The following is a 57018-nucleotide window of genomic DNA, read 5'->3' on the forward strand; positions in this document are numbered from 1 at the left end:
GCATCAGGGCCATGACAGGCAAAGCATTTGTCAGAAAGAATAGGACGAATATGATAATTGTAGCTTACCACTTCAGGTAGAGAAACCTTATTAGTTCCAGCGCTACTATTATTACAGGATAAAATAAAACCTGTTATAATAACTACAAGGATTGAAATAATTATGAATATTCTTTTATTCATAGTAATGGCAAGTCGTTTAGTCTTTTTAAAAAAAGATTAGAAAAGTACGAAAAAAGAGGATTGAATTAGTAGATGAACTGTAATCAGCTGTTAAGGTATGGAAGAAAAACTAGTGAAAAAGTGAAACAGATTGAATATTAGTGGCTTTTTTTATAATGCTCCAACAAAGCGTCGCCTCCAAAATCGTGTTTTAGATCACGTACTACCGTGTGTACATGATTTCCGTTGTTCTGCGTATTGTCGAACTCAATTATGATTGTCGGACCTTTTATCCTGTAGTATCTTTTGTTTCCCACACCGTTCTCGTTGCTTCCTGCCCAGGCAAATATGAGGTTGTTCATTCCAGCGGCTTCAATATCGTTCATCATACTGCTGGCAAATAAACGGGTATAGCGGTGGATATAAAGGCTGAGCAACTTTGTAAATATTGCCTTTTGGGCAGCGTTTAAGTTTGAAAAACTTATGCCTTTAGAATCATCAATCATCGCCTTCCTGCTATTTGTTGTTAAAATATCGCCAGGCGCGTTAGAGTCAATAATAGCTTTAGAAAGCTGTTCGGCACTCAATGCTTTTAAGAATTCAAATGCAAGTTCATTTTCTTCTTTCAGTATTTCAAGGCCTTTTTCGGGTCCGCTTAGAACTACAGCAGGATTTGCTCCCATAAAGCCCGGCGTTCCGGAAACGATTTTGTTGTTTTCGGAGGAAAAACTAAACGAAAGATGGTGGCCATCTAATCTCCATCCCCATATGCTTGTAGCTGATGGAGTACCGAAAACAGTAAAAAAGTATTTTCCCGGGTCGCGGTAGTTGTCACCTTCTTTCCGGTTTTCTAATTCTTTTAGCACAACTTCAAGTGCCATTATCTGGCTTGCTTTTTTGAAAGCATTTTCGCTTAACGCAGATTTCATTAAAGCGATTGCCGCCTCTTTTTGCCGGGCATTAAGCTCATTTATCGAAATGCCTTTCCTGTCGTTTAAAGGAACATAATGCCACCTAAATCTTTCGGAAGAATCGAAAGGATATTGAGCTTGCGCTTTTTTATTTTCGTCAAGGGCATTCAGAAAGAGGTTTGCTGTTTTATATAGATTATTTCCCTGCGGCTGCGCCGAAAGTGAAAAAGACAGCAGGATAATGCCGATCGTTAGTTGAATTTTCATTATTGTAAATTAACTTAATTCTATGCTTATTGCTTATTTATCGCTTGCAAGTAGTACCGCTGATTGAGATAAGCTTTGCCCAATAATAAAAAAAAGTACAAGGGTGCGACGCAACGATGTACGTCGCAGTGCTGCTGTATGGGACAAAGAAAATTATTTGAAGTAACGAATTATTTCACCCGGTTGAAAAGAAAGAGATCTTTAAAAGTCCATTTTCCGTCGGCCATATTCCCGCGCATAATTGCAAATTGATCATTAGAACGTTTTTCATAAACAATTCTAAGATCCTCGCCCTCTTTCTGAAAAACGGCTCTGCCTTTGGTTGCTTCTAAAAAATTGTATTGATCAAATTTGTCCTTTTCTTCCATGCCGACCATTCCCGGTCTAAAATGTTTTACCCTGGAAACAAGGCCTTGGGTATTTTGCTCATACGCCAATAGTTCATACATACTTGCCTTGTTTCCCGTCATCATCCTCATAAAGCCTAACATATTATCTCCGTCTGCAGGCATCCACTGACCCTCGATTGTTCGATCGGCGGTAACAGCTTTCCAATGACCTTCTATAAAACTGACGTCTGCGAGTTTACCTGAATTTTGTTGGGCCACACTTCTTTTCACCGGCGCTATCACCGTTAATAATGTGAAGATGGGTATAAGGGTTTTAATAAAACGAAGGTGAAAAGGTTTGTTGTTCATATGGGGCTTTTGTTTATAAAACTTACTAAGATAACACCCCTTTGGGAACATGTATTAAATACTCACCTAAATTTTTAGATTGCTGCGGCGTGCGGTAACCTTTTAAGATTAGCGATCGTGGTAGAAACAGTCAAAACATTAGCAAAACTTAAAAATCGAAATAGCTTTGCAATAAATACTTTTGCCAGAATATAAGAGACACCACATGAATAAACGTTATCTATTATCGCTTTCCATTATTTTACCTGCCTTTTTATTTTTAGCAGTTTCGTCTTATGCGCAAACTACTTCAGCAGCAAGTACAGATACCTCTGCCGATGCAAACTTCACTGTTCAGAAATTGTACACGGCATTAAGTAATCCCTGGGGAATGGCTTGGCTGCCCGATGGAAGAATGCTTGTAACCGAACGCTCAGGAGATATTCTTATTTTTAAAAATGACAAGTATACCGGGCAAAAACTGGTTGGTGTGCCTAAAGTTTTTAACCAGGGTCAGGGTGGCTTGCTTGATATAAAACTACATCCGGACTACAATAAGACAAAGTGGATTTACATATCGTACTCTAAGCCGGTAGAAGGTGGTGCTACTACTGCTATTACCCGGTTTAAACTGGCAGGAAACCAGGTGACCAATAAACAGGATATTTTTATGGCAAAGCCATTTATAAAGGCCGACTTTCACTTCGGCAGCAGAATGGTTTTCGATAAAAAAGGTTTTCTTTATTTTAGCTCAGGTGAAAGAGGAACGCAACCCAAAGTACAACTGCTCGATAATGATCATGGGAAAATTCACCGGATTTATGATGACGGACGAGTTCCTGCTGACAACCCTTTTGTTGGTCAAAAAAATGCACGTGGTTCTATTTGGACTTACGGGCACCGTAACCCGCAAGGGATGGTATATGATGCAGCAACCGACCGTATTTGGGCGGTTGAACATGGACCTAAGGGCGGCGACGAACTTAACCTGATAGAGAAAGGAAAAAATTATGGCTGGCCTAAGGCCTCTTACGGAATAAACTACGACGGGACAATTTTAACACCTGACAAAGAATTGGAAGGAGTAACTAACCCAACCCGCTTTTGGGTTCCGTCCATCGGGCCTTGCGGAATGACAATGGTTACCAGCGACAAATACCCTGGTTGGAAGGGTAATTTGTTGGTTGGCGCACTTGCATTCCGGCATATTGCACGGGTGCAACTTGATGGAAAAACCTACGTTACCGAAGAGAAATTATTGCAGGATGTTGGAAGATTTAGATCTGTAGCACAAAGTCCTGATGGCTTTATCTATGCTATTACGGAAGGGCCTGGTCAATTAATTAAACTTATTCCTAAGCCATAAAAAGCTTCTTAAAGACAACATAGCCAAACCTACATATCTCTCCCGTTATTGTAGTTACAATAGCGGGATTTTTTTGTACCGGCTATCTGCTTCTGTTGGGCTTTAGTTGCGACGCTCCTTTCAACATAAGTTACATCCTTCATCTTTGCGGTTACATATTGCCGTAACAATAATCAACACTTAAAGTGTCCCTATCTTTTAAAGAAAATAAAGACGGCTCCTATCACAGTTAATACAAAAACTACCTTGCGATAGCTGTTCTCTTTTATTTTTGCCACAATAGCAACTCCTGCTAAGAATCCAACAATTATTACAGGTAACAAAAAGAGATCAATCTTTAGTGAGGCAAGCGAGATATTATGCCAGTAAATTACCTGGAACGGTAATTTAAAAAAATTGATTACGAGAAAGATCCACGCTGCCGTTCCGATAAAATCGTTTTTAACCATGCGTGTTGCAAGGAAATAAATATTAGAAAAAGCGCCGCCAAGATTCCCCAGCATTGTCGTAAACCCCGCTATTAACCCCATACTAATCGCAAAAAATCTATTCCCCGGAATAGTAATATTCTTACTCATTTCAATGAGCAGCAGCAAAGCAACCGTAACAATAATTATTACAGCCATTACCTTTCTGAACAGGGCCTCATCTAAATCTTTTCCTACAAACACACCGATTAAAATTCCTATTGCTAACCAAGGTAACAGCTTCCAGAAGTGACTCCATTGTGCATGACGATGATAAAATTTTACTGCCATCAGGTCGGCAAAACAAAGCAGTGGCAATACAACACCTGTAGAGGCCTTGCCTCCAAAAACAATTGCCATAATAGTAATATTAATCATCTCAATGCCCTTTATACCGGATTTTGAAAGACCAATAATAAAGGCGGCCAGTATAATAAGAACCCAATTAGCAACAGACTGATCAAATAAAACGTCCATGTTAGTAATATTGTAGATTTTCTTTTACCAGCTTTTATTGTTCGGGAATTAACGCTAAAGATAGTCGGCAAACTGATGTTAGAAATTAGTTACCGAACAAAAGGGAAAAAAGGGAAAGATAGAAGTTGTAAAGAATAGCGCCTTTTAAAAGGTTTGTAAGCCCGCAGGTGCCGGCCAGTATTTTTGCTTAGAAATTAAAAAGCCCCATTTATTATAGAATAATGGAAGTAGAAAAACTACACCTCTACATAGTTGTCACAAACTCCACTTTTTTGTGTGGATTTTTGCTGGCATACTGGTAAACCAGCCCACGTATATATTCGCTTTCAGGATACTGTGTAACATGCTTTTTATACTCGTCAATATGAGTAAAGGACGTATTTGCAGGAATATAACCCATTCCGTAAAACCTTCCTTTTTCCATTAATATAATGCCTTGTTTGTCTTCTTTTTTTGGCAATGCTACATCTTCAACAACTGCAAAACTTGGAAGCGAACTTTTAAGATGTTCTATTGCATTACTTACTCTTACATTATACTCCGTCATCGTAAATTCATCAGCCAAAGTAGGTCCGGCAGTTTTATCTACGTAGCACAATCGCGCACATAATTCAAATTGCTCAATCAATTGCTTTAGAAGATTTAGTCCCTCAAGCAACAAATTAAAAGTATACAGTGGTTGAAGCTGCTTTTTAATTTTTTCAATAATCAATCTTTTATATCCACGCCCGTCTTCATACACGTATAAGCCATACGTCTGTTGAAAGCCTTTCAAACTTCGGTTGTACAAAGGCCACAACCTCTTTATTTCTATGCTTTCAAGGATAAAAGCCATCAATTCCGATCCGCATACCTGGAATGAAACATTATAGATTTCCCTTAAAAAATCCTGTTTTTGCTTTCCGGGCTTATTATTTGAAAAATGGCTGTTAACCCTTTTTTTCAAATCTTTCGCTTTGCCTACATAAACAATTTTGCCCTTCGAATTATGAAAGTAATACACGCCGGGCAGCGGAGGTAGCTGAGCAACTTTATCAACTGTCAAATGAGGTGGTAAAAATTGCTCTTTTGCTTTGCCCTTAAGCATTGTCTTTATTTCATTATCCACGTCATTTTTCAGGATACATTCAAACAGCTTTACAGTTGCTAAAGTATCGCCACCTGCACGATGTCTTTGCTCAATCTCTATCTGAAGACAACGGCAAAGATTTCCTAAACTGTAACTGGGATAACCAGGCAACACTTTTCGTGCAAGACGAACAGTACATAACTTTTTAGTATCTAGTTCATAACCGTATTGCGCCAGTTGATGTTTTATAAAAGAATAATCAAAATTCACGTTGTGAGCTACAAAAACCTTGTCGTGTAATAAGCCATAAATTTTATGAGCAACCTCTTCAAAAAGCGGTGCCTGGCTAACCATTGCATTGTTTATTCCGGTAAGGGCTTGTATGTATCGCGGTATTGGTGTTTCAGGATTTATCAGCGTTTCAAAATAATCTATCATCTGCTCCCCATCATGTATGGCAATAGCAATTTCGGTGATAGAATTACCACTAGCGTACCCTCCCGTCGTTTCTATATCTACTATCGCGAACATAAATTGCAGAAAGCTTAAAGGTAAGTCGATTTTGAAAGTAGTTTTATTTCTTACCAAAAATATTAGCAATAGAAAAAGGCAGTAGCCTTAAAAGTTTCTTTTCTAAACCTCGCTCAAAATCAATTACGAGTCCTTACAACCCACGGAAATTTTGAAAAGTGCTGTAACAAAATAAAACATAGCGCGTCTAACTACTGAAAAGCTGTTATACCACCGGTGGTAAACAATAATCCACCTAGGTAAAATAAAACCGATATTATTTAAGTAACACAAACCAGAGCTGATGAAAAACCTTATTTATTCAATATTCGTAATCTTATTATTAGCTACTACTTCGTGTACTAGCATAAATGGTTCGGTAAAGGTCTTCGCCAAATGCTGTAAAGCGCTCTTGTTAACTGACAGAGAAAAAACGCGGGAAGAAAAAGGCAAAAAATTCGAATCTTTAAATACCTCCTCGCTTCGTCCTGTTAATTTGTGGAACGAGAAAATGATGATTTGGTAATTACTAGCAAATTAAATCAACCCAAGGTCCGTTTGCGGGCCTTTTTTTATGCCTTCAATCGTTTCTCAAACAGCAGTTGGTTTTAGTACATTTGCTCTCCGAAATTTTTTAGATTGATTATTACCAGTTTTTTACCGGTAAAAGTTTAAATGCAACTATGGAACTAAGTAAGAATTACAACCCTTCAGCTACTGAAGAAAAATGGTATAAATGCTGGATGGACAAAAAGTATTTTCACAGTACTCCTGATGAAAGGCCATCATACACTGTTGTTATACCTCCTCCAAATGTAACAGGCGTATTACACATGGGCCATACGCTCAATGAAACCGTGCAGGATATTCTTGTCAGAAAAGCAAGAATGAGTGGATTTAATGCGTGCTGGGTTCCCGGGAGTGATCATGCAAGTATTGCAACGGAAGCGAAAGTGGTTCAAATGCTAAAAGAAAAAGGTGTCGATAAAAACACTTTGACGCGTGAAGAGTTTTTAAAATATGCTTTTGAGTGGAAAGAAAAATATGGCGGTATCATTTATAATCAAATTGCTAAACTGGGTTGTAGTGTTGATTGGGATCGTACTACTTTCACTATGGACGACCATTACTACAAAGCCGTTATTAAAGTTTTTGTAGACTTATACAATAAAGGTTTGGTTTACCGCGGAGCACGTATGATAAACTGGGACCCTGCTGCCAAAACTGCCTTAAGTGATGAAGAGGTTGAGTTTAAGGACGTAGTTGGAAAGCTATATTATCTAAAATACCAGTTGACGGATGACAGTACAGAGATAGCAGAGAAAAATCTGCATTCATCTGTCAACGGTCATCTACCATCGGACAACTACATTACCATCGCGACCCAACGCCCTGAAACCATTATGGGCGATACCGCTATTTGCGTAAATCCTACCGACGAACGATATGCACATTTAAAAGGCAAGTACGCAATTGTGCCGTTGATTTATCGACGTATCCCTATCATATTTGATGAATATGTAGATCCTGCTTTTGGTACCGGTGCTTTAAAGGTTACTCCGGCGCACGATATCAACGACTACAACCTGGGTTTAAAACATAGCCTGGAAGTAGTAGACACTTTGAATGAAGATGGAACGCTGAGCGAGGCAGCACAGATTTATGTTGGAGTAGAACGGTTTGCTGCGCGCAAAAAAATACTTGTCGAGCTAAAAGAGAAAGGTTACTTTCTAAAAGAAGAAGAATACCCAACCCGCGTAGGCTACAGCCAGCGAAGTGGCGCCGTAGTAGAGCCGCGTATCAGTACCCAATGGTTTCTTAAGATGAAAGAAATGTCAGGGCCTGCGTTGAGTGCTGTCTTAGACGGAGAAATAAAAATACACCCGGGAGAAAGATTTTTAGCGACCTATAAATACTGGCTCGAAAATGTAAAAGACTGGTGCATTAGTCGCCAGCTTTGGTGGGGTCAGCAAATACCCGCATGGTATGACGAGAAAGGAAACCTTTTTGTAGCGGAAACGGAAGAAGAAGCAGAAAGACTAGCTGCGCGCGGTGAGCCTCGTGCTACAAGCCCAGAGTTCGCTTTGGAAGGCTCGCCGCTGGCAGCTAACAGCCCGAAGCTCACAAGAGATGCCGATGTTCTTGACACCTGGTTCTCTTCATGGTTGTGGCCAATGGAAGTTTTTAACGGTATTTCTAACCCCGGCAACAAAGAGCTGGATTACTACTACCCTACTTCCGTCCTGGTTACAGGGCAGGATATTATTTTCTTCTGGGTTGCCAGGATGATTATGGCGGGAACGCATTATAAAAATGCAAAGCCCTTTAGCGACGTGTACTTTACCGGAATGGTTCGCGATAAGCAGGGGAGAAAAATGAGCAAAAGCTTAGGCAACAGTCCCGACCTGCTTGATCTGATTGACAAATATGGCGCTGATGCAGTCCGCTTCGGTATCATGATCTCCTCCCCCGCCGGCAATGATTTATTATTTGACGAAGCGAGCTTAGAGCAAGGCCGCAACTTTAATAATAAACTGTGGAATGCATTGAAGCTCGTAAAGATGTGGGAAGGCAGGCAAATGACAGAAGAAATCAAAGAGTTGATCGACGATACCTTTGAACTGGCTGATGAGACCAAACAACTATTTGGCGAAATAGACCATCTACCTAGCGAAGAACATCTCGATCATTCCAATTATGCAATTAATTGGTTTGCAAACCGGCTGCAACAGGCAAAAGCAGAAGTTGAAATTCTATATAGCCAATTTAGGTTGAGCGAAGCGTTAAAGGTTATTTATTCCCTTATCTGGGACGACTTCTGTAGTTGGTACCTCGAATGGGTCAAACCTGGTTTCGAACAACCAATAGAAGATGAGGTCTACAATAAAACAACCCACTTTTTCGGGGAACTGATGCAATTGTTACATCCGTTCATGCCTTTTATTACAGAAGAAATTTATCATTTGCTGGGCGAAAAACAAGACGATTTATGCGTTAAACAATTTGCGGCAATTAAAGAGGCAAACAACGACGTTTTAACCGGCGGTGAATTATTAAAGCAGGTAATTTCAGCACTGCGGGATGCAAGAAATAAAAGTGGGTTAAAACCAAAGGAAACCATCAAACTGTTTATTCAATCGGCAAATACCAGGGTATATAAAAGAATAGAAAGCATTTTACTAAAGCAGGTAAATGCAGAAAGCATTAGCTACGTAAATGAAACTGTACCAAATGCTACGGTAGTGGCAATTGAGCAAGACAAATTTTATATTGAGAGCGATAAAAAAGCAGATACAGCCGCCATTAAAGCGGAGCTTTTAAAAGACCTTGACCATCAAAAAGGATTTTTACAAAGTGTAACGAAGAAGTTAAGTAACGAGCGGTTTGTGGCAAACGCGAAAGCTGAAGTGGTTGACCTCGAAAAAAAGAAACAAGCAGATGCAGAGGCAAGGATAAGAACGATAGAAGAGAGTTTAGCAAACCTTGTCTAAACCCGCAAGTGTGGGAGATTTGGAAGCATTGGGATAAGCACAAACTCTTTTTAGGAGGCAACTAATTACATAACGAGGGATAGCAGGCAACTTTTTTAAGCCGTCATTGTAACCCATATGAATCTTTAGTTGCGTCGCACTCTTGTACTTTTGGTAATACATGCAGCTAAAAATACATTAGAGAAGATTTAAGATTTAAGGCACACGGCAAGCACCGGAAAAATATTAATTAAACCGAAAAGTCAGCAGAAAAGATGATTGCAGTACTTGAACAAAAGCGAGGATTTAATTATCGAAAGCATACACTCTTTAGCGATAAAGTTGTTGTAGAAACAAAATCTACCAGGAAGATAGACAAATACGAAATCAAGATTGAGAAACTGGGATTTCAGACGCAGTACCAGGCGGACAACACTTTACCCGGAAAAATATTCTTCGCTGTTTGTATGGTTATACCCGTCGCGCTCATTATTTCGGAACTTCTGTTGCATAATGTGGGTACAAGAAATTTATTGATCAATTGCGTGTGTTGGTTTGGTTTAGCCTTATTCAGTTTTTTGAAACAACACCAGGATGATATTTTTTTAGTGGGTGGCGACAAGAACCTCATTTTTTATAGAAATATTCCTTCCGAGCAAAAAGTATTGGATTTTATTGAGTTGGTAATTAAAGCAACAAAAGACAACATCAAAAACAAGTACCTTAGTTTCGACCCCAACACTCCCGATGAAGAATATCTGGCGAGGCTCAATTGGCTTAAAGAGACTGAGATGATTACCGAAGAAGAATTTGAAAACTACAAAATTGATTTGGAGATAAAGCGCCTGTTGTCGTAGCCCATTAGTATGCACCCTTGGGCTAGTGTGCAATTGGCATAAAAAGTACACGAGTGCGGGCAAGGGTAACCCTAAACGCTTAGAGAGCCTTGGACTCCAGGCAAAATGAACCTGCTGATTTTTGCGGTTAAAGTACAAGGGAGTGACACAACGATGTTTAATAGATATTCTGCCGCCGGCAACAAAAAAATAAACAGGTTCATTAGTACAATTGCTTATAAATGAACCGAAAGCGGCTTATTAAGTAATTCTTCATGAACAATCATTTACCCTCTTCCCGACTGGTTATAAGACCAGCTTCTTATACCGATATTCCGTTTATTATCGAAATTGCCAATAAAACATGGCCAATAGCTTATGAAGCTTTGTTAGGTAAAGAACAGGTAACCTATATGCTTCACAAGCTTTATGGCGCTGCTGCCCTGGAAGAGCAAATGAGAAAGCAGCATTACTTTTTTCTTGCTTTGAAAGAGTATGAGGCGGTAGGCTTCGCATCTTTTTCGAAGGTAGAATTAGAAACTTACAAACTGCAGAAGTTATATGTGTTGCCATCAGAGCAAAGAGCCGGTACGGGTAAAGCGCTGCTTGAAACGGTTGAAACAGTTGCAAAAAGTATGGGAGCTAGAAAATTGCAACTTAATGTAAACAGGAAAAATATTGCAAAGGGGTTTTATGAAAGAAGTGGATTTCCAGTAGTTAAAGAAGAAGATATTGATATTGGAAGTGGGTATTACATGAACGATTTTGTGATGGAAAAACCTTTGTAGCAAGGTCGCTTCGCCCCCTTGGGTGCATGGGAATAAAGCCTTTTAGAATATTTATGGAAAAAGCCGGGAAACTGCGTCTTACAAGAAACGATACATATGAATATTGTAAAAAATGCAGTTATCGCTGTTTGCCTGATTACTTCCGTATCTGCACAGGCGCAAAAAAAGCAGAAGGAGGAGAAAACCATTTTTATTCCTCCGGTTATTGTAAAAGACGAAGAAGCGCCCAGCAAATCAGAGGCGATGAAAAATCAGTATAAATCGAAACAATGGCGTCAAGGGACGACACTGATTACAGAAGAAAGCAAAGGTGAAGCAACTAACAAGCAAGGCAAACTGAAAAAGCCGGCGAAGCCTGAAAAGGTTCCAGCACCGCCTCCACCAGCTCAAATCGCTCCACCTCCTCCACCTCCTCCACCAGTTCCTTCCGGGAAATAAAATGAAGACGTAAACTGTATTATAATAATTGCAATTGGAAAGTGAGCCTTTCAATTGCAATTATTGATTTATGGCTAAAAGCCGAGAGGGCTGTGTTAAGCGGTTACCTGAAATCAAAATAAAGAGTTCCGGTTAAAGGCATGTTTCCTTGCCGTGCATTCTTTTGGCTTTGCGGACCCATTACTTCTGCCCTTTGAAATTTTGTACCTATTGCAGAAATCGCATGCATAAAACCAATAGTATTTCCCGGGAAAGAAGGATTGGTATTATTGTTAGCTGAGGCTTTCGCCTTTTCCGGCTGAAGCATCTGCAGATATAGATTTTGTTGATCGGTGTAAATAGTAAAGCTGCTTTCCTGGTTATGCAACGTGACCCAGTACAACTCTGAATGCCATCCTTTAAATTCAGGATACTTCCAGTTTTCGCCGGTAACCGTGTTATTATACCCCTTTTCCCACACGCCGAACTGCGGGCCTTTTAGACGGTTTTTCCATACATGGTACGGTCCTCTGCCCATCCATTTCATTCCTTTAATTTTATCTTCAGGATAGTTGAAAGTAATGCCCACAAAATCGGCAGTATCTTTTGTTAGGTATTGATATTCCAACTTTGGAAGTCTTCCCTTGTGAAAAACCCATTTTACCAGCAAGCTGTCGCCGGCGTAAGTAGGCTGAACTATATATTCATCCCCTTGTTTAAAACTTTTAAATTGACTAAGCTTTTGACTGCCGCCGGCAAGTGCTGGTCCGCCACTTAAAGAAATTTCACTTTTGCCATTATTTACCTTTCGAAGATAACCGGTCGTTTTATCAAAATAATAAGTAACGCCATCACAACCGAGTGCTAATGTTTGCGCATCCTCTTTTGTAGAAACGCCGGCTTTCATAGAAACAGAAGGTGTTGCATCTGCAAATGCCTTGGGCGTTTTACCCGCCCAACTCCATGTACAAATGGTATCTCCTTTGGCGTTAAAAGCGGTAAGATATAAGGCATCTGCTTTTGCATTGTTAAGCAAAGGAATGTATAACACGCCTTTTTGACCTGGCGCTAACGCAGGCCCCTGCAACACTCCTTTCCGAAGCACTTTCGCACCTGTTCCGCTCTGCCATGCTTTTGCGAAATCGACCAGTTTCCATTCAAATTTCACTTTGTTAAGATTGGTATAGAAGTACCTGTTTTCTACTTCAAAGCTGCTTTTAAAATTTGGCGTCGTCGATTTACTGTCAATGTAAACCGGGCTCCAAAGTTCTTTAATCGTATAGTAACTTCCTTCCTTTTCCCGGTGAGGTCCAACGATACCGTCTGGTCCCCGGTTTCCTGCCACGTCAATGCTATCATGCCAATCTGCACGCACCAGTCCTTCATCATGTAAAGCCCATAAAAATGCTCCTGCAAAATGCGGATGTTTCATCATCTCGTTCCAAAAGTCTTCAAGAGCCGCGCCATGGCCTCCATCAAACAAGCCATGCATAAATTCGGTAGGAAAAAAAACTTCTTTAGCATTCGCGGCTTCGGTCTGCACATATTTAAAATCGGGATAATGCTTTGTGTTTGTTCCGTTGAACCGCTCCCACGGATGAATCACATGTCGTTTCTGAGGATCGTACCAGGCATAGTCGCCATCAACCGCGCGGTTCCAGCCACCCTCATTTCCATTATCCCATATTACTATTGAAGGATGGTTTACATCTCTTATTACTAATTCCTTTACCAGCTTACGTGCAATGGTTGTGTCGTATGCGGCCTGCCAGCCTGTAAGTTCATCTAACACAAATAAACCGAGACTGTCACAAAGGTCTAAAAACTCTTTATCGGGCGGATAATGACTCATGCGAACGGCGTTCATGTTCATGTCCTTCATTGCAGCAATATCCAGCAGGTGAACAGACCGGCTTAATGTTCGCCCTGTTTCAGGCCACTCGCTGTGCCTGCATACACCTTTAAAAATCACCTTTTTCCCATTCACATAAAAACCGTCTTGTTCTTTTAATTCTGCTGTTCTAAAACCAAAACGTTGTTTAATGCTGTGAATGGTTTTAGCGCCCTCCTTAATTGAGATAACTGCATTATATAAGTTCGGCTGCTCAGGATTCCATAGTTTAATATTTGCAAAACGGTGATGAAGCATACTATCCCCTGCTACTAACTGAAAAGGTTTATCAACCGCCTTACCTTTTAAATCATAAACCTGTGCTTCCACTGTCTGCTTGCCGGTTGCATTTGTAAAAACCTGCATATTGAAATCTCCACTTGCCTTTGCATCAATGGCCACTCTTTCTATAAATGTGGCGGGAAGTATTTCCAGGTACACCGGACGAAAAATTCCCCCGAACAGCCAAAAATCACTTTTTCGTTCTGCACGATTAATAGATGCATTTGCTGATTTCTTGCTAACCGTTACTTCCAGTAAATTGAACTTCTCAAATTGAATTAGATCTGTTATATCGTATTTGAATTGATAAAAGCCTCCCTGGTGAACCGGTCCTGCTGGTTTGCCATTTATCTTTACTTCGGTGTCAGTCATTGAGGCATCAAAAACGATCACCACCTTCTTACCCTTGTGCTGTCGCGCCACTCTAAAATTGTACTTGTACAATCCCTGCTCATCAGGGTTCTGTATATCCTGCGCATAGTTATATGATCCAAAGCCCTGCATCTCCCAGCACGACGGGACTGGAATAGTTGACCACTTACCACTATTACGTCCTTTGGTACACATAAAATCCCATTTAACAGTATGGTCTTTATCAGTACCCGATAAATATTGAAGAATGGTTTGCTGAGAAAATACCTGCTGACAAAAGATTGCAGTTAAAAGAAAGAGAGCTATTTTTTTCATTGACAGTAAAATTCAAAGTGAACTTAGGCTATTTTTTCTCTTGTAATCAGGTACACCTTTCAAAAAAGAAAATGGATGTTTATTTGGATTAGGAAAAATTAAAATCAATAAAAAAAAGCAGAAATATTTCTTCTGCTTTTTATTGAATAACACTTTTAACTTTCGATAGAAACTACACTAATAAAGTGTCTGGTACAAAACCTATCGGTCAAACTACTTGATCAATGAATAATCAGTAGGCATCATAAACACCGACTCAACCTTGGTTGTAAGTGAACCGCCACCTTTTACCTCAGAGGCTGCTTTTACCTTCACCCAATTTGGATCTTCCCGAAAAGCTTTCCACGACGCATCTGCTGTCGGTCTATCGGTATGAGCTATAATATAAATAAGCTGGTCACTTTTAGTACCATCAGCTTTTGGCATTGGCTGAAAGTAAGTAATGTTTGTAATGCCATGCTTCTCGAACAATTTTATAGTATGGCCGCGAAAACGGTCATTTAAATTTTGAATATTACCTGGTGACGCTGTATAAGTACGAAGCTCAAAGAGGCGATTAGGGGTTTTACTTTCCATTTTCAACGCAGGGGAATAATCGGTGTTCTGCATAAATACACTTTCCGCCTTGGTCACCAATTTTCCATTAGCCTCTGAAGCTTTTGCTACCGCCTGCCATTCAGGATCTGCACCGAAAGCCTTCCATGATGCATCTCTTGCTTCACGGCTTGGATAAGACAAGATATAAACCAACTTGTTGTCAGGGTTATCAGTAGGTATCCAGTAGCCAACGTTAGTCATACCATGCTTCGAAAAAATGCGGGTAGTATTATTTCTGAAGCGGGCACTAAGATCGTCCAGTTTTCCAGGTGCAGCAAAGTAAGTCCGCATTTCATATACAGGTGTAGGCTTTAGCGTAGTAACTGCATTACCGGACGCAGAGGTACTGTTTTTTGAGGATGAACAAGCGGCGAGAAATACACTCAAAATAAAAAAAGAAAAGAAAATTTTTTTCATAAGACCAGGTTTACTTTTTAGCATTAATAACAATTGCCGCAATATAATACAGATTGAATTACAGGCTTGAGTTTTAAAAAGAAATGCAGAAAATAATGTAGTTCGGTAACTACCTTATTTTCTGCATCAAATACCATGTAAAGCACTTTATTGCTTCAGCATAATGTTTTTATATTCTACTCTCATAGGCGGACCTACGTGTACCTGAACGCCTAACATTCCCTCCGACTTTCCGTTCACTTTATCATCATCCGTCACATCACTCATTAAAATACCGTTGATATAATGCTGTAGTCTGTTACCCTTCGCTACAATCCTGCAAGTATTCCAATCTTCAGATTTAATCTTTTCCTTTAGTTCATCCGAAGATCCCAGTGACCCGGTTACTGTCCTTTCTAACCATGCGTTATTTTTGGTATGCTCTCTCACAGCAGATGCCGGATCTGTAAACGGTTTGATTGTTACTTTCTCGCCTCGGTAAGCTAATGTAGTTCGTGCACGCTCTTCATAGTTCTGGCCTGTGTATCTATGCGCACCATCTATATCTGCCTGGTACCCTTTTAAAGCATTAGGCACATCTGCCACTGCCACGCTTCTGTAGTTGATACCACTATTGCCTGCTTTGGTAATTTTAAAGTCGCAGGTAAGTTCAAAATCTCCCGGCTTCCCTCCTTTCCAAACAATGAAGCTATTTGTTTTCAAAAGTGTTGTAGGGGTAATCTCTCCAACCAGGCTTCCGTTTTCTGCCCTCCAATAAGTAGCATCTCCTTCCCACCCGTTTAATGTTTTTCCATCAAAAATTTGTACAACGCCTTTCTTGCTTTGCTGCCCCTGCCCCGAGACTTTGCAACCTGCGCCTGTAAGAGCAAGGGAAGTGAATGTGGCAATTATGATTGCAGCAATCATATTTTTAGAACCTCTTTTTTGTAGCATCGTATAAAAGTTATTTTTTTATTTTTTTAGAACCCTTTGTTATAAAACACATACAGGCCGTCTTTGCCTGCCACCACAATATCCTTTTTACCTGACCCTGTTAAATCTGCAACAGCAAAATATAAACCGGTGCCCTTGCCTTCTCCAAATTCGCCATAGCTAACAATTTCCTTCGAAAAAGCCTCGCCGTTCCATTTAAAATAATAGATACCCAAAGGATCATTTTCGCCGGGGTCATTACCATTATGCGCACGGTACCTTTTACCTGTAATCAATTCTTCCTTTCCATCCCCATCTAAATCTATCCATTCCATGGTGTGATATTGTGAATTAAATGGATCAATAGTATGTTTTATCCAGGTAGTTTCAGCATTTTTAGCCCTTTTTTGCTCGTACCAGTCCAACCCATAACCGTGGGCCTGCCCGGCAATTAAATCATTCACCCCATCTTTATTTACATCTGCTACAATTACCGGAATGCTGGTTGAACCCAGTGCATGTCCTTCATGAAAAGTCCATTTATCTTTAAAGCGATTTACAGGAGCTTCAAGCCAACCTGCACTTAAAATAAAATCACTTCTGCCATCGCCATTAATGTCGCCAAACCCCAATCCGTGTCCACTCTTAAGGTCACCTACTTTAATTGTTTCAAACTTTCCGGTGCCTTTTCCCTGACCATCTTTAATTAATCGATAAATGGTCAATGGATCGTTGGGCGTATTGGGAACAATCTCTAAAGTGCCATCGTTATCAATGTCCCAGGCCCTTGTGGTTTCTATATTACCCGGAACTGCAATCTCGTGTTCGGTCCATTCTTTCGTATTACCCGGGTTTTCACGCCAGCTTAATATTTTTCCAAACCAACCCCCCGTAACAAAATCGATACGACCATCCCCATTTATGTCGAGGGGTATGGTAGAAAAATCGTCGTAGTACTCTCCAATTCTTTTCGCAGAGCCAATATAATTTCTTTTCCAGTAGCCCGGACCTTCATACCAGAATGCCCCGGAAACAATGTCGGGGATTTTATCATTATTGACATCAAAGACATCAACAGATTCAAAGCTTTCTGACGCAATTTGCTTTTTAAGAAATTTAAGTGGCTTAGTTACATTTTCAACCGCATGATTGGTCTGAGCAACAACGTATCCCCCGGTTATTAGTAGTAAGATCGTTTGTATGAAAGCTTTTTTCATTATTAGTATTTTCTTCTTAGCGAAACTTTCATATTGAAATTTCGTAACAGCCAGTTCTATCAACCACCTAAGAACAATTGCTGTCAATATTTTTTTTTGGGATACCAGCAATTGTTTTTTATAGCATCATCCTTGCGTCGCTCCATTTATCTATTGCACTAATAGCATCTCCAGTTCCTCTTCAAATTCTATCCCCATCATCCAACCTCCTCTATACTCCGATGAACTCAAGAAACCTCCTTCAAAAATGTCCGGCAACTTTATTCAACTCCTCCGAAATTGTTAAACCCTCCCGTTTGTACCCCGGATTACATTCCAGGCTATTCGAATTTTAGCCCTTCCGGCTATTGCGCAATTTCATGCTAAGTTTACTGTAAGTCATGATGTAAAAGAGAGCGCTATCAAAACAATAATTCGGCTATTAGTAAGCATTTATATTCTTCCAACTTCTGGCTGCAGCCGAGTCAAGAACGGCCTCGCAAACTCTTTGCGTTTCCAATGCCTCTTTAAAAGTAGGCGAACAAGGTTCTCCTGTTTCTAAACTCTTTAAAAAGTCTGCTACCTGATGCACAAAAGAATGTTCGTACCCAATTGATAACCCGGGAACCCACCATTTATCCATGTACGGCTGGTCGCCGTCAGTAACATGTATAGTTCGCCATCCACGAACAATCGACTCGTCGCGATGATCAAAATATTCAAGCTTATTCAAATCGTGCAGATCCCAACGCATAGAAGCATGCTCTCCATTGATTTCAAAAGTATAAAGCGCTTTATGCCCCCTTGCATAACGGGTAGATTCAAAAAGCCCTAAAGAGCCATTATCGAAATGACAATGGAAAATACAAGCATCGTCTATGCCCACTTTTTGCATCGCTCCGGTAGCCTGGTGAACTCTTTCTTTAATAAAAGTTTCGGTTACTGCAGATACATCGGTAATAGACCCATTCAACCAAATAGCGGTGTCTATACAATGAGCTAATAAATCACCGGTAACACCAGAACCGGCAGCATCCACATCTAACCTCCATGTACCTTGCCCTCCCTGGGGAACATTGGCATTGATCGTCCAGTCTTGAAGAAAATTAGCGCGATAATGAAAAATCCGACCCAGTTTTCCGGAGTCAACTATTTGCTTTGCTAGTGTAACCGCCGGTAAACGACGATAGTTGTACCAAACTGTATTGTTAACACCCGCCTTTTCTATGGCAGCCACCATTTGACGCCCTTCTTCTAATGTTCGTGAAAGTGGTTTCTCGCAGAGGATCATTTTACCTGCTTCCGCTGCCGCTATGGCAATTTCAGCATGCATATTATTAGGGGTGCAAATGTCTACAGCGTCAATGTCGTTGCGAGCAATTAGAGCCTTCCAGTCTGTTTCAACTGTTTCATATCCCCACTGCTCAGCAAAAGCATTCACTGTTGCAGCTGTACGTGAACAAACTGCTTTTAATACTGGCCGGGTTTGCAAATCAGGAAAAAAATCGCTTACGCGTTTATATCCATTTGTATGTGTTCGTCCCATAAAACCAACACCAACTAAACCTATTCTTAAATCTTTTTTAGCCATATACCAGAAAGTTAAAAATTAATAAAGAGAGAAAATATCTTTGTCGGTTGCCTGTCACCGTCAATAATGCCCCTTCGAATGGCGGAGCCGCTGGTATACTGAAACTGTACAAGCAACTTATGCCTGCTACTGCGGCTCGTACCAACCATGCAGCTTTCTTACTTCGATCATTTTTGCAAGTATATCGTTCCAGGTCTGTTGCTTCGTCATCACCTCGTTCGAAAACATGCAGCCGTCCCAGCAAATGTGCTTGAACTTCTTTGTGAGTTCGCCCCCTTCATCGCGTAACCAGTAACCGGCATCGTGGGCAATGTCAAGCTTACCATTGGGATCAGTAGCAAGACAATGTCTTCCTGTTTTATCGTGTGAACCGGTGCCATGAACTGTTCCATCATTTTGCGCAACATGAAAGTCAATAGTCCACGGACGAAGTGCTTTGGTTACTGTTTTTATTCCTTGCGTAAGTGTTTCACGATCGCTCCAGTCGAATTCTTCAGGAAGTATTCGATCCTGGGGCCTGTTATAGCCAAGGAGGTATAAGGTAGTGTGAGACATGTCTGCCTGGAAACCTATGTTAGGACGATCAACCATTTCGAGTGTCTCGACCATTGTTTTCCAACTGTGCATACCGCCCCAACAGATTTCGCCTTCAGCGGCCAACTGTTCGCCGTATTCTGCTGCTACATCACAAGCCTCACGAAAAGTATCAGCGATTAGTTTGGTATTATTAGCCGGATCTTTTTCCCAGTCAGCGGGTGAACTCGCCGAGTCTATTCTTACAACCCCATGAGGACGAAAACCTAACTCACGTAAAACTTTACCAAAGTGGCAAGCTTTTCGAACCATCTCGACAAAGTGTGCTCGTTGTTCTGCTGTACCCATTGCAGGGCCGCCCCAGATGGGTGCTACAAGACTTCCTATTTTTAACCCGTACGAAGCAACTTTCTCCCCCAATTGTTTTATTTCTTCATCGGTGCTGTCGATGTTTACATGAGGGCCTAAAAGACCCAGATCAATTCCGTCGAATTTGACTCCATTAACCTCGGCAGCTGCTGTCATTCGTAACATGTCATCAAAAGGAATAACAGGCTCTGAGTCTGCTCCTTTTCCGACTATACCCGGCCAGGAAGCATTGTGTAGTTTTGGATAATTGTTTTGGTTCATATGGTCTACAATCTACTGTTTAATTAAATGACTGAATAATGAAAATAAGTTCAATTATTTATTCTTCGGCATTAAATATCAAGATGGTGTTTTACTGCCGCTTAAAGAAAAAATGTACAAGTGTGCGACGCAAGAAAAGCTTAATAGCAGCACTTGCGCCGGCTTACAATATTACTAACTCGTTTAGGCTTTACAGTACCATATCAGGATTTTGAGGGCCGAAGTGTTTTAACATTACTATCGGATCAGTTGTTGAAGTGTTTGTTATTTTCACACCTTCCATTGCCGCTCTTTCACTTACAAAAAACTCATCGTTCGTCAACTGCCCGTAGCGGATAAGGGCAGGGGTTTCAATGTCCCATACGCCCATTTTACCATGACCCTGCATCATAATCAATCCGTATGCAGCACTGTCTTTAATGGTAACGGTCTGGCCGGGTAAAACCGTTAATTCTTTCGCACTAAAAGCATCGGACAAATAACAAACCCAGTTTTCTATGTAACCTTCCGCCTGCATCTCTTCCAGGGCTCTAACAGGTTTAGGACGCATAAAACGCGTTTCTAAAATATTGGGATTGGCATTTAAATCCCAGTCGATTACTTCCATCAACTGGTCGTAATCACCGATCCGGTCAGGGGGTGTTCCATTCCATAACAACTCTTCCGGAATGATGGCTTCATTCACCAACGATTGGTACATTGCAAATACGTCAGAAGCTTTTTGGGGCTCATAAGTACACATACTACCGGGGGCATGTAACATTCCAGGAGGAACATCCCAACCAGTTCCCGGATATAAAGGAAAGGCCTGCGAATACATGGTGAGCTTGTTGTCACCCTTAGTGAAATTCATCAGGCATTCTTTAATTTGTTCTTTTGTAGTGCCCGGCGCTATGCCAAAAAATGTATAGGGAAAATCGCCACCATGATTATTTAATTGGGGAGGAAAGTAATAAGCTTCGGGTTTGCCTAACTGGCCAATTTTGGCAGCATGCTCGTCGTTGTGATGAATGTGATGTGGCAAAGGACCCATGTTATCGAAGAACTTTGAATACATCGGCCAGCTTTCATGTTCGTTCCATAAGCGGTCGCCAATTAACGCTCCTTTCAACTCGTCGATTGCATCCTTTAAAAGAATCTGTTCTTCATTATTTCCATCATTGAAAACGACTTTACTTAAGCCTTCATTTTCACCGGTAAGAGGACCATTTTTGGCGGGAGTTGTCGAAGACAGCCAACGCTCATCTATTCCACCCCGATTTCCACCTAATACATAATAGTCATCAGGATGAAGTTTAATTCGCCGACCGGGTACACAGAATGAGCGAGGTACCCATGTTGGCGCCAGCCTTAAGATTCCCTGGCCCTGTTCTAGTGCTTGTGCTGCCAGGCTTGTTTTTTCCAATGTTTCCATTAATGTTGGTTTTGAATTATTGTTTTTACGAAGAAATTAAAAATACGGACTTAATGCTGCTTCATCAGCGGGAAGACCATATACTAAGTCAAGAATAGTAAATGCATTATTAGGTGGAACAGCACCAGCTGGGTAATAATAGTCCTGTGGATTTGCTTTAACCCTATTTCCATAAGCTGTTATTACTTCGACAGCTTTACCTGTTCTAACCAGGTCAAACCAACGCTTGTTCTCAAAAGCTAGTTCAACCCTTCTTTCCTTTGCAATTATATCGCGTAATTGAGTTTGACCAGTAGTAGTTATGGTACCAACGCCGGCACCAAAAGCGCGGTCTCTTACTCTATTTAAGAACGGCAAGGCTTCCGCACCTTTACCCTGTTCGTTCAACGCCTCGGCTAAAAACAACAGCACTTCTGAATACCTGTAAATAGGAAAATTGTTACCTGTATTTCCATGTTGGGCATGAGGTGCTGCAAACTTTTTAATATATGGATATACTTTATTAGCACGTAAACTCTGACTTAACGTAACATAAGCAATCGAAGCATCTTTTCTTTTATCTCCAGTTTCATAAGCAGCAATGATATCGGGCGTAGGTGCATTATTACCCTCCCCCGAAAGGCCCTGGGGATTAGAGGTGCCGGTAATAGGCAGAAGTTCGGCCGCAGTCATGGGGCGAGGTAAAGAATTATAAATGATAGAACCATTGTACCCGGCAGAGCCCTCCATAAACTGCACTTCAAATACAGACTCCGCGTTATTTTTATTAGAGTTGGTACCAGAAAAAGCATTGGCATAATCAGGCATTAAAGAATATTCGTTGCTATTAACAACCTCTTTTAAAAGAGCCTCTGCTTCTGCCCATTTTTTCTGAACTATATAAGCATTCGCCAACAAAGTTTTGGCTGCGCCCGATGTTGCACGACCAGCTTCCTGTTTTGATTTTGGTAGCAGTGACTGCGCTGCTGCAGATGCGTCCTTTACAATTTGAGCGAATATTTCGTCGACAGATGCAAGCGGCAGCGCTGCTTCCTGCCTGTTGGTAACCGGTGTTAAATGCAACGGCACTTTTCCAAAATATCTTACTAATTCAAAATATGCATAAGCTCTCAGAAATTGTGCTTGCCCTTTTAAATTAGCTTTTGAAGCAGCGTCAAACTCTACCTTGTCTATTGTATTTAAAATTTCATTTGCCCTTGCAATAATTTGGTAGTCCGACCGGTATTGTGCGGTTACATGTGTGTTGGTAGTGATGCCATTTGCAGTTGGAATACTAAAATCTGCAATGTTCTCCTGTTGCTCGGTTGCACCAAAAAGTATATTGCGATAGTAATATGTATTGTCTGAGTGCATTTCGCCAAGAAGATAAGATCTATCGTTAACAATACTGCGAAGAGGTACATATGCCCCGTTTACAGCTTGCTTGAAATCTGATTCGTTTTTAAAAAACGTTGCTGAACTTAGAGAGGTCTCTGGGACTATGTCCAATTTTTTAGAGCAGCCGGTCAGGACAAAGCCTATTAGCCCGGTGATTATAATTCTTGCTTTCATTATTATGGAGTAAAAATGTTAGAAAATGATTATTTGCTATTTTCTTAAAAATTAAGATTAACCCCTAAAGTGTAAGTTCTTGGAACAGGATAGTTAGAAAGGTCGATTCCCTGGCTGAGGTTTCCGCCATCACCATTTCCGTCACCTTGTGCACTCGTTTCAGGGTTAGGCCCCCCCCAGTACTTTGTAAAAGTGTAAACCTGCTGAACAGAGGCATAAATGCGGGCAGATTTAAACACATTGTTCTTAACACCTAAATTGTAACCAAGGGTTATATTTTTTATAGCGAAAAAAGAAGCGTCAGTAATAAAGCGGCTATTCATCCAGTCTCTTTCAATGCCTGTTACATTACCACCACCAACAGTCGTTCCGTAAAAACCTTTTCCCGGATTAGAAGGGGATCTAAAACGGTATTGAACTTCTTTCACCATGTTGAATACACCATCAAGGTTAGCCGTACTGTATAAATGCCGAACAAGAAGTTGATTGCCGTAAGAACCTGAACCAACTACTGTGAAATCGAAGTTTCCGTAGTTTAAAGTATTAACAAGGCCATAAGTGAATTTAGGAAAAGGGCTTCCTATTATGGTGCGATCGTCAAAGTTTCCACCCATAGTTATAGTGCCATCCCCATTGACATCCTTCAACTTAATGCTTCCGACTGTTGATCGACCAGGAATCTTAGGAGACTTATCCAGATCAGCCTGGTTAAGGTAAACTCCCTCAGCCTGCATTCCATAGAATTGGCCAAAGGGCTGGCCGACTTGTGTGATATGAAAAGTACCATATACGCGATCGATACCATCAGCAAGAGCTAAAACCCTATTACGGTTGAAGGAAATATTTGCATTTGTCGTCCATTTCAATTTCCCCGTGGTGTTCCTGGTCGTTACGGCAAACTCATGTCCCCAAAATTTAATTTCGCCAATGTTGTCATTGAAGTTTCCAAAGCCCGACTCCTGTGCAATTTGCACGCTATATAGCAGATTTGTTGTGTTTTTTGTATAGAAGTCATAGGTGAATTGAACCCGGTCATTAAAAAGCCCCAGATCTAAACCAAGGTCTATTTGTTTGGTTGTTTCCCATCCCAGGTTAGAATTAGATAACGAAGTGACAACTGCACCTGTGGAAACAGTATTTCCAAACACAGCATTTACGGTATTGTTTACAAGTGCGTATTGTGTGTAGTTACCTATATTATTGTTTCCAACAACGCCGTAACTAGCCCTAATCTTAGCAAAGGAGATCTTTTTCGCATCCCTCAGAAAGTTTTCGTCAGACATTACCCAACCCGCGGAAACAGAAGGAAAAGTACCGTACCTGTTAGCCGCACCAAAGCGGGAAGAGCCATCATTACGTACTGAAGCAGTAAACAAATATTTGCCTTTGTAATTGTAACTTAACCTTGACAAAACAGATGTCAGAGCGAACTCCTGCACACCATTGTTGGTACCCCCACGGTTTATATTTAGGGCTCCCTGAATTGTTGGAAGTCTGTCATCAGTGTAAGTATCAGCCTGAATGCGGGTAAACTCCTGGCGGAATTTCTGGTAGGTAAAACCTCCCAATAACTCAAAATTATGATCATTAAAACTCCTGGTATAAGTAGCTAAATTTTCGTTCAGATACGATACGTCTTCTCTACCCTGCCTGATCGATACGGCTGTAGTGGGTATAGGAACGTTGATTTGGCTTGTTGCTGTGGAAGGATTGAAAAAGAAGAACCTGAAATTTTGGTACTCAACGTTAAACGTAGATTTTAAAACCAATCCCTTTATAGGTTCGTATTGTGCATAGGCGTTCGAGATCAGGCTTGTTGTTTTGGTTTCATTTACCAATTCCTGGGCGGCCCTTACCCAGTTGGGGTAATCGAATATATTACCAGTACTACCAGGAAATCGATTCACCTTCGTCAGTTGCCCGTTTTGATCATATATAGGCATTACTGGCCAGGTATGCAAGGCGTTGAAAAGAATACCTGTTCCCCTGTCACCATCAGTTCTTGGGGTGTTATCAAAAACGTACTGAGGTGCGATATTGAAGCCTATTTTCACTTTGTCTGAAACGGCATAATCAGTATTCATTCTTAAGGAATACCTTTTGTACACGTTATTCAATACAACGCCTTCCTGGTTATAAACTCCTGCAACCAAAGCAGTGCTTACCTTATCGGTGCTGGAAGTAACAGTAAGGTTATAACTCTGCAAGGGCGCCTTTCTTAACAACGCCCCGTACCAGTCATTATTTTTCCCTTGATATTGGGACGGGTTTTGAAATTCAGCAGGCACAGCCTGACCGGCATCTTCATAGTATTCCTTTTTAAACTGTGCAAATTCAACTGCATCCATCATTTGCACCCGACCTCTTTGAGGAACGTATTGCATTCCTGCAAAAGTGTTTAAGCTAACGTTTGTTTGACCTTTCCTGCCTTTTTTAGTTGAAATCAGCACTACTCCGTTCGCCGCTCTTGATCCGTACAAAGAAGTTGACGCTGCATCCTTTAAAATAGAAATCGTTTCGATTTCGTCAGGATTCAATGCACCGATATTACCGGTAATCGGAAAACCGTCAACTACATATAGAGGATCACTGCCAGCTGATACTGACAATTGTCCACGTATTCTTACCGACATTCCCTGGCCAGGCTTACCTGTGGTCTGGTTGATTTGAACACCTGCTAACCGCCCTTGCAATTTTTGGGTTATTTGTGAAACGGGAATGTCTTTAAGCTCTTTCGTATTAATAGTCTGTACGGCTCCCGTTACTTCTTTTCGCAACTGGCTACCATAACCGATAACTACTACGTTTTCCAAAGACCTGACATCGGGCGCTAAATTTATATTCAGGCTACTACGACCGTTAACAGCAACTTCCTGTGTTATAAATCCAATGCTCGATATCACTAAAGTTCCGTTGCCCGAAGGAAGGCTTATAGAAAAATTACCATTCGCGTCGGTACCTGTACCGCTTCCGGTTCCCTTTACTAAAATAGATACGCCTGATAAACCAGCACCTTTATCATCTGAGACTTTACCTTTAAGATTTGTCTGTGCCCATGCTGTTTCGCACGATACTAGCAGAACAAAGAGTACATACAAATTCCTTGTCTTTGTTAATAAAAATTGTTTCATAATGGATAAGCAATCGTTTTAAATAAATGAAGAATATTTTGTTTTGGTTTTCAACTGGCTATTTCAACGTCATATAAAAACATTAAGGTGAAAGATTGTGAACCGTGCTTCCGCGCACGCAATTCACTTTTCAAAAATTATTGAGCAACTCTGATTATATACTTCAAAAAAGAACTTCGTCTCATTTGTTAGAAACGAACTGAGCTGCCCGTCGCTTGGACAACTTCCAGTTCCAGATCATACGATCTTATTTCTCCTGGCTGTAGAAAAATCAGTTCTTTTCGTTCCCTTGCCTTTGCCTGCCCAATGAGCGGGTTGGTTGCTGGTTCAAGGCCGGTAACATATTCCCCCTCACCCCAATGTTGCCAGTTAATTAGCCACGGCAATTGTTCTTTCTTAAAGCGCAACGAAAGGGCAAGGCCAAGACGACTGTTATGAAGTCCACAGGTGCACCAACCAGAAGTGTCAGCGGCTATGTCAATCATAGCAACCTCCTCTCCTGTGCCGGCATGTTCGGCTAAAGTACCGGGACATCTTTTGAAATTATTTCCTTCTTTAAAAATCTTATTATTAGTAACTCCCTCGCGGGTTTGCCATTTACCATCCCAAATAATGTCGGTTCCTTCATTTACCAAAGGCCAGCCGAAATTGAAATGATATAAAAGCATGTGAGGAGCCGGGGTATTTCCGCGATTAACTACTTCATCGTGAATTCTAATAGTTGCCTGGCCAAGAGTGGCCGATATAGTTCTTTTAAGTTCTAGGTTTGGTCCCAGAACCCGGCTTTCTTTCATCCTTCCGGTAATGCTCATCTCCATCTTTCCGGCTGTGGGGTCAGGTTGAATGATAGACTCTATCTCTGCAGCAATGTTGCTTATTTGTCCGTGTAGACCTCGTTGTCCAAATTCATCCGCTTCAGGCCCGCCCACATGGCTTAAACCACAAGTGGTCAGCAATCCTCCGCCGAATGTTTTTAACCAATCTAATCCATAATTTGAAAAAGGTTCCGGTGCAGTTATTCCCCCTTGGCTCAACCATGCTATGCTGTGCTGGCTATAGAAAGTTTCTGCTATGTCCATCGCACGGTCAATAACAACTTTAAACCTGAGACCTGTTCCTGTATTTATCCACGCTATGCGCGTTCCCCGCCCTGCTCCATTATCAAGTACCGATGTCTCTATACCACCTAGTTGAGCAGTATTGGATATTTTGCCTCTCCAGCTCTGATCTATCAAACCTGTTCCTCCTTTTATAGTGTAAAGTGTAGCAATAAAAAACGGTTGCACAAGTGTGTGACACAACGAAGACGCCATGAAAAACATTTGTACGGAAAAAAAATACAACCTCGTTAAATTGATTTCTATCTGAAAAACCAATGAAACGAGGTGTATATCTTACATATCTTTTTAGATTTTTTTGCTGATAAGCTGATTATCTTTTTTAAACATCGTTGTGTCACTCACTTCTACAGTGGTCTCTTTATTCACCGTAAAGTCTACATCGCTCCCTTAACTTATTTAACCGATGCTGTTGTAGCTTTATTTGCCTTAGGCTTATATACCTCGTGGTTTTTGTTACCTGCCGATGTCAGGTAAGCCAGTAAGTCTTTTAGTTCTTCCTTATTAAGTCTGTTAATGGTACCCGGATACATAATTGATACATTAGAAAGCTTAGTGGCTACAACATTCTTTTTTTCAATTACCTGCAAGGTTTGAGGAGAAAAAGGATTCATTGAAATGTAATATTTGCCATTTTCCTCATTTTTCAATCTTCCTGTTATAGTAGTGCCATCTTTCATCTGGAATTCTGTAGCTGCGTATTGATCTGATATTACCTTACTTGGTAAAATAATCGATTCTAATATATCCCGGTTAGAAAAGCGTGTACCTAACTGTGTCAGGTCGGGACCAACAGCCCCGGCACCTTCGCCTCGCATACTATGGCAATTGCTACACAGAGCAGCTCCAAAAAGCATTTTTCCATTGGCAAAATTCCGGTCAGTAGAATCTTTGCTAAGTACCTGTAGTGCATCTTCCATTTTCCAGTCTCTGCCTGGTCCTTTGGGATTTCCGACTACAGCAACCCGTCTTCCGTTTGTTATCAACAAAGAATTACCAGAAAGTGTATTGTAATGTTCCACTTTATCTTTAGGAGCGTTTGCCAATGCTGTTTTTCTGGCTTTTTCTATAAAACCAACATAGCTATTGCCTCCTTTAAAACTAAAGGCAGTATTATACCACTGAAAATATTTTTCGCGTAACGCAGGCGTCCAACCGGTTTTAGCTTCGCTTAAAACTGTAAGAAAATAAATCTTTTGCGCTGGCGGTGTTTTTGCCAACATTCCGGCAATATCAAGTCCGTACTGCGGGTTACGAGCAACCAGGTCTGAAGAACTAGTAAAAGTTTTTTGACCATTATCATCATCTTTTGCTACAGCCATTAACGCCATTGTTTTCGAAACTGCTCCCGGCGCTTCTACATTTACCAGTACCTTACTTAATATACGATTTAGCTCATTTGTTTTTGCCGGAAATTGCGCATTTAGATACGCTACCATTTTTGAATATGCAGCACCTTCTGGTTTGCCCATGCGTAGAATAATTAATTCAAAAGCCCTTACAACATCTACTTTTTGTGATTCTGGCAATTGAGAAAAGTTTATAGTAGCTAAAGCATTAACCATTCGGGGTTTAAGATCTGCATTACTAGTACTACGCGCTAGCGCGATGATGGCCTGTGTTAGTATTTGAGGATCTTTTTCTGTTAACGCTTTTTCCTGCCATTCTGATACCGGCTGATGTTCAACTGCAATTCGTGCTGCATACCTGATAAACCGATCACTATTTTTTAAATATGGCCATACAGTACCGATCGCATTTGGGTTTGGACCTTCATGAAATTTCTCCAGTTGTTTCCTGGTATTTTGTAACTGGGTCTGTGCTGGATTCAAGCTAGTTGTCAAAGGTGCATTAGTTGATGTGTTATCTCCATAATAAACCCTGTAAAGATCGGAATCAAGCTTACGGCCACCTGTAAGAAAGTACAAAGCGCCATCAGGGCCAATAATACCATCAGTTAATGGCAAAGGTGAGCCTGAAAGAAACATTTCGGCGTCAGCAGTGTAAGAGGAGCCCTGAGGACGCAGTTTTATTGCGTATATTATTCCAAAGCTCCAATCAAAGGCAAAAAGAGAACGCCTGTATTTTTCAGGAAACTTCGCATCTTTTACAGTAATAAGGTTAGTAGGAGAACCTTGCCCAATATTTAGTACTGCAGGTAAATTGTCAGGATAAGCAGGAGACCATTTACTGTTACCTGTGCGCCATCCATACTCACTACCACTTGTTGCATGGTTTATACGGGTCGGCCTATACCAGGGCATTCCAAAGTCCCACTCCATATCCGCATCATAAGTAAAAAGCTCGTCGTCTTCATTGAAGGCTATATCGAAAGCATTTCTATAACCTGCACTAATTAGTTCCCAGCGCTTTCCCTCCGGGTCAATCTTGGCGATCCAGCCACCTGGTGCATAGCGGTCATTCGCATGTCCGTTAGGATCTTTAATTAATGGAAACAAGTTATCCTCTTTCCATGTTTTTGGTAAACGGTAAGCATCCATTTCAGGAGCATCTGTGTGGTTACCAGAAATTACATAGATGGATTGTTTATCCGGAGCCAGCACAATACTATGCGGTCCATGCTCACCACCGGGCGTTACCAAACTTTTAAGTACCGTTATTTTGTCATACTGATCATCGCCGTCAGTATCCTGCAGTCGGTAAAGTCCGCTACCCCTATTCATGGTGGCAGGCGGAGTAGGGTTATTATTTACCATTACATAAAGGCTGTTAAAAGCGTATAACAAACCCTGTGCAAAGCCCATTTTTATTTTGCCTGAAGAAGTATCGCCTTCAACCTTAATCTCCAGTTTCTCAACTTTTAATTTGTTAGTGTTTGTATCAGCACCAATGGGTGGAATTGTAAGGCGATACAAATACCCATACTGATCAGAAGTAATCATTCTGCCCTTATCGTCAAATGTCATTGAAACCCACGATCCATTTCCTGCTTCCGAAGGGCTGTACAAATGTTCAGCTTTAAAATTTGGCTGAAGCTTTAGTTTCTGAATCTTAGGATTAGGGTCATCGGCAGGATTGAAGAATGTGCTCTTATTTGTTGTAGAATAAATGCTGACAAGAATTACTACAGTAAGAGTCAAAATTAATTTAATAGACAATTTTCCTTTATAGCGCATAATTAACTTGGTTATTATAATAAATAAAAATTACCCTTTTAGTGGCTTTATAAAAGCCGTGAGACGTAAATATGACGGTTGCATCCTGAGATTAAAGCAGTAGAAACCAGCCTATGAAATTAAAAGCTTAAAAGCAACAAATAGACTTTTTTAAGAAATACTATGGAAGCTCGTTTTAGCCGTTCTTGGTAAGAAATGTGCTTTTAATGATATACTGACGAATGCGATAATGGAGTTTGGAGACATCCTGAGTCAGTGAGATAATAATTAATAATTTTCATGACAAGCGTTTTAGAATCGTTAGAAGTAAACTTACAATAAAAACCCAAATTTTTGCGGTAATTAGAATTTTTATCAATTGCAAAATATACTCCCCCAACAATAAAACTGTCATGTACTGTCATGACACAAATCAATTTTAAAATAAAAAAAATCAGCAAGTGTTGCTGCACTTGCTGATTAAATGGTCTTGGAACTTTGAGTGGTAGCTTTAAGAAAGCTAATCACAATCTCTCTGATCTAACGCCCTGTATATAGAAACCAATAAGGGCAAATCAATTTTTAGCCTGGCTTATACCACTTGTTTTGTCGAGCTCTTCCCACGTCCATGGCTTATTTCTTGAACTATTTTTTTCTCTTACAAGTTTCACTTCAGCAGGAGTAACAAACGGAGCAATCGTATCAGTGGGTCTTCGCCTTGAATTAACCTTTCCAAATTCGTACCTGACATAATTAATAACCGAAGCAACCCACTCATCTGAATTTGCACCGAGCGAGGGCATTATAGAAGGATAAGTTTTACCGTCGATAGGACCGGTTAAGCCATGAAGCACTATTTTCACCAGGTTAAACTTATCACCTGCCAACCGTTTTGTAGATGAAGTTAAAGGCGGGGCAGCAAAGTCTAAAGTGCCGGCCACAGCAATTCCTTTACCGGCGGGTCCATGACAGGTAACACATAGCGAAGAAAAAGTAGCTGCTCCAGCTAAAATCATTTTTCTTTCTTCAGGCGGCATATTGCCAAGCCGGGCTCCATATGTTTTTACATCATTATTTCTATCCATTGCACGACGAACTGAAACGAACATATCATTGTCTGCATTTTTAACTTGTATATCCTGTGCTATCGACTCAGCCTTTTTTGATTTGACGTTATACAACGACAACAGTAGCTGTATTCGCACATCATGACTTGCATCATCCTTCATATTTGCAAAATGGTTCAGTAGTTCTTCATCATTTTTTTTAACAAAAGCCTCAGCTATCCATACAGCAGTTTTTCTCACTTGTGGATGCTCGTCCTTCATTGCGGTAGTTAAAATGTTTTTATCTATCGCATCCAATCCTTCCAAAGTCCATAATGCATGTATTCTTGCAAGAGCAGAGGGTTTAGTCTGCAGTGTCGCCTGTTGTCCGGATGCTATCAGTTTTAAAGTTGGCACCACCGATTTATCTCCTAATACAACCATCTGTTTTTGGGCATTATCTCTCCACCAGCCATTTGCATGGTCTAAATACGTTACTAATTTGCTTGCCGGTTCATCCAACATTCTTGGTTTGGACTGCTCTTTATATCCGTCATACACCACCCGGTATATGCGGCCATGCCCTACATTTTTAGCGATACCTTTTGCTTCAATCTGGCTACGCAAATATGATCCCGGCTTTGTCCAGTTTCCTTGCTGAATAATTCCACGATGCATGTCAACGATATACAAATTTCCATCAGGTCCGGTATATGTATTTACCGGGCGGAAAAACATATCATTAGAAGCGATAAACTCCTGTCGGTAATAGGCATTCTGTACAATTGTTTTTCCTTTAATATTAAGCACTTTTGCGCGCCGTATAATTCGGGCAACAGGCTCGCATACAAGGTAATCTCCAACCATATCTGCAGGAAGCGAATTACCCCTGTAGATTGACTGCCCGCACGAAGCGGTAAAATGATTCAGTGTACTATCAGCACGCATTCTTAGCGCACCACCTTGCACATCAGCCGTGGCAACCACTGGGTAAACCTGTTGAAATTCTTCACTTACCTGGTCCGGCAAATCAAGTCCACCGTAAGCCGGATTCATTTGTACCCTGACCATTGGGTTTTCGCCCCCTGCGCTAGACAAGAACAAACGACCGTAGTTATCGTGCGTCACCCCCCACTGGCCGCCAGTACCTGCGGGTATAGAGTCTGCGAGCAACATTCCGTTCTTATACCTGAACCTGATTGGATCGTATGTCAGATACATATAGTTATCAAGGTTCCAGTCTAATCCGCTTCTTTGATGCTCCATATTTGCATCGCTGACACTATATCCTGGCTTTTCGAATACTGTTCTTTTTACATCTGCTTTCCCATCGCCATTTGTGTCTCTGTAACTATTTATCGTTATAGTATTCGTTTCATTTACCAACAATTCATGATTAATGCATTGAATCATCCGGGGCAATAAAAGACTATCAATAAACACGCTGCTCTTATCCATTTTACCATCGTTATTCGTATCCTCCAAAAGCATAATGCGACTTACATTCATTCGCTCGTTAGTGGCATCCGCGTCCTGCATATAGGTAAGCATTTCGGCAACATACATTTTTGCGTTTCCATCCCACGCAATTGCCACCGGCTCTTTTATCATCGGTTCACTTGCCACCAGTTCTATGTGATAGCCCTTGGGCAGGTTAAAAGTCTTCAGGCTTTCCTCGGGGCTTAAATAAGCCCATGAAGGTGTGGAGTCAAAAGTTCGGTCAGGATATGGGTTGCCCGCCTTGCTTTTTGAAATACCTTTTGTAACAGTGCAAGTGTACACCAGCATAGATAACGCCAGCAATGATATGATTGAAAATATCCTTTTCATAAATTAAAGTAGTAAAGTGATTATTTAGCAGAAGATTTAGTGGATGCTTTAGGATTTGCACCCATTGCATATTTAATTCCACCTAAGATATGTTGTAGGTACAAAGGGTCGTCATAAGACTTATTGTCGTGGCCAAGTGCAGTATAAAAAGCCCTGCCACCATCAAAATCATGATACCATGCCATAGGATGATTTTCGCCATTAGCTCCACCTGTATAACTGTTTTCATCAATGTTTATTAAAACATGTATATCTGTTCCTATCCATTTAAAGTTATACAACTCATCAAAACGCTTCCAGACCTTGGGCAAATGTGCAGTGGCTATATTATCGGGATCTACAATATTAAACACTGCTTCCTGTTGCCGGGGGTGGCTTTTAAAATATGCTCCGTTCAGTTCGCCGTACCACGGCCAGTCGTATTCAGTGTCTGCTGCTGAATGTAAACCCACAAACCCTCCACCTGATTTAATATATTGTTGAAACGCCTGTTGCTGCTGGTCGTCTAAAACATTTCCGGTTGTACACAGAAATACGACGGCAGCATACTTTTTCAAGTTCTCCCCAGTAAACACATTGGCGTTCTCCGTTGTATCAACTTCGAAATTATTCTTAGCGCCGAGCAGAGGAATACTTATTTTGCCTGAGGCTATAGCGGCAGTATGACGAAATCCGGCGGTTTTACTAAAAACCAGTACTCTTTGTGGTTTCGCTGATACGCTTCCGCCCGCCAAAAGAAGGATTACAAAAAACATTTGTAATCGGGGGAGTAAATTTTTTTTCATATTTAATGGCAATAATTTGGAGAGTGTTAGAGATAGCAATCGTTTGTGAAGCATAACACCCCGGTTAATTTCGGGGTGTTATGCTGTTAATTTATTTGGACCGGGCTGTTTACAACTATGTTACATTGTTGCGTCGCACCTTTGTACTGTTTATTAAAAATTGAGCAAGACAAGAATTACAATGTAACCAGTACTATCGGGTTTATTTGCCCTTTAAAGAAAGTATGTATTTTACCATTTTTTTTGCGTCAGCCTCTGCAATTTGCGGATGTGGCGACATTGGAATTTGGCCCCATGCTCCTGCACCGCCTTTTATTATTTTACCTGCTAATTTATCGATGTTAGCATCAGTGGCAGGGTATTTTGCAGCAACCGCGCTGTAAGCAGGTCCAACAACCTTAACTTTTAACTGATGACAAGCAAGACAGTCTGATTTAGAAATAAGGTTTTTTCCAGCTTCTATGTCCGCTTTAGATGCATTATTGTTTCCCGAAGTGGTGGTCTTTGTAGTTACTGTTTTAGTAGTAGTCTTTTTTGCAGGTTGTTTAGTCTGGGAAAAAGAATAATAATTCCCAAATCCTCCAATTAATAAACTAAAAAATAAAATAGATGCTTTTTTCATATGATTACTTAAGTGTTTTCTGTTGGAATTAAAAATACGCCTTTGGTTTAAAGGATGCTCAACTTTTCTTTGGTAAAGCTCACAATTAAATTTATATAATAGTACAAATAACCTGTTTAATATGTAAACCTTTAGCTTGTATCGGTAAACTCCATATACAACTCTACCATCTAATAGACTTGTATAACGATGCACTTTTTTATAGGCTGTTTTTAAACATTGAAACTTACAGATCTATTTCGATTGCATGGGTATCAGGATTTACCGAGATCTTTTTTGGAACCCCATTTAATTTTATAGAAAAATTTTCAAAGTTAATTTCTATGGGCTTCATTATAACGGGGATACTTTTCTCAGGAACAACCATTAACTCACGAGATACATTTATTGAATCTGCTGTAGCTTCTTCCCTCTTTGCTTTAGCTTTTTTTGGAACTACCTTACCACCTAAAACCTGCTCTGCAGTTATCCCTGCTTCGCGAAGTTTTTTATTTAAAGCAAATCGTCTGTCATAAACTCCCTGTTTTTCAATCTTATACTTTTTCATCGAGTCTTTCACATCCAAAAACAAAAAATCACGATCTCGCTCTGAAAGATTTTGTAAGTCGATTTTGTTTTGCTTTTTGGTGGTAGAACTTGTTTTAGCCATAAATTAAATTTAAAAGTGTGCGAAAATGTGTTATAAAGGTAAATGGAAAAGAGATTACAACATCCGGATCGTCAGATGCAAGCAGTTGAAGTGGCTACTGAATGTACAATGGTGCGACGCAAGAATGTTGAAATAAAAAGCAAAAGTCGACTACCAAAAATATTACAATAAAAAATAGCCCTACGTTCTATTACCCTCAATTACACAAGTTTGTACTCCTATCCGGAGACTATATTCTATAGGCACTTTAGGCAATAATTAATTCTATTTTTTTTATCCTGAAAGCTTAAAACCACTTGTTCAAAGGTTGCCTCTGTAAAAATCCGGGGAAATCTTTCTTTTATGACTGAGTTATCTAATCTACAAATTTCATTCGGGTTGATTTTTGTAAATTCACTATTCTAAAGCTTAAATCATGGTGTTAATTGTAAACGGTGTAAAGCACGAAGTTTCACTGGAGCCAGACGTGGAGTTATTAAGTGTTTTACGAAACGAGCTTAATTTAACCGGTAGTAAGTACGGTTGCGGTGAGGGAGCTTGTGGCGCATGTACAGTACTTATTAACGGAACACCATCGCGAGCCTGTATTACAACAATAGGTTCAGTTGTTGGAAAAGAGATCACTACAATAGAAGGTCTTGAAAAAAACGGTTCTCTTCACCCGGTACAGGAAGCTTTCCTTCAATCGGATCCATTTCAATGTTCGTATTGTGCTTCGGGAATGATTATGTCGGCAGTGGCCCTGCTTAACAATAATCCAGCTCCTACTGATGATGCTATCGTAACAGCAATGAATGGAAATATTTGCCGTTGCGGCACTTATATCAATATTGTTAATGCTATTAAATTGGCTTCAAACCACAAATAAGAAACCATGGACAACAAGCATAATATTCGTCACTCTTTTGAGCCAGACGAGCATGAACTGCCGCAAAAACCAGCGTACCCTTCAGGACTTGATCGTCGAAAATTCTTGAAACTATTTGGAGGCGGTTTAGCTGTTGCCTTTGTATTGCCCGACATGTTTTTATTTGCCGGTGAAACTCTACCACCCGGCTCTTCCGTGCTTCCGACAAACCAGGTAGGTGCTTGGATACATATTGGAGAAGATGGAACAGTAAGTGTTTATACCGGCAAAGTAGAAGTAGGACAAAATATACGGACATCATTATCTCAAATTGTAGCAGAGGAGTTACATGTGCCGATAACTTCTATCAAAATGGTAATGGGTGACACTGACCTTGTGCCTTACGATGCCGGTACTTTTGGAAGCCGCAGCACTCCGCAGATGGGAGGTCAACTACGCAGGGCTGCTGCAACAGCACGGCTTGCATTGATAGAAATGGCTGCAAAAACCTGGAATGTAGACCCTAAATCTTTAAAGGTGGATGAAGGAATAGTGGTAAATACTACAACCAATAATAAGATAAAATTTGGGGAATTAACAAAGGGACAACAACTACTGCTACCTATTTCTAATGAAGCCCCTGTTACGGCTGCAGCTGACTGGAAAGTGGCAGGAAAGACGGTACCAAAAGTAAACGGACGATCTTTCTTAACAGGAAAGCATGAGTATGTTTCGGATATGAAAGTGCCCGGGATGCTTTATGGAAAAATACTGCGGGCACCTTCATACGGAGCTAAATTAATTGAAGCAGATGTTTCAAAGGCAAAAGCTTTTCCGGGTGTCGTTGTTGTGCACGAAGGAGACTTTGTGGGCGTAGCTGCTCCTGATATAAGAACAGCCGGCAAAGCTTTGCATGCTATTAAAGCAAAATGGGATGAAACTACTGGGCAACCCTCTAATTCTACGATTTTTGATTATCTCGTGAAGAATGGCTCCGGGGTTGGGGGTGGCAGAAATTCAGGTGACCCCAAGGGCAACATTGAAGAGGGATTGAAAACCGCCGATCACACCCATACCAAAACTTATAATATTAGTTATATAGCACACGTACCACTAGAACCAAGAGCAGCACTTGCGCAATGGGCAGGCGGTAAACTTACAGTGTGGACAGGAACACAACGACCTTTTGGCGTGCAGCAGGACTTATCTGAAATTTTTAAACTACCCAAAGAAAAAGTACGTGTAATAATGCCTGACACGGGGTCCGGCTATGGGGGTAAACATACAGGTGAAGCCGCAATAGAAGCTGCACGATTATCGCAGGAAGCAAAAAAGCCAGTCAAAGTAGTATGGACAAGGGAGGAAGAGTTTACATGGGCGTACTTCAGACCGGGAGGGTTAATTGAAGTAAACAGTGGCGTTAAGAACGATGGTACCATTACTGCCTGGAAATTCCTTAATTATAATTCGGGGGGTGCAGCAATTAATACCCAGTACAAAATTCTAAACCACCACATAGCCCATATTCCTTCGAATACCCCATTAAAGCAAGGTTCTTACCGCGGGCTAGCAGCTACAGCCAATGTTTTTGCACGCGAATCTCATATAACCGATCTGGCTCGCCTGGTTAAGATGGACCAGCTTGATTTTCGTTTGAAAAACGCTGATGATGCCCGGCTTACTGCGGTTTTGGAAACGGCAGCTAAAGCATTTGGTTGGAAAACTTCGGCAAAAGCAACGGGGCACGGGTATGGAATTGCATGTGGTCTTGATAAAGGCGGTTATGTAGCAACATGTGCAGAAGTAGTGGTTAATGCTCACAAGGAGGTAAAGGTGATTAGGGTAACCCAGGCGTTTGAGTGTGGCGCAATTGTTAATCCACTTCATTTAGAAAGTCAAATAATGGGATCTATGGTGCAGGGTCTCGGCGGAGCTTTATTTGAAGCAATTAATTTTGCCGGCGGAAAAATTCTTAACTCAAGCCTTTCTGCCTATAGAGTTCCCCGTTTTAGCGATATGCCAAAGATGCAAATTATAACTATCGATCGTAAAGACCTTCCTTCTGCCGGAGCCGGAGAAGCAGCTATAATAGGTATTGCCCCTGCCATCCGCAATGCCATACTTGATGCTTCAGGTGTAGGACTAAGTACTTTACCAATGCTGCCTAACGGAGTGATAAGTTAGCAGTGTAGGCCAGAAGCGTGATAAGTGTTTTAATCTTTTTGCTAACCAGCTGTGGGAGCTTTGTTCATCATCGTTGTGTCACTCCCTTGTGCTTGCAGAAATACTATTGAACTTTTATCTGCCTTTTACATGAACTATACATTCATTTTTTTTCGAACAGTATTAACTGAACTAAGCCAAATAGTACCAAAACTGATGAACGTACTGCGACGCAAGCATGTTTAATCGAAGCTGTAACGATTGGAACATAAAAATTTCAAATTCTCTTTTTCAAATTCTCTTTTATCCCATCCTTCCATTCCGGCTTCAAAATGGATAAAACAATTGAATCTCTTCTTCCCCCCTCACGTTTTGGCATATTACTCCTTAATACTCCTTCTACTGTGCAACCAATGCTTTTCATAGCGGCAATACTTCTTTCGTTGTTATTGTCCGCTCTAAATTCAACCCGCTCCACTTCCCAGGTCTCAAAGGCAAACTCCAGCAACAGGTACTTGCAGTTCTTATTTACCCCCGTTCCCTGGAAGTCTTTTCCATACCAGGTGTAACCCAACTGCACCGTTTGATACTCGGGTTGAATATCGTAAAACCTCGTACTACCCGCATATTCGTTTCTCTTTTTATCAAATACTATAAAGGCGTACTCCTTCTGTTGAGCCCTGCCTTTTTCCGCTAGCTGAATATACTTTTGCAGGTTTTCCGCGCCGGCAGCGGTCACCAACGAGTACTTCCAAAGATGGGGTTCTTCGATGCTGAACTTCAGTAAATTGTTGAGATCGGAAATACGCATGGGACGTAGTAATACGTTTGAGTTCTCTAAAACATATTCGTTAGTAAGGTCAATGTGATTTTTCATAGTATAAGCTGTATGGCAGAGTTGGCTTTAGTTGATTAAAAATAAGGATATTGCACCCAAAATTATAAGTAAATCATGTGCGGAATTGTAGGTTACACCGGTCCTCGCGAGGCATATCCGGTTATTTTAAAAGGATTGAAAAGATTGGAATACCGGGGATATGACAGTTCGGGAGTGGCATTGGTAAACAGTGGATTGAAAGTTTACAAGAAGAAAGGTAAAGTGAGTGAACTCGAAGAGTTTGTTATAGGCAAAGACATGCATGCACACGTGGGCATTGGTCATACACGATGGGCAACACACGGAGAACCAAGCGATAGAAATGCACATCCCCATCAAAGTGCCGGAGGTGGTTTTGCCATGATACATAATGGCATTATAGAAAATTATGCATCAATAAAACAAGAGCTGGTAAACAAAGGCTACCATTTTAAGAGCGACACAGACACCGAAGTACTACTAAACTTTATAGAAGATATAAAGCAAAACAACAATTGCACGCTAGAACAAGCCTTACGTATTGCGCTCAAAAGAGTGGTTGGCGCCTATTGCGTGCTGTTGGTGGATAAAGATGATCCTGAAACAATTATTGCTGCAAGAAAGGGTAGCCCGCTTGTTATTGGAATCGGCAAAGGCGAGCATTTCCTTGCGTCAGATGCTTCTCCCATCATTGAGTATACCAAGGAAGTGGTTTATGTAAACGACTACGAGATAGCCATAGTGAGGCCCGACGAGTTGATACTTAAAAATCTCGGTAATGAAAAGCAAACCCCTTTTATCCAAAAGCTCGACATGGAATTGGCGGCGATTGAAAAAGGCGGCTATGACCATTTCATGTTGAAGGAAATTTACGACCAACCTCAAAGTATTTTAGATTGCCTTCGTGGTCGTTTAAACCCTGCTGCCGGTACAATCACCATGAACGGGATAGACAATCATTTGAATGCCTTAATTAATGCACAAAGAATTGTAATGGTGGCTTGCGGTACAAGCTGGCACGCAGGTCTTCTTGCCGAGTATTTGATCGAAGATTTATGTCGCATACCGGTTGAAGTAGAATATGCCAGCGAGTTTCGTTACCGCAACCCCGTCATTAATAAAGGCGATGTTATCGTTGCCATTTCACAAAGCGGTGAAACTGCAGATACGCTGGTGGCTCTCGAAAATGCAAAAGAAAAAGGTGCTTTTATTTTCGGAGTAGTGAATGCAGTGGGCAGCAGTATAGCAAGATTGAGTAACGCGGGTGCTTACACCCATGCTGGTCCCGAAATTGGCGTAGCAAGTACAAAAGCTTTCACCGGCCAGTTGGCTGTACTGGCTATGATGGCTTTGAAAATAGCTTATGCAAAAGGTACAATTGACGAAAAAAGATACCAGCACCTTCTAATGGAATTGCACGACATTCCTGAAAAAGTTGCCCAGATCTTAAAAGACACTTCAAACATACAGGCAATTGCAGAAAAATATAAAGATGCCAGCGACTTCCTTTACCTCGGTCGCGGCTATAATTTTCCTGTGGCTCTTGAGGGCGCTTTAAAGCTGAAAGAGATTTCTTACATACACGCCGAGGGTTACCCTGCTGCCGAAATGAAGCATGGCCCAATAGCGCTTGTTGATGATAAACTGCCGGTGGTATTTGTGGCAACAAAAGATAAATATTACGAAAAGATTGTTTCGAACGTGCAGGAAATTAAGGCGCGAAAAGGTAAAGTTATAGCTGTTGCAACTGAAGGCGATGAAATTATACCAGGAATGGCCGATGATGTAATGTTTGTTCCAGACGCAGATGAAGCCCTGGCTCCGTTGCTAAGTGTGATTCCTCTTCAGTTACTGAGTTACTACATCGGTATTGCAAAAGGTTTGGATGTTGATAAACCGCGCAATCTTGCCAAATCAGTTACGGTCGAATAAAACGGAGTTGTAGTTGTAAGAAGATTTTTTTGGTAACTGCCAGTAGTAATTCCATCAACATGGTTGTGTCACTCACTTGTACTGAATAAAAAAATTGAGCATTATTTCATCTGGTACTTTAACACCTTCAACGGTTTGAAGTAAAATTTTTCTTCCATGCCTTCTAACATTAATGATATTCGTAAAAAAAGCATCACTTCACTCGGTTACGGATTTGTTGCTCCTCAATATTTACCGAAAGGAAAGGATGAATATTACTTAAGAAACTTTCAAAACCAAAACGGCATTAACTACCGGCAGCTTTCTGCCTACGAGATTGAAGTATTGGTACGCAACAGAAACACTTCTGAAAACTGGAATAAACTCTTGGTTTCCGATGCTTTCAATCCGGAACTGGTTAAGAACTGTAAGTTTTTTGGATTGGTAAGAATTGGAAAACTTGAGCCTTTTGTGCTTGAATTTAGTGACCTCAAGGTTCCTGTTGGTTTATATAACTCTACCATCATTAGCTGCGACTTTGGTGACAACGTGGTGATCGACAATGTCAATTACTTGTCTCACTACATCATCGGAAGCGAAGTAATTATTACCAATGTAAATGAGCTGGTAACCACAGATCATGCAAAATTCGGTAACGGTATTTTAAAAGAAGGTGAGGCTGAAGACATTAGAATATGGATGGAACTTAGCAATGAAAACGGCGGACGTAAAGTAATTCCATTCAACGGCATGCTGCCCGGAGACGCTTACTTATGGACAAAATTCAGAGATGATGAAGTGTTGCTTCAGAAGTTTAAAGAGTTTACGGAGGCAAAGTTCGATAAAAGAAGAGGCTATTATGGTAAAGTTGGCGATAGAACCGTAATTAAAAATTGTAGAATTGTAAAAGATGTATGGATAGGTTCTGATGCTTATTTAAAAGGTGCCAACAAGCTAAAAAATCTTACAATCAATTCCGGGCCTGAAGGCAAATCCCAAATTGGTGAAGGGTGCGAAATGGTAAACGGAGTCATGGGATTTGGCTGCCGCGCTTTTTATGGCGTTAAGGCTGTGAGGTTTGTAATGGCATCTCATTCTCAATTGAAATATGGCGCCCGTCTTATCAACTCTTACCTTGGCAACAATTCCACTATATCCTGTTGCGAAGTTTTAAATTCACTCATCTTTCCTGCGCACGAACAGCACCACAACAACTCTTTTCTTACTGCCGCTACTGTCATGGGTCAAAGTAATATTGCTGCCGGAGCAACCATTGGTTCAAATCATAACAGTCGCAGCGCAGATGGTGAGCTGATGGCAGGAAGAGGCTTTTGGCCGGGCTTATGTGTTAGCCTAAAACACAACACAAAATTTGCCACGTTTACTATTGTTGCTAAGGGCGACTACCCCGCTGAATTAAACATTCCCATACCCTTTTCTTTAGTCAGCAACGATGTTACTAATAACAAGTTAGTTGTAATGCCTGCTTATTGGTTTATGTACAATATGTATGCGCTAGAGAGAAACGGTTGGAAATACCTCGATCGGGATAAACGCCAGGAAAAAATACAGCACCTAGAGAATGAGTACCTGGCACCGGATAGTATCAATGAAATGGTTGAAGCACTTATGTTATTTCAACTACTTACTGGAAAAGCATGGTATAAAAAAGAAAGTCCGGATGCAGCGGTGACTGATGCTGAAGCAACAACTAAAGGAAAACAACTATTAGAAACCGGCGATCTACAAGTAAATGAGTTAGAGATACTGGCCGAAGGTTTTGAGAATACAAAAAGAAAAGTAGTTCTCATTAAAGTATTGCGGGCTTACAACCTCTTTAAAGAACTCATTCAATACTATTGCGTGAACGAAGTAATAGGCTTGATAAAAGAAAAAGAAATAAAAGGCTTTCAGGACTTGCTAGCCTCATTGCCCTCAAAATACAGCCTCGAAGATTGGATGAACGTTGGTGGACAACTAATACCACGCGCGGAAGTGAACCAATTGACAAAAAGAATTCGTGCAGGTAAATTAAAGTCTTGGGATGCATTGCATGACTTCTATTTGCAACAAGCAGATTTGTATAAGAGTCAAAAGCTTGCTCATGCATTAGCAGCATTTCATAAAGCAACGGGTTCTCACGTAGGGAAAATGGATAAAAAAAGTTTTGATAATTTAGTAAGATCAGGGATTGCGACAAAAGAATGGATGACACAAGGAATTTACGAATCGAGAGCCAAAGACTACACCAATTCTTTCAGAAAGATGCCATTCGAAAACCAGGAAGAAATGGATGCAGTAGTAGGCAAACTGGAAGACATCTCATTTATTAAACAGCAAAGAGAAGCATTGGAAAATTATAAAAAGCAGGCGGAGACTTATCTTAACTGGAAGTAAACTTCTTTTTTCTACAGTAGAAGACATCAAGCAACATTATGTATTTGGAAACCCAGTTGGTTATGTGTTGCCAACGAGGCTAATAGACTTCCGGTGCCCGTAATAAAAATAAAAAGCTGCAACAGGTTTTGGTTGAAACACAATTGCAGCATATCTCAGATTTTGGGATAATAAAACTAGAAAAGGATCCGGAGACCGTTAGAAGTTATCCTAAACCATGCCCCAGTAATATATAAGCCCAGTAGCCTATTACCCCTGCTACAATAATAGCAAGAGTTACCTTTTCAATTAAATCGTGATTGTGTGTAGATTTGTCCATAGTACAAATAATTATAATGGTGATTAATAAATTACAAAGCGCTGAGGTGGCTTTTCATAGTATGGAGCAAATAAGACCGGTTTTAGCAATTAGCCCTATAAAACAACCCGTAGTTATTTCAGCATAAAGTTAAAGTTCTTTTTTAACATTTGGCTTCTTTAATAAAAAAAGTTGTTAAAACCTGAAGAAAAGCGTTTTTTCTAACCACTTTCCCCTTTAAGCGTTTTTTAATAATTCGGGTGCACAAACTTCAGGTAGTTCAAAAAAAAACACCAAGACATTGCTTTCAAAAAACGGACAACTTCTCCTGTCCGGTTAGTCATTTATACTTTTTAACCTAAATCAGCGTTTAAAAAAAATCATTAACGCTATTTAAGAGAAAGTTAGGTGAAAGCTCTTCTAATTATTTCATTTGTAAGTACAATTACCATACACTCCTTCGCTCAAGAGAGCAGAATAGTTTGGAACAAGACACAACTACTTCAATGGTTTGACTTTGCAGGCCATGTTAATGATACCAGCCGGTTTGATGCAGAAAGTTTTGCAGAAGTAAGATTTACATACAATTTCAAAAGCCCTACAAATTTTTCTTTTGACGTGTTTGCTAACTTCCATAAGAATCTTTCGTGGTGCAAAAAAGAATACCAGTCAGAAGATTTATTAAAACATGAGCAGCTGCACTTTGATATTGCAGGATTATATTCAAGAAAATTAAAAGAGGCTTTTGAGACCTATCAATACTCAAATGATTATAAAAACGAAATACAGCAGATATTCAACCAAAAGAAAATAGAATATCATTTATCGCAACAACAATACGACGTAGAAACGAACCATTCGCTTAACAAGGAAAGGCAAAAGGATTGGGAAAAATATATTCATGAACAGCTGAATGAACCAAAATTTACATTCAACTACGTAAAGAAATAAACCTGCGAGAAAGGCAAAGCTAAATACCGCTTACCAACTATCACTGATCTTGATTTTACTAAAACACAAATTTTATCTCCTTAAGAAAATTAAACTTTTTGCTTTAACAAAAAGTTATCTCACTACAATAAAATCTGGGTGGCTATTTGCTTTTGCAGGAACTGAACGACTGAAAAACTACGTTCACCATTTATATGAAAAAGCAAATTTTACTTTTAGCCACTATTATTATTTCAACGCTTGCAATGGGCCAGGTGAAGCCGGCTTTCGGAATCAGAGCAGGTGTTACTTCCTCGGGTATGCGGGGCGATGCAGTTGACAATCTCGGAAACATGCTCGATTTTACAAACGGCATGATTGCCACAAGCAATCGCCAGGGTTTCTTTGCTGGAGGCTATGCATCTATACCTATTAGTTCGAACGTGTCAGTAGAACCTGCTTTGTATTACTCACAGAAAGGATACGAAATGAAGGGCGCATTAAATTTGAAAGGTGTTGAATTTTTAGGTGCCAATGCGAAGGCAAAATTGAATTCCCAGTATATAGATATACCAGTGGTTGTAAAAGCAAATTTCAACGGCTTTCAGATATTTGCAGGTCCACAACTTTCTTATCTTGTTAATGCAAACCTTACTACTACCGCCAGTGTGTTAGGATTTAATTTGCTAAATAACAAGATGGATGCGACCAATCAGTTTAACAAGATGGACTTTGGTTTTACAGGTGGATTGGGGTACCAGATCAGCCGTGGAATTAATGTAATGGCATCGTACGATTATGGATTATTGAAAGCTGATGCAAATAGAAATATTAATTCTTATAATCAATCCTTTAAAGTAGGTATAGGAATGGGTTTATAGTATCATTAAAAAAGCTCATTGGCTTCAAGGATTGAAGCGAGTGAGCTTTTTCTTTTTAGTAGTATTTATATAAAATGGTTATCTCAATAATCTGACTCGTATTTCTGCAAAGCGGTTCTTAATTTATTTAAGTGCGTTTCTTCCCCCCAAATTCTTTCTCCTTTCAGATCATTTAAATGAGCGATTATTTCAGAGGCAATGTCTTCATTCATTTGGCTCTGATATAATCTTATGGCTTGCTCTTTATCTATACCGCAATTGAGTAAACCATCTGTATTATTTACCAGGCTAACCCCTAAGTCTTCTTCAAGTTTTTTTACATGAAGTTCTAGTTGTTGATGTGAAATTCTTTTAGCATATGGGAGATCTTCGTAGAAAAGAACGTCTAAATTAACATACAGCTGAACAACTGCAGCGCGACAAATTGCATGGTCTATATGACTGCCAATACCTAAGGGACAAAGCAGCAATCCGTCTACATTTTGTTCGAGCAAATTTTTTAACTCTTCTATTAAATCAAGCTCATTTTGCCGGAAAGGTTGCTCTTGAAAAATGTAGCCGTTTCTTAAAGGAGCATCAAGGAGATCAAGATTAATGATATTGATGTTTTCGTTTAAGGTTTTATAAAATGCTGCGTCTTCAGACTTTCTTAAAAGACTTACCGCAATAGTCTCCTTATTTTCTACCGGTATGGCGGTCCATCTTGTAACAGTGAAACAATTAATGATTGTGACAGGAATATTATTGTTGGCGCACTTTGAAATAGTAAGCGCTAAGCCAAACGCAGCGTCGTCGATGTGTGGAGAAAGAATATAAAGTTTCAATGGCTCATTCATTTGTTATGGTCACCTTTCTACATATTTGGTTGAAAGAAAAACATAACTATAATCGTTAAAAGAAGAGAAGCAGGCAGCAAGCATGTTGAATAGAATTATTACCCGTACAAGTGAGTGACACAACGATGTTCAACTATAGCTCAACTGCCTGCTTACATAACAACGCTTATTGGGCAACCTTTGCGTTCATTAGCTTCATAGGGTTAGCCACTTCGTTCTTTTTTGAAATGATGTAAGGAGGAACGACCAGGTAATGAATTGCATTATTGACATAACAATTTATTGCATCGGTTAACGTCTCGACCATCGTTTCATTTTTTCCATTAAAGGAAGTATTTGCGATAATACCAACGCCTGTTTTTTGCTTAAAGTTTTTCATCAGGTTGTAGATAAACTCGTTGTCTTGCTTGCTTACGGTTTGTATTCGGGCGCTGTGATCTACGTGCTCAATTGTCGGGAATTTGTCTTTGTACTTATCCTGCAAAAAGGCAGTAAAAAGCATGAAAGGAGTTCTTCCTTTAAACTTAAAATATTCGCTTACATCCTCTTCTAAAACAAAAGGCGCAATCGGGCGAAACCATTCGCGGCCCTTTATAAAGGCGTTGATCCAAAATTTATTTACGGCATACCGGGTATCAGCGACTATACTGCGATTGCCTAACGCTCTTGGGCCAAACTCACTATTGCTTTGAAACACACACAAGATTTTGCCCCAATACAAATGGTTTGCGCAAACTTCTATCAGATTATCGGGCTGTTCGATGCTTAGGTCCGGATAATTTTTAAGCAGTTTTGTTACTTCGTGAATATTTACATCCGGGCCTAAGTAATCTAACCGCCAGTTATAATCGTTTTTAATTTTATAGCACTCGATAGCACCGTATAAAGCACAGCCAACAGATGAACCACCATCATGCGGAGCGGGAGGAATAAACAAGTCGTACCCTTGCTCTAACACCTTGGTATTGGCTACACAGTTGAGTGCACAACCTCCGGCATAGGCAATGTTCTTTGTACCTGTTACCTGGCTTAACCAGTTTGCAATCTCAATTAAAGCCTTCTCAAAAACGTCCTGGCCTTTGGCTGCAAAATCGGCTTTCTCCTGAAAGGTTTTTATCTCTTCTTTATACGCGTATTCTTTGCTCTTAAACATCTGCTGCCATTCTTCCGGAATAAAGACTTCTCCTTCCTTTACAATTAAGTCAGGCAAGTCCAGTGCATCAAGATTACCATACGCGGCAAGGCCCATCACTTTGCCTTCGCTGCCCTCGCCTTCGAACAAACAATTGGTGAGCTTATAATAGAAGTTGCCCAACCCATGAGGAGCTTCAGGATTACGATCGTGCAGCTGCTTTTTAATGCACTTGATTTCGCCATTAGCGCAATAGTAATAAGAGGCAACCTCAAACAAATTTGCCTTACCTTCTTTGCCCGGATAGTCGTACTTAATGTGTTCGACCGGGCTACCAACACTGTCAATAATCATAACTGCACACTTCTCAAAACCGCTGGGAGGGTAACAGCTATATAGGTGGGAAAGGTGATGAGAAATTTCTATAATACGCGCATCGGGCTTTAGATTTAGAACTGTTCTAAGTTCCTCGTGGTATTGTTCTTTTTTTTCAATCTCGGTATCAGCGCTCCAACATTCCACCACCAGGTCATATGGTCGGTCTACTGCAGGAATACGTTCTTTATACAACTTCATATCCCCCAATCTTCCCCAGTGATGTTTGCGTTTTGTCAATCGTTCTTTATGAATTGACATAACATGTTTACCGCCTTCGAATATTGAAATAGTTCCATCTTGTGTCCTGTTGATTCCCAGGATAGAAGGTGCGCTCATAAGCAAGAAAAAGTTTAGAATTTGATGTGTAAATACTTTTCATTGTATTATAAAAAATTGTACCACAACAAATTAAAACACTACTTCTACGATAACAGCAAGTACGCAGATGAAGCAAGAGAAAGTGTAAAGAATGCACTAGCAGGTAGCGATGGAATTTAAGCAGCTTATTATTGAAGCCTGAGTTCTAGTACCTCTTTTGTTGCAGCACTTATCTTAAAACGATCATCTATCCTATGGCCAACAATCCAGATGATTTTTTTATCCATTTCTACCACCCAAACATTTTCCTTTTCAGTCTTTGAAAGTTTCTGATCGCCAAAAAAGCGGCTCAACTTTTTCTTTTTCTTCATACCTAAGGGGTAGAAATAATCACCTTGTTTCCATTTTCGTAAAAGCAGGGGAAATGCAATTAAAGCACCGTCGACAGCGGCGATAGTTTTGTCTAACGGAACTTGAAAATTGCCGCCTGGTTTAACTGTTCTTAGAAGCAATTCTCCCCCATTAAAAATTACTTGTTTATCCTTTTCTTCTATTAAAATGTTGGATGCTTCGGTTGTTGCAATGGGAGATATGATCAGCCATTTTCGGTTTTTAATTATCCGGTGGGAGGGTGATAGAACGTATTTACCTGTTTCGCTTTCAAGCAGCCTTACAACTTCCGCAACCTGGTTAGCATTAAATCCAAAATCCTTTATAATCTCATAAACTATCGTTGAAACCGGGGCGCTTCTTTGCAGCTTTAAAACGGGAATATGTATCTCGTTTGTCTTTACTTCGAGCAATTTCTTTTTGTGCTGTTCTACTGCTTGTTTGTACAACTCTTCAGCCTCGGTAAACCGCTCAATATTCTTTAGCAGGTTGTCCTCAACTTGGGGATAGATTTCTTTTAGTACGGGGAAAAGGTGTTGTCGAAAAAAGTTCCGCGTGTATTTGTCGGTCAGGTTCGAACTATCTTCCACATAGCTCAATTGATTTTGCGTCGCATACTCCAACAGCTCCTCCTTTTTTGCAAATAGTAATGGTCTGAAAATTTTTGCTTGTACAGGTAAAATGCCATGTAAACCGGCAATACCTGTTCCTTTAAAAAGATTCATCAATATTGTTTCGATGTTGTCGTTTGCATGGTGGGCCGTTACGATGAATTGAGGCTTGAGGTGTGAGTTGTCGGTGGTGAGTGGTGAGTTGTCGGTTGTAAGTTCTGGCTGCCCCATGAAAGGAGGGCTTGCAGTTTCCTTATTAGCCATTACTTCTTCCCCGTTTATTATTGAGTTGAACCAATCATACCTAAGTCTTCTGGCTGCGATTTGAATGGAAACTTTATTGTCTGTTGCATACTTTTCAGTCTCAAATTCTTGAACCAAAACTTGTTTACCATACTTTTCACCAAGGCTTCTTACGAACTGTTCATCTCTTTCACTTTCCGCTCCTCTTAGTTGAAAATTGCAGTGGGCAATCACGAAATTATAGCCGGCATGATACATCAGGTGGCACAAAACAACACTGTCTACTCCCCCACTTACAGCAAGTAACTGTTTTTGCTTAGACTGAATAAAAGCAAATTGCTTAAGGTGCTGAATAAAACTTTCTAACAAATTCATATTGGTAAAATAAATGAAAAGCCGGCTTATCGGGCCGGCTTTTCTTATTGGTAGTAATTAAATAATCTATCAATCAACAATTATCCTTTTTTTACTTCTTTCGCCCACGTGTCTTTCAAGCCCACAGTTCTATTAAAGATCAACTTATCCGAACTACTATTTTCATCCAGGCAGAAATAACCCTTTCTCAAAAATTGGTAAGGCTCTCGGGGAAGAGCTTCACCTAAGGCCGGTTCGATAAAGACATTTGATAACACCTGTAAGCTATCGGGGTTAATATACTCTTTAAAGTCGCCTTCTTCATTTGCCGGGTTTTCAACCCTAAATAACCGGTCGTATAGCCTGACTTCTGCGGTCAATGCATTTTGTACGTTTACCCAGTGCATAGTTCCTTTTACGCTTATTCCGCTGGTATCGTTACCACTCCTGCTTTCAGGTATGTATTCGGCATACACTTCTCTCACAATACCGGCGTCATCCTTTTTAAAACCGGTGCATTTAACGATGTAGGCATATTTTAAACGAACCGTTAAACCTACACCAAGCCTAAAAAATTTCTTAGGAGGTTCTTCCATAAAATCTTCGCGTTCTATCCAAAGCTCTTTTGAGAAAGGTATTGACCTGGTTCCTCCGCCATCCTCTGCTTCGGGATTATTTTCGCCTGTTAATTCCTCAACCTGCCCTTCAGGATAATTGGTAATAACAAGTTTTACCGGATCAAGCACTGCCATTCTCCGGACAGCATTTCGATTTAAATCTTCGCGCACACAAAACTCAAGGAGACTAAGATCTATCAGGTTCTCCCTTTTCTGCACGCCTATTTTCTCGCAAAACAGGCGGATGCTTTCGGGCGTATATCCACGTCTTCTAAAGCCCGCTATTGTTGGCATTCTGGGATCGTTCCAGCCATCCACCATCTTTTCTTCCACCAGTTGCAGCAACTTGCGCTTGCTCATGACAGTGTAGGTCATATTCAACCTCGAAAATTCATATTGATGACTTGGAAAAATTTCAAGCTTATCTATAAACCAATCATACAATTCGCGATGAGGAATAAATTCTAACGTGCAAATGGAATGAGTGACATGCTCAATACTATCGCTCTGTCCATGAGCAAAATCGTACATGGGGTACATGCACCAGGCATCTCCTGTTCTGTGGTGATGTGCATGTTTTATACGGTACATCAGGGGATCGCGCATTTGCATGTTTGGGCTCGCTAAATCTATCTTAGCCCTCAGCACCTTTGCACCATCCGGAAACTCACCTGCTTTCATTTTAGCAAACAGATCCAGGTTTTCGTCCACGCTTCGGTTACGGAAATCATTTCCTTTTCCCGGTTCTGTAGGTGTTCCTTTTTGGGCAGCTATTTCTTCGGGAGTGCTATCATCAACATAGGCAAGGCCTTTTTTAATCAGGCCTACAGCAAACGCATAAAGCTGATCGAAATAATCGGAGGCATATAATTCCTGCGACCATTCGAAACCCAACCACTTTACGTCTTCCTTTATGCTGTCTACATATTCAACATCTTCTTTTACCGGGTTGGTATCATCAAAACGAAGGTTGGTTTTACCACCATATTTTAAAGCAAGACCAAAATTGAGGCAAATGCTTTTTGCGTGTCCAATGTGCAGGTAGCCATTTGGTTCAGGAGGAAAGCGGGTAACAATGCTCTTATATTTTCCACTGGCCAAATCTTCTTCTACAATTTCTTCCAGAAAGTTCAGGCTCTTTTCTTCAGTCTTTATTTTTTCGACACTCATTAATACATGTATTGGCTGCGAATTTACGAATTTGACTTTCCATTCAACAAAAACAAAAAGTTACAATTCGGGTTAAATATGTGAGGGGTCATCACATACTTGTTATCCGCTCTTCACTTTTGCCTTTTTCTGCAGATCTCTGCACTATTCTTTTGCATGAAAATGATGAAGAAATGAAAACTATGATAACAAGGCTGTTGGCAACCACCGCCCTGGTTGTGGCCATAAAAGAAAGAACAAATTTTATAGTAAGCCGCCATTTGAAACTCTTTTCAGCAATTGAGGCTATTGTTGTAGGAATGGCCAACTAGCTCAAAAAAGATTTGTAGTACACGTGAGTGACACAACCATGTTGACAGCAATTGTAAGGCAGGTCAACCCTAAAAAAAAATTACATAAGAAAACCCCACAGGCGGGTTGGTTACGTCTCGCTCATTATTTAATATACCAAATCCTCGTAGGCTGCCTGCAACTCATTGTAGCTATGTTGGTCGCCTGCTTCTTTAGTAGCAGCCATCCCTTTTTCATACCATTCTATTGCCAGCTTGTTTTCAAAGTTTCGTTCAAGAAGCTTGGCCAAATGATAGTATGAACCAACATATTTTGGGTCGTTGCTGAGAATATTTTCAAATAATTTTCTCGCTTCCCAATCGTCGCCAATCTTTACGAATTCCAGGGCAAGTGCATGCTGTAAAAAACTGTCAGCGGGAGAAGATTTAAGGTATTCCTTTAATTTATTTATCCGATCCATAATTTTAGAAAATAATTTATTTTAAAAGCTTTATCAAAAATAAAGGACACTTATATTTGTAGTAATTGGTTGCATAAACAACTTTAATTACTTCAAACGTGTTTGCATGAAAATATTAGTCTGTATTAGCAAGACGCCCGACACTACCGCAAAAATAGCTTTCAAAAATGGTAATACTCAGTTTGAAGAAAGCGGCGTTCAGTGGATACTCAATCCCTACGACGAGTGGTATGCCTTAGTAAGGGCAATCGAATTAAAAGAAAAAGATGCGTCAACAGTGCTGCACCTGGTGATGGTTGGCGGAGCGGATGCAGACCCTATTATTCGCAAAGCGCTGGCACTTGGAGGCGATGAAGCGATTCGGGTAAATACAACCAAACTGCAGGACAGTTTTTATGTAGCCTCGCAAATAGCTGAAGTTGCCAAAACAGGTGGCTACGACCTTCTGTTTACCGGTAAAGAAACCATCGATTACAATGGCTCTTCAATTGGCGCAATGGTGGCAGAACTGCTTGATCTTCCTTATATTTCCCTTGCTACAAAATTTGAGATCAATGGCAATACAGCAACAGTTACCCGCGAAATAGAAGGCGGCGAAGAAGTAAATGAAGTACAGGTTCCGGTGGTTGTTAGTTGCCAGAAAGGAATGGCTGAAGCACGAATTCCAAACATGCGCGGAATAATGTCTGCCCGAACGAAGCCGTTGAAAGTGGTTGAACCGGTTGAAGCCGATGAATTAACAAGCATCAGTAGTTTTGAACTGCCTCCGCCAAAAGCAGGCGTTAAAATGATAAGCCCCGATAATATGGCTGAACTGGTAAGGCTTCTGCACGAAGAAGCGAAGGTGATATAGCAGTCAAAGAAAGAAGTTTATGTAACGGGCATCTATCCTGACCTAAACATTGTTGCGTCGCACACTTCAACAGCAAGTTCTTTTATAAACATTTTTTGAAAACATTTCTAAATAACTCTTCCCGCTTGGGAGATGGAGGCGTATATATGGTTTTAATATTTGCAGATCAAACCGGTGGCCAGTTTAAAAAAACAGCTTTCGAAGCACTTTCATACGGAGCTAAACTGGCAGAACAGTTGGGGACAACAGCAGCAGCTTTGGTAGCTGGAACAACCACGGACGACCTTGCGGCCCTGGGAAAATATGGTGTAAAAAAAGTGCATCACGTTGCCACCGAAACTTTGAATGTTTTTGATGCACAGGTGTACACAAAGGTAATTTCCGAAGTTGTGCAGCTAACAGGGGCAACAGTATTGGTGTTAGCCCATAACAACACAGGCCGTGCAATAGCCGGAAGATTGTCTGCGCGCCTAAAAGCTGCCATGGTTCCTGCAGCTGTAAGCTTACCCGACACAACAAATGGGTTTGTAGTAAAAAAAGTGGTCTTCAGCGGAAAAGCATTTGCGAACGTGTCTTTAAATACAGACATTAAAATCATTTCACTAAACATGAACGCTTTTAAAGCAGTAGCCGGCGAAGGAACTGCTGAAGTGGTTTCCGTAAACGTGGCAGCAGATGCACCCAAAGTAAAAGTAACTTCAACCGATAAAGTAACCGGTGAAATCCCTTTAACTGAAGCCACCCGGGTAGTAAGCGGCGGACGCGGATTGAAGGGACCTGAAAACTGGGGAATAGTTGAAGATCTTGCTCATGCATTAGATGCTGCCCTGGCTTGCAGCCGCCCTGTTGCCGATGCAAACTGGCGACCACATCATGAGCACGTTGGGCAAACCGGTATTGCGATTGCTCCAAATTTGTATGTAGCTGCCGGTATCTCCGGTGCCATTCAACACCTGGCCGGAGTAAATAGAAGTAAAGTAATTGTGGTAATAAACAAAGACGCGGAAGCTCCATTTTTTAAAGCGGCAGACTACGGTGTCGTAGGTGACCTTTTTGAAGTCTTACCAAAACTAACGGAAGAAGTAAAAAAGTTGAAAGGAGTTTAAAGAGTGAGTTTGCGACTTCTGACAGATAGGGCAATAAGTGGTTGAAACCAGGTTTTGCAGTTAAAAATGCTTTCTTAATTGACATGCCTTTAACACCCCCGGCTAACCTGCAACCTGAACTAATTGCTTTATTTTCGCGAATGCAAAAACTAGTCTTCGTTTTTATTCTATTTGTATATTTTCATTCATCGGCCCAAAACCTACAGAACACTTACTGGCAGCAATATCTCCGATACAACATAAAAGCACAGTTAAACGAAAAAGAGAAATCAATTACTGGTTCAGAGACTATTGTTTATAAAAACAATTCGCCTCAACCGCTTTCCTATATCTGGTTTCACATTTACCCCAATGCTTATAAAGACCCGTCTACCGCGCTTTTTCAACAAATCAAAAGCGACCCTCAACGAAAAGAAAAACTAAAACAACCCACTACAGGCTATATAAGCAATCTTGCCTTTACGGTTAATGGTGCTAAAGCTACGATCGAGCCTCATCCAAATGCGCAGTACATCGACGTTATCAAAGTGGTTTTGCCTAAGCCTTTGCAACCCGGCGACTCCGCTACCATAGCCACTCCATTCAAAGTGCAGCTTCCCTCCTATTTTTCACGCTCAGGTTTTGCAGACGGAGAATTTATGGTTTGTCAATGGTACCCCAAACCAGCGGTATTTGATAAAGACGGTTGGCACGAGATGCCATACCTTGACATGGGTGAGTTTTACAGCGAGTATGCTTCTTACAATGTAAACATTACTGTACCCTCCCAATATATCGTTAGCGCTACCGGTGTTTTGCAAACTCCTTCCGAAGCAGCTTTATATAAAACGATCGGTGCTTTCAACGCCGCAAATAAGGCTGGCAAGGAGCCAAAAATGTATTCGCCTACATTTTCAGCAGCAACTAAAACGCTGAATTATTATGCTGACAGTGTTCCGGATTTTGCATGGTTTGCAGACAAAGCATTTATCATAGAATACGACACAATGAAACTGGCGTCGGGCAAAGTAATAGATGCCTTTACGTTTTACCATAATAAAAGCAACACTCAATGGGTAAACAGTATTGACTATGTAAAAGATGCTGTAGCGCGTTACAGCCAATGGATAGGTGAATACGCTTATCCGACAGTACAGGCAGTTGAAGGACCGAAAAACAATTCAAGCGGCGGAATGGAATACCCTATGGTAACCCTAATTACCAGCCCTGATGCCAAACCGCAAACACTTGATGCTGTTATTGCACACGAGGTCGGACACAACTGGTTTATGAGCATGTTGGGTTCAAATGAAAGAACACATCCATGGATGGACGAAGGCATGAATACCTATTACCAATTTAGATACGAAGCAGCAAAGTACCGGTCAAATGCAATTTTTGGAGACAGGATACCACCAGCAATTAAGAAACTTGATGAGCCAACTTTCCAGGCCTCAGTGTACCAGGCCATGATGTCAATACCTATTCAACCTGCTTTGGAGACTCCATCTGCAAACTACTCAAGCAGCGAAGATTATGGTTTAACTGCTTACGTAAAAGCTGCTGAATGGATGCACCTGCTTGAGCTGTCTGTAGGACGTGAAAAAGTAGACTCTGCCTTTCAACATTATTTCTCCCTCTGGAAGTTTAAACATCCCCGACCAGCAGATATGAAAGCTGCTTTTGAACAGGCAACGGGAGCAAGTTTGGATGACTTTTTCACCCTTTTAAACAAGGAAGGAAAATTAGTAGAATAGGTAGAATTAAAGGGGTCTTAAAAAAAGGAGCGCAAACGATGGCAATAAAAAGTTTGGCAATGGCTTTATTTACTTTTCACTGAATTTTCTTCTAATTTAAATAACACAATTCGTTCTATCAAATCGTACGGAACAGGTTGGTCAAGGGGAAACTGCACCGAGCCTTTTCCCTGCTTATACTTCGACAATTCTTCAGCAAATCCACTATGGCCCGAAGGTGTTGCATAAAAACCGATGTGCTTTTTGTAGCCTGCGAAATAAACCAGCGGTTTTCCGTTTGTTTTATAACCCGCGATTTGGTATGAAATACTTTCAATTGCTTCTGGTGCATTTGTTTTAATTATCCTGCGAATTTGTTCCATTATGGCCTGAACCGCTTCCGGAAACGTTTCTATGTATTCGTCTACAGTTGTAAAATTAGTTTTCATTGAATGTATTGTTTAAAATTTGGTTTTTCAGAGCACGGTTTTTTGCCCACGCTTCTTAAGACATACATTTATAACAGTTATAGCAAGATCAGAAATGAAATTTGTTTATCACTCCATAAACTCCCAGGCGCTTTGATATGCATCTTTTTGCTGGGCGTAGTTTATGAAGTCAGTATAAAAATCGAGTTGAGAAAGGGTTGCACTGTCTCCAACGACTACCAACTTTTTTCGGGCACGTGTCATTGCAACGTTCATTCTTCGGATATCGGCGAGAAAGCCAATAACATTTTCAGCATTACTTCGGGTCATACTTATATACACAACATCACGCTCCTGTCCCTGGAAGCTGTCTATTGTATTGACTGTAAAGGCTGAGCGAACTTCAAAGAGTTCAGCC

45 protein-coding genes are annotated in these 57018 nt (G+C 40.6%); 17 read left to right on the top strand and 28 right to left on the bottom strand.

The window, feature by feature from the left end:
- The 3 genes from JWR87_RS18705 to JWR87_RS18715 form a co-directional block, all read right to left on the bottom strand.
- Nucleotides 1-182 (bottom strand): hypothetical protein (locus JWR87_RS18705; RefSeq protein WP_297823122.1); only part of this gene is annotated, 182 nt, incomplete at its 3' end.
- Nucleotides 183-319: 137 nt separating this feature from the next.
- A complete protein-coding gene (locus tag JWR87_RS18710) occupies nucleotides 320-1339 on the bottom strand; it encodes a DUF3500 domain-containing protein (protein ID WP_297823124.1) in 1020 nt (339 codons plus the stop codon).
- A gap of 170 nt (nucleotides 1340-1509) precedes the next feature.
- On the bottom strand, nucleotides 1510-2037 hold the full coding sequence (locus JWR87_RS18715; protein WP_297823126.1) for a DUF6265 family protein: 528 nt from the start codon (nucleotides 2035-2037) through the stop codon (nucleotides 1510-1512).
- Nucleotides 2038-2242: 205 nt separating this feature from the next.
- Here JWR87_RS18715 and JWR87_RS18720 point away from each other — a divergent pair, with 205 nt between their 5' ends.
- Nucleotides 2243-3382: a PQQ-dependent sugar dehydrogenase gene (locus JWR87_RS18720; RefSeq protein WP_297823128.1), complete on the top strand. Its 1140-nt coding sequence runs from the start codon at nucleotides 2243-2245 to the stop codon at nucleotides 3380-3382.
- Between the two features lie 191 nt (nucleotides 3383-3573).
- Here JWR87_RS18720 and JWR87_RS18725 read toward each other — a convergent pair whose 3' ends face one another.
- Together JWR87_RS18725 and JWR87_RS18730 are read right to left on the bottom strand one after the other, a co-directional pair.
- The gene (locus JWR87_RS18725) at nucleotides 3574-4326 is read right to left on the bottom strand and encodes a sulfite exporter TauE/SafE family protein (RefSeq protein WP_297823130.1); all 753 of its coding nucleotides are present in this window, start codon (nucleotides 4324-4326) and stop codon (nucleotides 3574-3576) included.
- Nucleotides 4327-4570: 244 nt separating this feature from the next.
- Complete coding sequence (locus JWR87_RS18730) at nucleotides 4571-5926, bottom strand: exonuclease domain-containing protein (RefSeq protein WP_297823132.1); 1356 nt, start codon at nucleotides 5924-5926, stop codon at nucleotides 4571-4573.
- Between the two features lie 283 nt (nucleotides 5927-6209).
- Between JWR87_RS18730 and JWR87_RS18735 the strand changes: the two genes are divergently transcribed.
- The 5 genes from JWR87_RS18735 (at nucleotide 6210) to JWR87_RS18755 (ending at nucleotide 11437) form a co-directional block, all read left to right on the top strand.
- The gene (locus JWR87_RS18735; protein WP_297823134.1) at nucleotides 6210-6431 is read left to right on the top strand and encodes a hypothetical protein; all 222 of its coding nucleotides are present in this window, start codon (nucleotides 6210-6212) and stop codon (nucleotides 6429-6431) included.
- 157 nt (nucleotides 6432-6588) lie between these two features.
- Entirely contained in the window at nucleotides 6589-9396 is a 2808-nt protein-coding gene (locus JWR87_RS18740) for a valine--tRNA ligase (protein ID WP_297823136.1), read from the top strand.
- Between the two features lie 254 nt (nucleotides 9397-9650).
- Nucleotides 9651-10232 (top strand): hypothetical protein, encoded by a 582-nt coding sequence (locus JWR87_RS18745; protein WP_297823139.1) that lies wholly within the window; start codon nucleotides 9651-9653, stop codon nucleotides 10230-10232.
- A 254-nt stretch (nucleotides 10233-10486) separates the two neighbouring features.
- Nucleotides 10487-10999, top strand: a complete 513-nt coding sequence (locus JWR87_RS18750; protein ID WP_297823141.1) for a GNAT family N-acetyltransferase — start codon at nucleotides 10487-10489, stop codon at nucleotides 10997-10999.
- 96 nt (nucleotides 11000-11095) lie between these two features.
- Nucleotides 11096-11437: a hypothetical protein gene (locus tag JWR87_RS18755; protein WP_297823143.1), complete on the top strand. Its 342-nt coding sequence runs from the start codon at nucleotides 11096-11098 to the stop codon at nucleotides 11435-11437.
- Between the two features lie 103 nt (nucleotides 11438-11540).
- Here JWR87_RS18755 and JWR87_RS18760 read toward each other — a convergent pair whose 3' ends face one another.
- The 15 genes from JWR87_RS18760 to JWR87_RS18830 form a co-directional block, all read right to left on the bottom strand.
- Nucleotides 11541-14276: a glycoside hydrolase family 2 TIM barrel-domain containing protein gene (locus JWR87_RS18760; RefSeq protein ID WP_297823145.1), complete on the bottom strand. Its 2736-nt coding sequence runs from the start codon at nucleotides 14274-14276 to the stop codon at nucleotides 11541-11543.
- 213 nt (nucleotides 14277-14489) lie between these two features.
- The gene (locus tag JWR87_RS18765) at nucleotides 14490-15290 is read right to left on the bottom strand and encodes an NIPSNAP family protein (protein ID WP_297823148.1); all 801 of its coding nucleotides are present in this window, start codon (nucleotides 15288-15290) and stop codon (nucleotides 14490-14492) included.
- A gap of 147 nt (nucleotides 15291-15437) precedes the next feature.
- A complete protein-coding gene (locus tag JWR87_RS18770) occupies nucleotides 15438-16223 on the bottom strand; it encodes a DUF1080 domain-containing protein (RefSeq protein ID WP_297823149.1) in 786 nt (261 codons plus the stop codon).
- Between the two features lie 26 nt (nucleotides 16224-16249).
- Nucleotides 16250-17419, bottom strand: a complete 1170-nt coding sequence (locus JWR87_RS18775; protein ID WP_297823151.1) for a VCBS repeat-containing protein — start codon at nucleotides 17417-17419, stop codon at nucleotides 16250-16252.
- Between the two features lie 421 nt (nucleotides 17420-17840).
- Entirely contained in the window at nucleotides 17841-18989 is a 1149-nt protein-coding gene (locus tag JWR87_RS18780; protein WP_297823154.1) for a Gfo/Idh/MocA family oxidoreductase, read from the bottom strand.
- A gap of 126 nt (nucleotides 18990-19115) precedes the next feature.
- The gene (locus tag JWR87_RS18785; protein WP_297823157.1) at nucleotides 19116-20153 is read right to left on the bottom strand and encodes a TIM barrel protein; all 1038 of its coding nucleotides are present in this window, start codon (nucleotides 20151-20153) and stop codon (nucleotides 19116-19118) included.
- A gap of 190 nt (nucleotides 20154-20343) precedes the next feature.
- Nucleotides 20344-21567, bottom strand: a complete 1224-nt coding sequence (locus JWR87_RS18790; RefSeq protein WP_297823159.1) for a hypothetical protein — start codon at nucleotides 21565-21567, stop codon at nucleotides 20344-20346.
- Between the two features lie 36 nt (nucleotides 21568-21603).
- On the bottom strand, nucleotides 21604-23118 hold the full coding sequence (locus tag JWR87_RS18795; protein WP_297823161.1) for a RagB/SusD family nutrient uptake outer membrane protein: 1515 nt from the start codon (nucleotides 23116-23118) through the stop codon (nucleotides 21604-21606).
- Nucleotides 23119-23162: 44 nt separating this feature from the next.
- Nucleotides 23163-26249 (bottom strand): TonB-dependent receptor, encoded by a 3087-nt coding sequence (locus JWR87_RS18800; protein WP_297823163.1) that lies wholly within the window; start codon nucleotides 26247-26249, stop codon nucleotides 23163-23165.
- Between the two features lie 188 nt (nucleotides 26250-26437).
- Nucleotides 26438-27562, bottom strand: a complete 1125-nt coding sequence (locus JWR87_RS18805) for an aldose 1-epimerase family protein (protein ID WP_297823167.1) — start codon at nucleotides 27560-27562, stop codon at nucleotides 26438-26440.
- A gap of 200 nt (nucleotides 27563-27762) precedes the next feature.
- The gene (locus JWR87_RS18810; protein ID WP_297823170.1) at nucleotides 27763-30504 is read right to left on the bottom strand and encodes a c-type cytochrome; all 2742 of its coding nucleotides are present in this window, start codon (nucleotides 30502-30504) and stop codon (nucleotides 27763-27765) included.
- Between the two features lie 554 nt (nucleotides 30505-31058).
- Entirely contained in the window at nucleotides 31059-33359 is a 2301-nt protein-coding gene (locus tag JWR87_RS18815) for a c-type cytochrome (RefSeq protein ID WP_297823173.1), read from the bottom strand.
- Between the two features lie 20 nt (nucleotides 33360-33379).
- Nucleotides 33380-34144 carry a ThuA domain-containing protein gene (locus JWR87_RS18820; protein WP_297823176.1) on the bottom strand — a complete coding sequence of 255 codons (765 nt, stop codon included), beginning with the start codon at nucleotides 34142-34144 and terminating at the stop codon, nucleotides 33380-33382.
- Between the two features lie 202 nt (nucleotides 34145-34346).
- Complete coding sequence (locus JWR87_RS18825; RefSeq protein WP_297823178.1) at nucleotides 34347-34766, bottom strand: c-type cytochrome; 420 nt, start codon at nucleotides 34764-34766, stop codon at nucleotides 34347-34349.
- A 226-nt stretch (nucleotides 34767-34992) separates the two neighbouring features.
- The gene (locus tag JWR87_RS18830) at nucleotides 34993-35415 is read right to left on the bottom strand and encodes a hypothetical protein (protein ID WP_297823180.1); all 423 of its coding nucleotides are present in this window, start codon (nucleotides 35413-35415) and stop codon (nucleotides 34993-34995) included.
- Nucleotides 35416-35830: 415 nt separating this feature from the next.
- Between JWR87_RS18830 and JWR87_RS18835 the strand changes: the two genes are divergently transcribed.
- Both JWR87_RS18835 and JWR87_RS18840 read left to right on the top strand, forming a co-directional pair.
- A complete protein-coding gene (locus JWR87_RS18835) occupies nucleotides 35831-36283 on the top strand; it encodes a (2Fe-2S)-binding protein (protein ID WP_297823182.1) in 453 nt (150 codons plus the stop codon).
- A 6-nt stretch (nucleotides 36284-36289) separates the two neighbouring features.
- Nucleotides 36290-38446 carry a molybdopterin cofactor-binding domain-containing protein gene (locus tag JWR87_RS18840; protein WP_297823184.1) on the top strand — a complete coding sequence of 719 codons (2157 nt, stop codon included), beginning with the start codon at nucleotides 36290-36292 and terminating at the stop codon, nucleotides 38444-38446.
- 256 nt (nucleotides 38447-38702) lie between these two features.
- Here the strand turns inward: JWR87_RS18840 and JWR87_RS18845 are convergent, their stop codons facing one another.
- The gene (locus tag JWR87_RS18845) at nucleotides 38703-39302 is read right to left on the bottom strand and encodes a GNAT family protein (protein ID WP_297823186.1); all 600 of its coding nucleotides are present in this window, start codon (nucleotides 39300-39302) and stop codon (nucleotides 38703-38705) included.
- Nucleotides 39303-39377: 75 nt separating this feature from the next.
- Here JWR87_RS18845 and glmS point away from each other — a divergent pair, with 75 nt between their 5' ends.
- From glmS to JWR87_RS18865, 4 genes are all read left to right on the top strand, one after another.
- Nucleotides 39378-41213, top strand: a complete 1836-nt coding sequence (gene glmS, locus JWR87_RS18850; protein ID WP_297823187.1) for a glutamine--fructose-6-phosphate transaminase (isomerizing) — start codon at nucleotides 39378-39380, stop codon at nucleotides 41211-41213.
- Nucleotides 41214-41369: 156 nt separating this feature from the next.
- The gene (locus tag JWR87_RS18855; RefSeq protein WP_297823189.1) at nucleotides 41370-43589 is read left to right on the top strand and encodes a DUF4954 family protein; all 2220 of its coding nucleotides are present in this window, start codon (nucleotides 41370-41372) and stop codon (nucleotides 43587-43589) included.
- Between the two features lie 706 nt (nucleotides 43590-44295).
- Nucleotides 44296-44838, top strand: coding sequence for a hypothetical protein (locus JWR87_RS18860; protein ID WP_297823191.1), 543 nt, complete (start codon nucleotides 44296-44298; stop codon nucleotides 44836-44838).
- 194 nt (nucleotides 44839-45032) lie between these two features.
- Nucleotides 45033-45698: a porin family protein gene (locus JWR87_RS18865; protein ID WP_297823193.1), complete on the top strand. Its 666-nt coding sequence runs from the start codon at nucleotides 45033-45035 to the stop codon at nucleotides 45696-45698.
- Nucleotides 45699-45781: 83 nt separating this feature from the next.
- On the opposite strand, the gene JWR87_RS18870 is transcribed toward JWR87_RS18865, so the two are convergent.
- A complete protein-coding gene (locus tag JWR87_RS18870; RefSeq protein WP_297823195.1) occupies nucleotides 45782-46534 on the bottom strand; it encodes a PIG-L family deacetylase in 753 nt (250 codons plus the stop codon).
- 166 nt (nucleotides 46535-46700) lie between these two features.
- Nucleotides 46701-48380: a carbamoyltransferase C-terminal domain-containing protein gene (locus JWR87_RS18875; RefSeq protein ID WP_297823197.1), complete on the bottom strand. Its 1680-nt coding sequence runs from the start codon at nucleotides 48378-48380 to the stop codon at nucleotides 46701-46703.
- Between the two features lie 24 nt (nucleotides 48381-48404).
- Between JWR87_RS18875 and JWR87_RS18880 the strand changes: the two genes are divergently transcribed.
- Nucleotides 48405-48542, top strand: a complete 138-nt coding sequence (locus JWR87_RS18880) for a hypothetical protein (RefSeq protein ID WP_297823199.1) — start codon at nucleotides 48405-48407, stop codon at nucleotides 48540-48542.
- Nucleotides 48543-48550: 8 nt separating this feature from the next.
- Here the strand turns inward: JWR87_RS18880 and tilS are convergent, their stop codons facing one another.
- Entirely contained in the window at nucleotides 48551-49981 is a 1431-nt protein-coding gene (gene tilS, locus JWR87_RS18885; RefSeq protein ID WP_297823201.1) for a tRNA lysidine(34) synthetase TilS, read from the bottom strand.
- Nucleotides 49982-50061: 80 nt separating this feature from the next.
- Nucleotides 50062-51747, bottom strand: a complete 1686-nt coding sequence (locus JWR87_RS18890) for a glutamine--tRNA ligase/YqeY domain fusion protein (RefSeq protein WP_297823203.1) — start codon at nucleotides 51745-51747, stop codon at nucleotides 50062-50064.
- 173 nt (nucleotides 51748-51920) lie between these two features.
- On the opposite strand from JWR87_RS18890, the gene JWR87_RS18895 reads away from it, so the two are divergent.
- Entirely contained in the window at nucleotides 51921-52058 is a 138-nt protein-coding gene (locus JWR87_RS18895) for a hypothetical protein (RefSeq protein ID WP_297823205.1), read from the top strand.
- A 128-nt stretch (nucleotides 52059-52186) separates the two neighbouring features.
- Here the strand turns inward: JWR87_RS18895 and JWR87_RS18900 are convergent, their stop codons facing one another.
- Nucleotides 52187-52498 (bottom strand): hypothetical protein, encoded by a 312-nt coding sequence (locus JWR87_RS18900; RefSeq protein WP_297823206.1) that lies wholly within the window; start codon nucleotides 52496-52498, stop codon nucleotides 52187-52189.
- 106 nt (nucleotides 52499-52604) lie between these two features.
- Here JWR87_RS18900 and JWR87_RS18905 point away from each other — a divergent pair, with 106 nt between their 5' ends.
- The 3 genes from JWR87_RS18905 (at nucleotide 52605) to JWR87_RS18915 (ending at nucleotide 56193) form a co-directional block, all read left to right on the top strand.
- Complete coding sequence (locus tag JWR87_RS18905; RefSeq protein ID WP_297823207.1) at nucleotides 52605-53351, top strand: electron transfer flavoprotein subunit beta/FixA family protein; 747 nt, start codon at nucleotides 52605-52607, stop codon at nucleotides 53349-53351.
- Nucleotides 53352-53446: 95 nt separating this feature from the next.
- Nucleotides 53447-54457 (top strand): electron transfer flavoprotein subunit alpha/FixB family protein, encoded by a 1011-nt coding sequence (locus tag JWR87_RS18910; RefSeq protein WP_297823208.1) that lies wholly within the window; start codon nucleotides 53447-53449, stop codon nucleotides 54455-54457.
- A gap of 83 nt (nucleotides 54458-54540) precedes the next feature.
- The gene (locus tag JWR87_RS18915) at nucleotides 54541-56193 is read left to right on the top strand and encodes a M1 family metallopeptidase (protein WP_297823209.1); all 1653 of its coding nucleotides are present in this window, start codon (nucleotides 54541-54543) and stop codon (nucleotides 56191-56193) included.
- Nucleotides 56194-56258: 65 nt separating this feature from the next.
- Here the strand turns inward: JWR87_RS18915 and JWR87_RS18920 are convergent, their stop codons facing one another.
- Together JWR87_RS18920 and JWR87_RS18925 are read right to left on the bottom strand one after the other, a co-directional pair.
- The gene (locus tag JWR87_RS18920; protein ID WP_297823210.1) at nucleotides 56259-56621 is read right to left on the bottom strand and encodes a DUF1801 domain-containing protein; all 363 of its coding nucleotides are present in this window, start codon (nucleotides 56619-56621) and stop codon (nucleotides 56259-56261) included.
- Between the two features lie 108 nt (nucleotides 56622-56729).
- The coding region (locus tag JWR87_RS18925) for a C-terminal helicase domain-containing protein (RefSeq protein ID WP_297823211.1) at nucleotides 56730-57018 on the bottom strand (289 nt) is incomplete at its 5' end.

This window comes from Segetibacter sp. (assembly GCF_025963695.1).
In the GTDB taxonomy this organism is placed as follows: domain Bacteria; phylum Bacteroidota; class Bacteroidia; order Chitinophagales; family Chitinophagaceae; genus Segetibacter.

Excerpts from the sequence above, each read along its gene's own strand:
- JWR87_RS18710 (WP_297823124.1), bottom strand. The coding sequence starts at position 1,339 with ATGAAAATTCAACTAACGATCGGCATTATCCTGCTGTCTTTTTCACTT.
- JWR87_RS18715 (WP_297823126.1), bottom strand. The coding sequence starts at position 2,037 with ATGAACAACAAACCTTTTCACCTTCGTTTTATTAAAACCCTTATACCC.
- JWR87_RS18720 (WP_297823128.1), top strand. The coding sequence starts at position 2,243 with ATGAATAAACGTTATCTATTATCGCTTTCCATTATTTTACCTGCCTTT.
- JWR87_RS18725 (WP_297823130.1), bottom strand. The coding sequence starts at position 4,326 with ATGGACGTTTTATTTGATCAGTCTGTTGCTAATTGGGTTCTTATTATA.
- JWR87_RS18730 (WP_297823132.1), bottom strand. The coding sequence starts at position 5,926 with ATGTTCGCGATAGTAGATATAGAAACGACGGGAGGGTACGCTAGTGGT.
- JWR87_RS18735 (WP_297823134.1), top strand. The coding sequence starts at position 6,210 with ATGAAAAACCTTATTTATTCAATATTCGTAATCTTATTATTAGCTACT.
- JWR87_RS18740 (WP_297823136.1), top strand. The coding sequence starts at position 6,589 with ATGGAACTAAGTAAGAATTACAACCCTTCAGCTACTGAAGAAAAATGG.
- JWR87_RS18745 (WP_297823139.1), top strand. The coding sequence starts at position 9,651 with ATGATTGCAGTACTTGAACAAAAGCGAGGATTTAATTATCGAAAGCAT.
- JWR87_RS18750 (WP_297823141.1), top strand. The coding sequence starts at position 10,487 with ATGAACAATCATTTACCCTCTTCCCGACTGGTTATAAGACCAGCTTCT.
- JWR87_RS18755 (WP_297823143.1), top strand. The coding sequence starts at position 11,096 with ATGAATATTGTAAAAAATGCAGTTATCGCTGTTTGCCTGATTACTTCC.
- JWR87_RS18760 (WP_297823145.1), bottom strand. The coding sequence starts at position 14,276 with ATGAAAAAAATAGCTCTCTTTCTTTTAACTGCAATCTTTTGTCAGCAG.
- JWR87_RS18765 (WP_297823148.1), bottom strand. The coding sequence starts at position 15,290 with ATGAAAAAAATTTTCTTTTCTTTTTTTATTTTGAGTGTATTTCTCGCC.
- JWR87_RS18770 (WP_297823149.1), bottom strand. The coding sequence starts at position 16,223 with ATGCTACAAAAAAGAGGTTCTAAAAATATGATTGCTGCAATCATAATT.
- JWR87_RS18775 (WP_297823151.1), bottom strand. The coding sequence starts at position 17,419 with ATGAAAAAAGCTTTCATACAAACGATCTTACTACTAATAACCGGGGGA.
- JWR87_RS18780 (WP_297823154.1), bottom strand. The coding sequence starts at position 18,989 with ATGGCTAAAAAAGATTTAAGAATAGGTTTAGTTGGTGTTGGTTTTATG.
- JWR87_RS18785 (WP_297823157.1), bottom strand. The coding sequence starts at position 20,153 with ATGAACCAAAACAATTATCCAAAACTACACAATGCTTCCTGGCCGGGT.
- JWR87_RS18790 (WP_297823159.1), bottom strand. The coding sequence starts at position 21,567 with ATGGAAACATTGGAAAAAACAAGCCTGGCAGCACAAGCACTAGAACAG.
- JWR87_RS18795 (WP_297823161.1), bottom strand. The coding sequence starts at position 23,118 with ATGAAAGCAAGAATTATAATCACCGGGCTAATAGGCTTTGTCCTGACC.
- JWR87_RS18800 (WP_297823163.1), bottom strand. The coding sequence starts at position 26,249 with ATGAAACAATTTTTATTAACAAAGACAAGGAATTTGTATGTACTCTTT.
- JWR87_RS18805 (WP_297823167.1), bottom strand. The coding sequence starts at position 27,562 with ATGGCGTCTTCGTTGTGTCACACACTTGTGCAACCGTTTTTTATTGCT.
- JWR87_RS18810 (WP_297823170.1), bottom strand. The coding sequence starts at position 30,504 with ATGCGCTATAAAGGAAAATTGTCTATTAAATTAATTTTGACTCTTACT.
- JWR87_RS18815 (WP_297823173.1), bottom strand. The coding sequence starts at position 33,359 with ATGAAAAGGATATTTTCAATCATATCATTGCTGGCGTTATCTATGCTG.
- JWR87_RS18820 (WP_297823176.1), bottom strand. The coding sequence starts at position 34,144 with ATGAAAAAAAATTTACTCCCCCGATTACAAATGTTTTTTGTAATCCTT.
- JWR87_RS18825 (WP_297823178.1), bottom strand. The coding sequence starts at position 34,766 with ATGAAAAAAGCATCTATTTTATTTTTTAGTTTATTAATTGGAGGATTT.
- JWR87_RS18830 (WP_297823180.1), bottom strand. The coding sequence starts at position 35,415 with ATGGCTAAAACAAGTTCTACCACCAAAAAGCAAAACAAAATCGACTTA.
- JWR87_RS18835 (WP_297823182.1), top strand. The coding sequence starts at position 35,831 with ATGGTGTTAATTGTAAACGGTGTAAAGCACGAAGTTTCACTGGAGCCA.
- JWR87_RS18840 (WP_297823184.1), top strand. The coding sequence starts at position 36,290 with ATGGACAACAAGCATAATATTCGTCACTCTTTTGAGCCAGACGAGCAT.
- JWR87_RS18845 (WP_297823186.1), bottom strand. The coding sequence starts at position 39,302 with ATGAAAAATCACATTGACCTTACTAACGAATATGTTTTAGAGAACTCA.
- glmS (WP_297823187.1), top strand. The coding sequence starts at position 39,378 with ATGTGCGGAATTGTAGGTTACACCGGTCCTCGCGAGGCATATCCGGTT.
- JWR87_RS18855 (WP_297823189.1), top strand. The coding sequence starts at position 41,370 with ATGCCTTCTAACATTAATGATATTCGTAAAAAAAGCATCACTTCACTC.
- JWR87_RS18865 (WP_297823193.1), top strand. The coding sequence starts at position 45,033 with ATGAAAAAGCAAATTTTACTTTTAGCCACTATTATTATTTCAACGCTT.
- JWR87_RS18870 (WP_297823195.1), bottom strand. The coding sequence starts at position 46,534 with ATGAATGAGCCATTGAAACTTTATATTCTTTCTCCACACATCGACGAC.
- JWR87_RS18875 (WP_297823197.1), bottom strand. The coding sequence starts at position 48,380 with ATGAGCGCACCTTCTATCCTGGGAATCAACAGGACACAAGATGGAACT.
- JWR87_RS18880 (WP_297823199.1), top strand. The coding sequence starts at position 48,405 with ATGTGTAAATACTTTTCATTGTATTATAAAAAATTGTACCACAACAAA.
- tilS (WP_297823201.1), bottom strand. The coding sequence starts at position 49,981 with ATGAATTTGTTAGAAAGTTTTATTCAGCACCTTAAGCAATTTGCTTTT.
- JWR87_RS18890 (WP_297823203.1), bottom strand. The coding sequence starts at position 51,747 with ATGAGTGTCGAAAAAATAAAGACTGAAGAAAAGAGCCTGAACTTTCTG.
- JWR87_RS18895 (WP_297823205.1), top strand. The coding sequence starts at position 51,921 with ATGAAAACTATGATAACAAGGCTGTTGGCAACCACCGCCCTGGTTGTG.
- JWR87_RS18900 (WP_297823206.1), bottom strand. The coding sequence starts at position 52,498 with ATGGATCGGATAAATAAATTAAAGGAATACCTTAAATCTTCTCCCGCT.
- JWR87_RS18905 (WP_297823207.1), top strand. The coding sequence starts at position 52,605 with ATGAAAATATTAGTCTGTATTAGCAAGACGCCCGACACTACCGCAAAA.
- JWR87_RS18915 (WP_297823209.1), top strand. The coding sequence starts at position 54,541 with ATGCCTTTAACACCCCCGGCTAACCTGCAACCTGAACTAATTGCTTTA.
- JWR87_RS18920 (WP_297823210.1), bottom strand. The coding sequence starts at position 56,621 with ATGAAAACTAATTTTACAACTGTAGACGAATACATAGAAACGTTTCCG.